The organism is Streptomyces sp. NPDC032472, from assembly GCF_040636955.1.
GTDB lineage: Bacteria > Actinomycetota > Actinomycetes > Streptomycetales > Streptomycetaceae > Streptomyces.
This window is the reverse complement of record NZ_JBEZVK010000012.1, coordinates 55,934-111,540: the sequence shown is the minus strand read 5'-3', so window position 1 is coordinate 111,540 and position 55,607 is coordinate 55,934. Positions and strand designations below refer to the sequence as shown.

The 55,607-nt window shown below is 72.5% G+C and carries 51 protein-coding genes, 6 tRNA genes, 1 other RNA gene and 4 pseudogenes (1 of these 62 cut by a window edge); 33 read left to right on the top strand and 29 right to left on the bottom strand.

What is annotated here, in order from left to right; genetic code table 11:
- Together AB0F11_RS10390 and AB0F11_RS10385 are read right to left on the bottom strand one after the other, a co-directional pair.
- A protein-coding gene (locus AB0F11_RS10390; protein WP_362170385.1) for a thioredoxin domain-containing protein crosses the window boundary here: on the bottom strand, positions 1-208 show its beginning. The gene continues 596 nt to the left of window position 1, outside the view; the window shows 208 of its 804 coding nt (coding positions 1-208); it begins with the start codon at positions 206-208; its stop codon lies off the left edge, out of view.
- Between the two features lie 70 nt (positions 209-278).
- Positions 279-704, bottom strand: coding sequence for a hypothetical protein (locus tag AB0F11_RS10385; RefSeq protein ID WP_362170383.1), 426 nt, complete (start codon positions 702-704; stop codon positions 279-281).
- 111 nt (positions 705-815) lie between these two features.
- On the opposite strand from AB0F11_RS10385, the gene hrpA reads away from it, so the two are divergent.
- A complete protein-coding gene (hrpA, locus tag AB0F11_RS10380) occupies positions 816-4,739 on the top strand; it encodes an ATP-dependent RNA helicase HrpA (RefSeq protein WP_362170381.1) in 3,924 nt (1,307 codons plus the stop codon).
- 104 nt (positions 4,740-4,843) lie between these two features.
- A tRNA-Asp gene (locus tag AB0F11_RS10375) sits at positions 4,844-4,917 on the top strand.
- Positions 4,918-5,362: 445 nt separating this feature from the next.
- On the opposite strand, the gene bldC is transcribed toward AB0F11_RS10375, so the two are convergent.
- Both bldC and AB0F11_RS10365 read right to left on the bottom strand, forming a co-directional pair.
- Entirely contained in the window at positions 5,363-5,569 is a 207-nt protein-coding gene (gene bldC, locus AB0F11_RS10370) for a developmental transcriptional regulator BldC (RefSeq protein ID WP_003949541.1), read from the bottom strand.
- A 592-nt stretch (positions 5,570-6,161) separates the two neighbouring features.
- On the bottom strand, positions 6,162-7,016 hold the full coding sequence (locus AB0F11_RS10365; RefSeq protein WP_362170379.1) for a hypothetical protein: 855 nt from the start codon (positions 7,014-7,016) through the stop codon (positions 6,162-6,164).
- Between the two features lie 214 nt (positions 7,017-7,230).
- Between AB0F11_RS10365 and AB0F11_RS10360 the strand changes: the two genes are divergently transcribed.
- Positions 7,231-8,355, top strand: coding sequence for an amino acid dehydrogenase (locus AB0F11_RS10360; RefSeq protein WP_362170377.1), 1,125 nt, complete (start codon positions 7,231-7,233; stop codon positions 8,353-8,355).
- Between the two features lie 303 nt (positions 8,356-8,658).
- The gene (locus tag AB0F11_RS10355) at positions 8,659-8,928 is read left to right on the top strand and encodes a DUF3073 domain-containing protein (protein ID WP_362170468.1); all 270 of its coding nucleotides are present in this window, start codon (positions 8,659-8,661) and stop codon (positions 8,926-8,928) included.
- Between the two features lie 130 nt (positions 8,929-9,058).
- Here AB0F11_RS10355 and purM read toward each other — a convergent pair whose 3' ends face one another.
- Both purM and purF read right to left on the bottom strand, forming a co-directional pair.
- Positions 9,059-10,129: a phosphoribosylformylglycinamidine cyclo-ligase gene (purM, locus tag AB0F11_RS10350; protein ID WP_362170375.1), complete on the bottom strand. Its 1,071-nt coding sequence runs from the start codon at positions 10,127-10,129 to the stop codon at positions 9,059-9,061.
- Between the two features lie 97 nt (positions 10,130-10,226).
- Positions 10,227-11,744 (bottom strand): amidophosphoribosyltransferase, encoded by a 1,518-nt coding sequence (gene purF, locus AB0F11_RS10345; RefSeq protein WP_362170373.1) that lies wholly within the window; start codon positions 11,742-11,744, stop codon positions 10,227-10,229.
- A gap of 160 nt (positions 11,745-11,904) precedes the next feature.
- Between purF and AB0F11_RS10340 the strand changes: the two genes are divergently transcribed.
- Positions 11,905-12,000 carry a putative leader peptide gene (locus AB0F11_RS10340; protein WP_352211348.1) on the top strand — a complete coding sequence of 32 codons (96 nt, stop codon included), beginning with the start codon at positions 11,905-11,907 and terminating at the stop codon, positions 11,998-12,000.
- A gap of 183 nt (positions 12,001-12,183) precedes the next feature.
- A complete protein-coding gene (locus tag AB0F11_RS10335; protein ID WP_362170371.1) occupies positions 12,184-13,635 on the top strand; it encodes a sulfatase-like hydrolase/transferase in 1,452 nt (483 codons plus the stop codon).
- Positions 13,636-13,713: 78 nt separating this feature from the next.
- On the opposite strand, the gene AB0F11_RS10330 is transcribed toward AB0F11_RS10335, so the two are convergent.
- From AB0F11_RS10330 to purS, 6 genes are all read right to left on the bottom strand, one after another.
- Positions 13,714-14,550, bottom strand: coding sequence for an META domain-containing protein (locus tag AB0F11_RS10330; protein ID WP_362170369.1), 837 nt, complete (start codon positions 14,548-14,550; stop codon positions 13,714-13,716).
- 69 nt (positions 14,551-14,619) lie between these two features.
- Positions 14,620-15,411 carry a sterol carrier family protein gene (locus AB0F11_RS10325; protein ID WP_362170367.1) on the bottom strand — a complete coding sequence of 264 codons (792 nt, stop codon included), beginning with the start codon at positions 15,409-15,411 and terminating at the stop codon, positions 14,620-14,622.
- A gap of 9 nt (positions 15,412-15,420) precedes the next feature.
- The gene (locus AB0F11_RS10320; protein ID WP_362170366.1) at positions 15,421-16,653 is read right to left on the bottom strand and encodes a hypothetical protein; all 1,233 of its coding nucleotides are present in this window, start codon (positions 16,651-16,653) and stop codon (positions 15,421-15,423) included.
- Positions 16,654-16,770: 117 nt separating this feature from the next.
- Positions 16,771-19,020 carry a phosphoribosylformylglycinamidine synthase subunit PurL gene (gene purL, locus AB0F11_RS10315; RefSeq protein WP_362170364.1) on the bottom strand — a complete coding sequence of 750 codons (2,250 nt, stop codon included), beginning with the start codon at positions 19,018-19,020 and terminating at the stop codon, positions 16,771-16,773.
- Positions 19,017-19,721 (bottom strand): phosphoribosylformylglycinamidine synthase subunit PurQ, encoded by a 705-nt coding sequence (gene purQ, locus AB0F11_RS10310; protein ID WP_362170362.1) that lies wholly within the window; start codon positions 19,719-19,721, stop codon positions 19,017-19,019. Before purQ ends, purL begins: the two co-directional genes overlap by 4 nt.
- Positions 19,718-19,963: a phosphoribosylformylglycinamidine synthase subunit PurS gene (gene purS / locus AB0F11_RS10305; RefSeq protein ID WP_179174904.1), complete on the bottom strand. Its 246-nt coding sequence runs from the start codon at positions 19,961-19,963 to the stop codon at positions 19,718-19,720. The genes purQ and purS overlap by 4 nt, the downstream gene beginning before the upstream one ends.
- Before the next feature lie 349 nt (positions 19,964-20,312).
- Between purS and AB0F11_RS10300 the strand changes: the two genes are divergently transcribed.
- From AB0F11_RS10300 to AB0F11_RS10275, 6 genes are all read left to right on the top strand, one after another.
- Positions 20,313-20,630, top strand: a complete 318-nt coding sequence (locus AB0F11_RS10300; protein ID WP_361910351.1) for an Lsr2 family protein — start codon at positions 20,313-20,315, stop codon at positions 20,628-20,630.
- Positions 20,631-20,803: 173 nt separating this feature from the next.
- Positions 20,804-20,875 (top strand) — tRNA-Gly (locus AB0F11_RS10295).
- A gap of 80 nt (positions 20,876-20,955) precedes the next feature.
- Positions 20,956-21,028: transfer RNA gene (locus tag AB0F11_RS10290), tRNA-Gly, on the top strand.
- Positions 21,029-21,206: 178 nt separating this feature from the next.
- The gene (locus tag AB0F11_RS10285; RefSeq protein ID WP_362170359.1) at positions 21,207-22,436 is read left to right on the top strand and encodes a histidine kinase; all 1,230 of its coding nucleotides are present in this window, start codon (positions 21,207-21,209) and stop codon (positions 22,434-22,436) included.
- Entirely contained in the window at positions 22,433-23,044 is a 612-nt protein-coding gene (locus tag AB0F11_RS10280) for a response regulator transcription factor (RefSeq protein ID WP_361910357.1), read from the top strand. The genes AB0F11_RS10285 and AB0F11_RS10280 overlap by 4 nt, the downstream gene beginning before the upstream one ends.
- 22 nt (positions 23,045-23,066) lie before the next feature.
- Positions 23,067-23,142: transfer RNA gene (locus tag AB0F11_RS10275), tRNA-Gly, on the top strand.
- A gap of 55 nt (positions 23,143-23,197) precedes the next feature.
- Here the strand turns inward: AB0F11_RS10275 and AB0F11_RS10270 are convergent.
- The 6 genes from AB0F11_RS10270 to ffs form a co-directional block, all read right to left on the bottom strand.
- On the bottom strand, positions 23,198-24,100 hold the full coding sequence (locus tag AB0F11_RS10270; protein WP_362170357.1) for a phosphoribosylaminoimidazolesuccinocarboxamide synthase: 903 nt from the start codon (positions 24,098-24,100) through the stop codon (positions 23,198-23,200).
- 76 nt (positions 24,101-24,176) lie between these two features.
- The gene (locus AB0F11_RS10265; protein ID WP_362170355.1) at positions 24,177-25,652 is read right to left on the bottom strand and encodes a N,N-dimethylformamidase beta subunit family domain-containing protein; all 1,476 of its coding nucleotides are present in this window, start codon (positions 25,650-25,652) and stop codon (positions 24,177-24,179) included.
- A 251-nt stretch (positions 25,653-25,903) separates the two neighbouring features.
- Entirely contained in the window at positions 25,904-27,628 is a 1,725-nt protein-coding gene (locus AB0F11_RS10260; RefSeq protein ID WP_362170353.1) for a hypothetical protein, read from the bottom strand.
- Positions 27,629-27,963: 335 nt separating this feature from the next.
- Positions 27,964-29,226, bottom strand: coding sequence for a phosphoribosylamine--glycine ligase (gene purD, locus AB0F11_RS10255; protein ID WP_362170351.1), 1,263 nt, complete (start codon positions 29,224-29,226; stop codon positions 27,964-27,966).
- A gap of 60 nt (positions 29,227-29,286) precedes the next feature.
- A complete protein-coding gene (locus AB0F11_RS10250; protein ID WP_362170349.1) occupies positions 29,287-31,455 on the bottom strand; it encodes a DNA polymerase III subunit gamma and tau in 2,169 nt (722 codons plus the stop codon).
- A gap of 89 nt (positions 31,456-31,544) precedes the next feature.
- An RNA gene (ffs, locus tag AB0F11_RS10245) (signal recognition particle sRNA small type) lies at positions 31,545-31,643 on the bottom strand.
- A gap of 72 nt (positions 31,644-31,715) precedes the next feature.
- Between ffs and AB0F11_RS10240 the strand changes: the two genes are divergently transcribed.
- Positions 31,716-31,803: transfer RNA gene (locus tag AB0F11_RS10240), tRNA-Ser, on the top strand.
- A 74-nt stretch (positions 31,804-31,877) separates the two neighbouring features.
- Here AB0F11_RS10240 and AB0F11_RS10235 read toward each other — a convergent pair.
- Positions 31,878-32,038, bottom strand: a pseudogene (locus AB0F11_RS10235) (site-specific integrase); the annotation flags it as partial.
- Positions 32,039-32,078: 40 nt separating this feature from the next.
- Positions 32,079-32,846, bottom strand: a complete 768-nt coding sequence (locus tag AB0F11_RS10230; RefSeq protein ID WP_362170347.1) for a hypothetical protein — start codon at positions 32,844-32,846, stop codon at positions 32,079-32,081.
- A 71-nt stretch (positions 32,847-32,917) separates the two neighbouring features.
- On the opposite strand from AB0F11_RS10230, the pseudogene AB0F11_RS10225 reads away from it, so the two are divergent.
- Positions 32,918-33,201, top strand: a pseudogene (locus AB0F11_RS10225) (restriction endonuclease); the annotation flags it as partial.
- A 149-nt stretch (positions 33,202-33,350) separates the two neighbouring features.
- Here the strand turns inward: AB0F11_RS10225 and AB0F11_RS10220 are convergent.
- The gene (locus tag AB0F11_RS10220) at positions 33,351-34,145 is read right to left on the bottom strand and encodes a VOC family protein (protein ID WP_362170345.1); all 795 of its coding nucleotides are present in this window, start codon (positions 34,143-34,145) and stop codon (positions 33,351-33,353) included.
- A 130-nt stretch (positions 34,146-34,275) separates the two neighbouring features.
- Here AB0F11_RS10220 and AB0F11_RS10215 point away from each other — a divergent pair, with 130 nt between their 5' ends.
- Positions 34,276-34,920 (top strand): TetR family transcriptional regulator, encoded by a 645-nt coding sequence (locus AB0F11_RS10215; protein WP_362170343.1) that lies wholly within the window; start codon positions 34,276-34,278, stop codon positions 34,918-34,920.
- A gap of 132 nt (positions 34,921-35,052) precedes the next feature.
- Here the strand turns inward: AB0F11_RS10215 and AB0F11_RS10210 are convergent, their stop codons facing one another.
- Positions 35,053-36,141, bottom strand: coding sequence for an alpha/beta hydrolase (locus AB0F11_RS10210; RefSeq protein ID WP_362170342.1), 1,089 nt, complete (start codon positions 36,139-36,141; stop codon positions 35,053-35,055).
- Positions 36,142-36,258: 117 nt separating this feature from the next.
- Between AB0F11_RS10210 and AB0F11_RS10205 the strand changes: the two genes are divergently transcribed.
- The gene (locus AB0F11_RS10205; protein WP_362170340.1) at positions 36,259-36,990 is read left to right on the top strand and encodes a TetR/AcrR family transcriptional regulator; all 732 of its coding nucleotides are present in this window, start codon (positions 36,259-36,261) and stop codon (positions 36,988-36,990) included.
- A gap of 32 nt (positions 36,991-37,022) precedes the next feature.
- A pseudogene (locus tag AB0F11_RS10200) lies at positions 37,023-37,456 on the top strand (helix-turn-helix domain-containing protein).
- Here the strand turns inward: AB0F11_RS10200 and AB0F11_RS10195 are convergent.
- A complete protein-coding gene (locus tag AB0F11_RS10195) occupies positions 37,453-39,099 on the bottom strand; it encodes a helix-turn-helix domain-containing protein (RefSeq protein ID WP_362170338.1) in 1,647 nt (548 codons plus the stop codon). The pseudogene AB0F11_RS10200 and the gene AB0F11_RS10195 overlap by 4 nt on opposite strands.
- A gap of 187 nt (positions 39,100-39,286) precedes the next feature.
- Between AB0F11_RS10195 and AB0F11_RS10190 the strand changes: the two are divergent.
- Positions 39,287-40,118 (top strand): annotated as a pseudogene (locus tag AB0F11_RS10190) (molybdopterin cofactor-binding domain-containing protein); the annotation flags it as partial.
- A gap of 59 nt (positions 40,119-40,177) precedes the next feature.
- Entirely contained in the window at positions 40,178-40,675 is a 498-nt protein-coding gene (locus tag AB0F11_RS10185) for a molybdopterin-dependent oxidoreductase (RefSeq protein WP_362170336.1), read from the top strand.
- Here the strand turns inward: AB0F11_RS10185 and AB0F11_RS10180 are convergent.
- Both AB0F11_RS10180 and AB0F11_RS10175 read right to left on the bottom strand, forming a co-directional pair.
- Positions 40,641-41,063: a TOBE domain-containing protein gene (locus tag AB0F11_RS10180; RefSeq protein ID WP_362170334.1), complete on the bottom strand. Its 423-nt coding sequence runs from the start codon at positions 41,061-41,063 to the stop codon at positions 40,641-40,643. The two genes, AB0F11_RS10185 and AB0F11_RS10180, sit on opposite strands and share 35 nt — an antisense overlap.
- 4 nt (positions 41,064-41,067) lie before the next feature.
- The gene (locus tag AB0F11_RS10175; protein WP_362170332.1) at positions 41,068-41,886 is read right to left on the bottom strand and encodes a VOC family protein; all 819 of its coding nucleotides are present in this window, start codon (positions 41,884-41,886) and stop codon (positions 41,068-41,070) included.
- 125 nt (positions 41,887-42,011) lie between these two features.
- Between AB0F11_RS10175 and AB0F11_RS10170 the strand changes: the two genes are divergently transcribed.
- Positions 42,012-42,611: an HhH-GPD-type base excision DNA repair protein gene (locus tag AB0F11_RS10170; protein ID WP_362170330.1), complete on the top strand. Its 600-nt coding sequence runs from the start codon at positions 42,012-42,014 to the stop codon at positions 42,609-42,611.
- A 95-nt stretch (positions 42,612-42,706) separates the two neighbouring features.
- The gene (locus tag AB0F11_RS10165; protein ID WP_362170466.1) at positions 42,707-43,204 is read left to right on the top strand and encodes a cupin domain-containing protein; all 498 of its coding nucleotides are present in this window, start codon (positions 42,707-42,709) and stop codon (positions 43,202-43,204) included.
- Here the strand turns inward: AB0F11_RS10165 and opcA are convergent.
- Together opcA and AB0F11_RS10155 are read right to left on the bottom strand one after the other, a co-directional pair.
- Entirely contained in the window at positions 43,153-44,085 is a 933-nt protein-coding gene (opcA, locus tag AB0F11_RS10160) for a glucose-6-phosphate dehydrogenase assembly protein OpcA (RefSeq protein ID WP_362170328.1), read from the bottom strand. The two genes, AB0F11_RS10165 and opcA, sit on opposite strands and share 52 nt — an antisense overlap.
- 98 nt (positions 44,086-44,183) lie before the next feature.
- Positions 44,184-45,836: a helicase HerA-like domain-containing protein gene (locus AB0F11_RS10155; protein WP_362170326.1), complete on the bottom strand. Its 1,653-nt coding sequence runs from the start codon at positions 45,834-45,836 to the stop codon at positions 44,184-44,186.
- Between the two features lie 88 nt (positions 45,837-45,924).
- Here AB0F11_RS10155 and AB0F11_RS10150 point away from each other — a divergent pair, with 88 nt between their 5' ends.
- Both AB0F11_RS10150 and AB0F11_RS10145 read left to right on the top strand, forming a co-directional pair.
- Positions 45,925-46,221 carry a type II toxin-antitoxin system VapB family antitoxin gene (locus AB0F11_RS10150; RefSeq protein WP_114058229.1) on the top strand — a complete coding sequence of 99 codons (297 nt, stop codon included), beginning with the start codon at positions 45,925-45,927 and terminating at the stop codon, positions 46,219-46,221.
- A 170-nt stretch (positions 46,222-46,391) separates the two neighbouring features.
- Entirely contained in the window at positions 46,392-47,042 is a 651-nt protein-coding gene (locus tag AB0F11_RS10145) for a LytR C-terminal domain-containing protein (protein ID WP_362170324.1), read from the top strand.
- A 45-nt stretch (positions 47,043-47,087) separates the two neighbouring features.
- Here the strand turns inward: AB0F11_RS10145 and upp are convergent, their stop codons facing one another.
- Positions 47,088-47,723, bottom strand: coding sequence for a uracil phosphoribosyltransferase (gene upp / locus AB0F11_RS10140; protein ID WP_362170322.1), 636 nt, complete (start codon positions 47,721-47,723; stop codon positions 47,088-47,090).
- 170 nt (positions 47,724-47,893) lie between these two features.
- Between upp and AB0F11_RS10135 the strand changes: the two genes are divergently transcribed.
- The 10 genes from AB0F11_RS10135 to AB0F11_RS10090 all read left to right on the top strand — a co-directional run bounded on the left by AB0F11_RS10135 (position 47,894) and on the right by AB0F11_RS10090 (position 55,166).
- A complete protein-coding gene (locus AB0F11_RS10135) occupies positions 47,894-48,850 on the top strand; it encodes a universal stress protein (RefSeq protein ID WP_362170320.1) in 957 nt (318 codons plus the stop codon).
- Between the two features lie 85 nt (positions 48,851-48,935).
- Positions 48,936-49,130 carry a hypothetical protein gene (locus AB0F11_RS10130; protein ID WP_361910398.1) on the top strand — a complete coding sequence of 65 codons (195 nt, stop codon included), beginning with the start codon at positions 48,936-48,938 and terminating at the stop codon, positions 49,128-49,130.
- Positions 49,131-49,850: 720 nt separating this feature from the next.
- A complete protein-coding gene (locus tag AB0F11_RS10125) occupies positions 49,851-50,408 on the top strand; it encodes a hypothetical protein (RefSeq protein WP_362170464.1) in 558 nt (185 codons plus the stop codon).
- 62 nt (positions 50,409-50,470) lie between these two features.
- Positions 50,471-50,899, top strand: a complete 429-nt coding sequence (gene tadA, locus AB0F11_RS10120) for a tRNA adenosine(34) deaminase TadA (protein ID WP_362170462.1) — start codon at positions 50,471-50,473, stop codon at positions 50,897-50,899.
- A gap of 57 nt (positions 50,900-50,956) precedes the next feature.
- Positions 50,957-51,041 (top strand) — tRNA-Ser (locus tag AB0F11_RS10115).
- Between the two features lie 178 nt (positions 51,042-51,219).
- The gene (locus tag AB0F11_RS10110) at positions 51,220-51,498 is read left to right on the top strand and encodes a hypothetical protein (RefSeq protein ID WP_362170317.1); all 279 of its coding nucleotides are present in this window, start codon (positions 51,220-51,222) and stop codon (positions 51,496-51,498) included.
- A 350-nt stretch (positions 51,499-51,848) separates the two neighbouring features.
- Positions 51,849-52,010 (top strand): hypothetical protein, encoded by a 162-nt coding sequence (locus AB0F11_RS10105; protein ID WP_362170315.1) that lies wholly within the window; start codon positions 51,849-51,851, stop codon positions 52,008-52,010.
- 226 nt (positions 52,011-52,236) lie between these two features.
- Positions 52,237-53,223, top strand: a complete 987-nt coding sequence (locus tag AB0F11_RS10100; protein ID WP_362170313.1) for an RNA polymerase sigma factor SigF — start codon at positions 52,237-52,239, stop codon at positions 53,221-53,223.
- Positions 53,224-53,443: 220 nt separating this feature from the next.
- Complete coding sequence (locus AB0F11_RS10095) at positions 53,444-54,292, top strand: RNA polymerase sigma factor SigF (RefSeq protein ID WP_361903542.1); 849 nt, start codon at positions 53,444-53,446, stop codon at positions 54,290-54,292.
- Positions 54,293-54,380: 88 nt separating this feature from the next.
- Positions 54,381-55,166, top strand: a complete 786-nt coding sequence (locus AB0F11_RS10090; protein WP_362170311.1) for a hypothetical protein — start codon at positions 54,381-54,383, stop codon at positions 55,164-55,166.
- Between the two features lie 16 nt (positions 55,167-55,182).
- Here the strand turns inward: AB0F11_RS10090 and AB0F11_RS10085 are convergent, their stop codons facing one another.
- Positions 55,183-55,413 (bottom strand): hypothetical protein, encoded by a 231-nt coding sequence (locus AB0F11_RS10085; protein WP_362170309.1) that lies wholly within the window; start codon positions 55,411-55,413, stop codon positions 55,183-55,185.
- Positions 55,414-55,607 lie beyond the last annotated feature (194 nt).

The following is a 55,607-nucleotide window of genomic DNA, read 5'->3' as shown; positions in this document are numbered from 1 at the left end:
CCAGGCCGGCGTGGGTGTCGGAGCCCGCGGACCGGGGCTGCGAGGCGGAGGCCCCCCGGTCGGCCCGGTCGGCGCGCTCGGCGGGCTTGGTGGCCTGCCAGGAGGCGAGCCCGAGGGCGACGGAGGCTGCGGCGACGGCGGCCGCGATCAGCAGCGGCTTACGCCGGGAGGCACGGGCGGACGAGGACGAGGAGGGTGAAGAGGGCATGCGGATGCTCCAAAGCTGCGAAGTAGAGGATGAGGAGGAAAGCGGACGCCATGGCCGGCGGCCGGCCCTCCTACACCCGCATCACCGACAGCTCCACCGGGCCGGGCGCCGGCCGGTCGGGCCCGCGTACACAGGCCAGCGCGCGGGGAAGCGCGCAGGGGGCCCAGCCCCCGCGGGGCGCCGTCCGGCTCCCGGCCGCGACGCCGTGCTCCGTGGGGCCGCCGGCCCGCGCCGGCACCGCCGGATCCCGCTCGGGCCCCGCCGGCCCGGGCCCGCACTGCGGCGCCCCCCGGTCGGCAGCCTGCACCACCGCGGCCCCCTGGACCGCCGCCGCAGCGTCGGGGCCCGCCTGGACCCCCACGGACGTACGGGCTCCGGCAGCGCCCACCGAGCCGGCCGCTCCCGACGGGGACCCCGCACCCGCGGCCGCGCACAGCAGCACCAGCAGGGCCCCGGCCAGCAGGCACCACACACCGCGGCGCGGGCTGCTCGGCATGGGCGGGACCTCTCACGGAAAGGCGTCGGGGGACTCGTCCCGAAATGTTACGGGTCCGCCTGACAAATGCGTTCGCCACCCGGAGGGAGCAGGTGAGATCCTCAAGCAGGTATGTCTACTTCCTTCGCCGCCCTGCAGACGCTTCTCGGTGAGATCTCCCTCCGCGACGCGCACCGCCTCGGCCGCCGCCTCGAAGGCGCCCGCCGCATCCGCAAGCCAGAGGCCAAGCAGGCCGTGCTCGACGAGATCGCCGCGGAGGCCGAGAAGGCCGCCGCGCGGCTGGCCGGGCGTGCCTCGCGAATGCCCGAGGTCACGTATCCCGAGTCCCTGCCCGTCAGCCAGAAGAAGGACGAGATCGCCGAGGCGATACGCGACCACCAGGTCGTGATCGTCGCCGGTGAGACCGGTTCCGGCAAGACCACGCAGATCCCCAAGATCTGCATGGAGCTCGGCCGCGGCGTCCGCGGCATGATCGGGCACACGCAGCCCCGCCGGATCGCCGCCCGCACCGTCGCGGAGCGGATCGCCGAGGAGCTGAAGTCCGAGATCGGCCAGACCGTCGGCTGGAAGGTCCGCTTCACCGACCAGGTGGACCCGGACGCCACCTTCGTGAAGCTGATGACCGACGGCATCCTGCTCGCCGAGATCCAGACGGACCGCGAGCTGCGCGCCTACGACACGATCATCATCGACGAGGCGCACGAGCGGTCCCTGAACATCGACTTCCTGCTGGGCTACCTGTCCCAGCTGCTGCCGAAGCGCCCCGACCTCAAGGTCGTGATCACCTCGGCGACCATCGACCCGGAGCGCTTCTCCCGCCACTTCGGCGACGCCCCGATCGTCGAGGTCAGCGGGCGTACGTACCCGGTGGAGGTCCGCTACCGGCCTCTGCTGGAAGAGGATTCCGAGGAGAGCGACCGCGACCAGATCACCGCGATCTGCGACGCCGTGGACGAGCTCCAGGCCGAAGGGCCGGGCGACATCCTGGTCTTCCTCTCCGGCGAGCGCGAGATCCGCGACACCGCCGACGCGCTCATCAAGAAGAAGCTCCGCTTCACCGAGGTCCTGCCGCTCTACGCCCGCCTCTCGCACGCCGAGCAGCACCGCGTCTTCCAGCAGCACACCGGCCGCCGGATCGTCCTCGCCACGAACGTCGCCGAGACCTCGCTGACCGTCCCCGGCATCAAGTACGTGATCGACCCGGGCACCGCCCGCATCTCCCGCTACAGCCACCGCACCAAGGTCCAGCGCCTGCCCATCGAGCGGATCTCGCAGGCCAGCGCCAACCAGCGCAAGGGCCGCTGCGGCCGTACCAGCGACGGCATCTGCATCCGGCTGTACTCCGAGGACGACTTCGCCGGCCGCCCGGAGTTCACGGACGCCGAGATCCTGCGCACGAACCTCGCCTCCGTCATCCTGCAGATGACCGCGGCCGGCCTCGGCGAGATCGAGAAGTTCCCGTTCATCGACCCGCCGGACCACCGCAACATCCGCGACGGCGTCCAGCTCCTGCAGGAGCTCGGCGCGCTGGACCCCAAGGAGAAGGACGCCCGCAAGCGGCTGACCCCCATGGGCCGCCAGCTCTCGCAGCTCCCGGTGGACCCGCGGCTGGCCCGCATGGTCATCGAGGCGGACAAGAACAACTGCGTCCGCGAGGTCATGGTCATCGCGGCGGCCCTGTCGATCCAGGACCCGCGCGAGCGGCCCTCGGACAAGCAGACCCAGGCCGACCAGCACCACGCCCGCTTCAAGGACGAGACCAGCGACTTCCTGTCGTTCCTGAACCTGTGGCGCTACCTGCGCGAGCAGCAGAAGGAGCGCGGCTCGTCCTCGTTCCGCCGGATGTGCAAGCAGGAGTACCTGAACTTCCTGCGCATCCGGGAGTGGCAGGACATCTACTCGCAACTGCGCACGGTCGCCCGCGGCATGGGCATCCACGTGAACGAGGCGGACGCACCGGAGCAGCACGTCCACGTCTCGCTGCTGGCGGGCCTGCTGTCGCACATCGGCCTGAAGGACACCGACAAGAACGAGTACCTCGGCGCCCGCGGTGCGAAGTTCGCGGTCTTCCCGGGCTCGGCGCTGTTCAAGAAGCAGCCGAAGTTCGTGATGTCGGCGGAGCTGGTGGAGACCTCGCGGCTGTGGGCCCGGGTCAACGCCAAGGTGGAGCCCGAGTGGGTCGAGCCGCTGGCGCAGCACCTGATCAAGCGCACGTACAGCGAGCCGCACTGGGAGAAGGACCAGGCGGCGGTGATGGCGTACGAGAGGGTCACGCTGTACGGCGTGCCGATCGTCGCCCAGCGGAAGGTGAACTACGGGCGGATCGACCCCGAGGTCTCCCGCGAGCTGTTCATCCGCAACGCGCTCGTCGAGGGCGACTGGCGCACCCACCACAAGTTCTACGCCGACAACCGCAAGCTCCTCACCGAGGTGGAGGAGCTGGAGAACCGGGCGCGGCGCCGCGACATCGTCGTCGACGACGAGACCCTGTTCGACTTCTACGACCAGCGGATCCCCGAGCACGTGGTGTCCGGGGCGCACTTCGACTCCTGGTGGAAGCACAAGCGGCGCGAGGAGCCCGAGCTCCTCGACTTCGAGCGCGAGATGCTGCTGACCGAGAAGGCGGCCGGGGTCACGAAGGCGGACTACCCGGACTCCTGGCGGCAGGGGCAGCTGAAGTTCCGGGTGACCTACCAGTTCGAGCCGGGCGCGGATGCGGACGGCGTGACGGTCCACATCCCGCTGCAGGTGCTGAACCAGGTCACCGGCGAGGGCTTCGACTGGCAGATCCCGGGCCTGCGCGAGGAGGTCGTCACGGAGCTGATCCGGTCACTGCCGAAGCCGATCCGCCGGCACTACGTGCCCGCGCCGAACTACGCGGCCCGCTTCCTGGACACGGCGGTCCCGCTGCAGGAGCCGCTGCCGGTCACCCTGGCGCGGGAACTGCACCGGATGGTCGGGGTGCCGGTCACGGCCGACGACTTCGACACGGCCCGCATCCCCGAGCACCTGAAGATCACCTTCCGGATCGTCGACGAGCGCCGCCGCAAGATCGCCGAGGACAAGGACCTGGAGGCCCTGCGCCTGCAGCTCAAGCCGAAGGCCCGCCAGGCGCTGTCCAAGGCCGCCGCGGCCACCGCCGAGCGGGCGGGCGGCGCGTCGGTGGAGCGCTCCGGCCTCACGGACTGGACCATCGGCACGCTGGAGAAGGTGTTCGAGACCCGGCGCGCGGGCCAGCCCGTGAAGGCGTACCCGGCGCTGGTGGACGAGGGCGCGAGCGTCGCCGTCCGGCTCTTCGACACCGAGGCCGAGCAGCAGCAGGCGATGTGGCTGGGCACCCGCAGGCTCATCCTGCTCAACATCCCGGTCAACGCGGCGAAGTTCGCCTCCGACCAGCTGAACAACCAGCAGAAGCTGGCCCTGTCGCGCACTCCGCACGGCTCCGTCCAGGCGCTGTTCGACGACTGCGCGACGGCGGCGACCGACAAGCTCATCGCCGACCACGGCGGTCCGGCCTGGGACGAGGCGGGCTTCCGGAGGCTGTACGAGGCCGTGCGCGCCGACCTGGTGGACACGACCGTGCGCACCGTCGGGCAGGTACAGCAGGTGCTGGCCGCGTGGCAGGCCTGTGAGCGGCGTCTGAAGGCCACGCAGAGCCTGGCCCTGGTGGCGAACCTCCAGGACGTCAGGGCGCAGCTGGCGGCCCTCATGCCGGCCGGCTTCGTGACGCGGACGGGCCTGCGCCGGCTGCCCGACCTGATGCGCTACCTGGTGGCGGCGGACCGGCGGCTCCAGCAGATGCCGACGGCCGTCCAGCGCGACACCACGCGCATGGAGAAGGTCCACGAGATGCAGGACGAGTACGCCTGGCTGCTGGAGCAGCTGCCGAAGGGCCGGCCGGTCCCGGAGGCGGTCACCGAGATCCGCTGGATGATCGAGGAGCTCCGGGTCAGCTACTTCGCGCACGCGCTCGGGACGGCGTACCCGATCTCCGACAAGCGGATCGTGAAGGCGGTGGACGCGGCTGCGCCGTGACCGGCGCCGTGACCTCGGCCGACCCGGCGGCGTCCGGTTCGACCGCACCCCTGAAACTGCTGTACAGTCTGATGCGCAGCCACGCGAAATCGGCTGCACATCGAGGTCCTGTGGAGCAGTTGGTTAGCTCGCCACCCTGTCAAGGTGGAGGTCGCGGGTTCAAGTCCCGTCAGGATCGCAATCACAGCAGGGCCCGCATCCCAGGATGCGGGCCCTGCTGCATGTGCGGGCCTGCGCGGGCCCGTGCCTGCCCCGGCGAGTCACCCGTTTGACTCACCCATGTGGCGGAACGGTCGCATCCGCAAAATCCCCCGTCCGCATGAGCGCACCCTGTGACGGGAGTCACCACACGAGTTTTTGGGACGAGCGCATTTATCGCACCCATACGCGTGCTCGATTTAATATGTGCAATGGCACCCCACCCGCCGATGCACCCTGTCGGCGCGATTCGGCCCCGACCCGGGCAAAAAAAGATCGCGCTGGACCCGGCGGAGTCCAGCGCGATCGAACGGCCGGGAACCTGTTGGGGCAGGTCCGGCCGCATGAAGCCAGTGGGTTTCATCGGATTGGGGGATCCGATGCAGTCCCGGTCAAGCGATAAAACAGGGGTGCTGTGCGCGACCTCAGGCCTCGCTGCGCTGCTGCGGAATTCCCGCGAGCAGGGCGCGAACCTCGGCCTCGCGGTAACGGCGGTGCCCACCCAGCGTGCGGATGGACGTGAGCTTGCCGGCCTTGGCCCAGCGGGTCACCGTCTTCGGGTCCACGCGGAACATCGTGGCAACCTCAGCCGGGGTCAGCAGCGGCTCGGCATCAGGGGTGCGAGCGGTCATGAGCGGCCTCCTCGGGAGAACCGAACCATCTCGGTTCTTTCCTCTAAATTCTGCACCTTGGCCCGCGTTGCCCGAAATGGACATACGCGGGCCGAGTCGGTTATAGGACGAACGGCTTGTCCTCGGCACTACAACTACACCATCCGTCCAGCCTTGACGGCCAAACCGACGGAATTGCCCTCCGAGGTGTTCATCAGCGGCGGAAGCCGATGGACCGCCCTATAACGGACAGTCACCCCACTGTAACGATCAGTCACAGAGCGATCAGGAGTCCTCAGACCCCCCGTAGCGTGCAATGCCGAGCATTCCGCCCTTAGTTGGGCGGAAGGAACCCTCCCCGGACTCCTTGTCCTATTTTGGCACGAGGGTAGGGGAACGGCGCAAGGGTGTGTTTAGTGCAGTCCGTCACGCTTGGGCCAATGGCCCGTATCGGGACGTAGGTCCCGGTCCTAAGGCCCCCGACGAGACCCCGACCGGCTGTTTCTACCCGATCGGCCGATGGGTGCGATAGATCCGGCATGAGATCGGCACACCATTTCCGCATCCCGCGCCCGTATCGCACCCGTATCGCGCGCCCCCACCGCGCGCCCCCTCAGTTGGCGAACAGCCGCTCCCGGACCTCCCGCCAGTGCTCCGACAGCTCCTCGTACGCCTCCGCCGCCGCGACCTCGTCACCGGAGCGCAGCGCCGCGAGCCCCACCGCCACGTCCCGGGCCGAGCGGTCGGCCGCCAGCCGGTCCCCCGGCAGCGCGTGCACCAGACCGCCGTAGTCCAGCTCGACCATGGAGCGCGGGTGGAACTCCTCCAGCCAGCTGCCGACCTCCACCAGGGCGTCCGCGAACCCCTCGTACCCCTCCGCCTCCCGCAGCGTCCGCAGCCCCCGCGCGAGGCGCCGCCGGGCCTGCACCATCGGCGTCCGGTAGCGCAGCCGCTCGCCCGGCACGTACTCCCGCTCGTCGTCGGCCACCAGCACGAACCAGCGCAGTGGCACCTGCCACACCGCGGTGCGGATCCACGGCCGCGCGTCCGGGTTCCGCTCGCGCCAGCGCTCGTACTCCTCGGCCGCCCGCTGCCGCGCCGACGGCGGGAGCGCCGCGTCCAGCACCGGCTGCGGGAACTCCTCCACGAGCTCCTTGAGCGCCAGCCAGCCGCGCAGCCGGGTCCGCCACGGGCAGACCAGCAGCACCCCGTCCACGTGTGCGGTGAACGCGTCCGCGCTCTCGTGCACCGGCACCCCGACCACCGGCACCCGCACCAAGTCCGCCAGCGAGCGGCGCAGTTCGTCCTGGGCCGTCGGCACCACCGCGCGCCGGGCGTACGAGGCCCAGTGCGTGCGCTCCGGCTCCGCGAAGGCCGCCAGCGGCTCGTAGACGCGCAGGTAGGAGGCGTACGGGACGGTCGGCGCCGAGCGCGCGGACGGCAGCCCGGTCTCGGAGGATTCACTCACGCCCTTCGTACTCCCCCGCCCCGCACGCGCCTACTCCGCCCCGCGCACGCCCGCCCCGGCGGCCGGCTGCTTGCGCCCCTGACTGCCGGGTAGGTACTCCCCGAGTGTTCCGATCTCTGGACAGGTCGAGTGCGCGGGCCCTTCAGGTCTTACTCTGCTCCCAGCACGCCCTCCCCCACCCGCAGGGCGGGCGTCTTTCCGCCGCATCTCTTCCATGGGAGTCACCACCGTGACCGAAATGACCGACGGCGTCCTGCACACCCTGTTCCGCACGGAACAGGGCGGCCACGAGCAAGTCGTGCTGTGCCAGGACCGAGCCACTGGCCTGAAGGCCGTCATCGCCATCCACTCCACCGCCCTGGGCCCCGCCCTCGGCGGCACGCGCTTCCACGCGTACGCCTCCGACGAGGAGGCCGTCCAGGACGCGCTGAACCTGTCGCGCGGCATGTCCTACAAGAACGCCATGGCCGGCCTCGGCCTCGGCGGCGGCAAGGCCGTCATCATCGGCGACCCGGACGTCATCAAGAGCGAGGAACTGCTGCTGGCCTACGGCCGGTTCGTGGAGTCCCTCGGCGGCCGCTACGTGACGGCCTGCGACGTCGGCACGTACGTGGCGGACATGGACGTCGTCGCCCGCGAGACCCGGTGGGCCACCGGCCGCTCCCCCGAGAACGGCGGCGCCGGCGACTCCTCCGTGCTCACCGCCTTCGGCGTCTTCCAGGGCATGCGGGCCTCCGCCCAGTACCTGTGGGGCGACCCGACCCTGCGCGGCCGCAAGGTCGGCGTGGCGGGCGTCGGCAAGGTCGGCCACTACCTGGTCGAGCACCTCCTGGAGGACGGCGCCGAGGTCGTCATCACGGACGTCCGCGAGGAGTCCGTGCGCCGCATCCTCGACAAGCACCCGCAGGTCACCGCCGTCGCCGACACCGACGCGCTGATCCGCGCGGAGTCCGTCGGGGGGCTCGACATCTACGCCCCCTGCGCACTCGGCGGCGCCCTGAACGACGACACCGTGCCCGCCCTCACCGCGCAGATCGTCTGCGGCGCGGCGAACAACCAGCTCGCGCACCCGGGCATCGAGAAGGACCTCGCGGACCGCGGCATCCTGTACGCGCCCGACTACGTGGTCAACGCGGGCGGCGTCATCCAGGTCGCCGACGAGCTGCACGGCTTCGACTTCGACCGGTGCAAGGCCAAGGCCACGAAGATCTTCGACACCACGCTCGAAATCTTTGCCCGTGCGAAGGCCGACGGCATTCCGCCGGCCGCGGCGGCCGACCGGATCGCCGAGCAGCGGATGGCCGACGGCCGCGCCGCGAAGGCGGCGGCGGCCTCCTGACGGCGGCCCCGACGGCCCCGCGGCACCTGCCGTGTGCGCCCGCCGGGGTGCGGCGAGACGGAACTCACTGCACTTCGGCGGGTCGTCCGCCAGGAAAGAGTTAAAATCGCAGCTGACCAGCGAGGACGGGGCGCCTCGATGGTCCTGCACCGAGGCGCGTCATGCGGGCGGCGTACCGTATGGCCCCGGAAGCAGGTACCGTTAAACCCCTACGGACGGTCTCTCCACGGAGAGCCCGCTCCGAACCATGAACGCGTGTCAGACTCTGGGGCCGTCGAGCCCCGTCACCGAGGGGGTCGAGCCATGGGGCGCGGCCGGGCCAAGGCCAAGCAGACAAAGGTCGCCCGCCAGCTGAAGTACAACAGCGGCGGGACTGACCTCTCGCGTCTGGCCAATGAGCTGGGCGCATCGCCGACGGCGCCGCTGCTGCCTGTCAGCGAGCCGGTCGACGTCGATGACGAGCTGGACGAGGACGACCCGTACGCCAAGTACGCGGAGCTGTACAACAGCGATGACGACGAGGACGAGGACGACGAGTCCGGCCCGTCGGCACAGCAGCGCCGCGGCGCTTGACTGACGCTGTCACGTCCGCAGCACGCAGGTGGTACAGCGTGACCACCATCGGCTGAGCAGCACAGAGCAACACGGCAGACACACGAAACCCGGTCCAGGGCCACGCCCCGGACCGGGTTTCCGTGCTGTCTCAGCTCGCGTACGAGCCGGTCAGGGCCGCACCCTCGGTGTGCTCGCCGCGCTCGGTGATCTCGCCGGCCACCCAGGCGTCGACACCCCGGTCGGCCAGCGCTGTCAGGGCCACCTCGACCGACTCCTGCGGGACCACGGCCATCATGCCGACGCCCATGTTCAGGGTCTTCTCCAGCTCCAGCTGCTCCACCTGGCCGGCCTTGCCGACGAGGTCGAAGACCGCCCCCGGCGTCCAGGTCGAACGGTCGACCGTGGCGTGCAGGTGGTCCGGGACGACCCGGGCCAGGTTCGCCGCGAGGCCGCCGCCGGTGATGTGCGAGTAGGCGTGCACCTCGGCCGTCCGGGTGAGGGCCAGGCAGTCCAGCGAGTAGATCTTGGTCGGCTCCAGCAGCTCCTCGCCGAGGGTCCGGCCGAGCTCCTCCACGTGCTGGTCGAGGGACATCCCCGCCCGGTCGAAGAGCACGTGGCGAACCAGCGAGTACCCGTTCGAGTGAAGACCGGAGGACGCCATCGCGATGACCGCGTCCCCCGTACGGATGCGATCCGCGCCGAGCAGGCGGTCGTACTCGACGACGCCCGTGCCGGCGCCCGCCACGTCGAAGTCGTCCGGGCCGAGCAGGCCCGGGTGCTCGGCGGTCTCGCCGCCGACCAGGGCGCAGCCGGCCAGGACGCAACCCTCGGCGATGCCCTTGACGATCGCGGCGACGCGCTCCGGGTGGACCTTGCCCACGCAGATGTAGTCGGTCATGAAGAGCGGCTCGGCACCGCAGACCACGATGTCGTCCATGACCATGGCGACCAGGTCGTGGCCGATGGTGTCGTACACGCCCATCTGGCGGGCGATGTCCACCTTGGTGCCGACGCCGTCCGTGGCCGAGGCCAGCAGGGGGCGCTCGTAGCGCTTGAGGGCGGAGGCGTCGAAGAGGCCGGCGAAGCCGCCGAGGCCGCCGAGGACCTCGGGGCGCTGCGTCTTCTTCACCCACTCCTTCATCAGCTCGACGGCGCGGTCGCCCGCTTCGATGTCGACGCCGGCGGCTGCGTAGCTGGCACCGGTGGTCTTCTCTGTCATGACAGGCGAGAGCTTTCGTGTCGTTGCTGCGTGTGGTGCCGGGCCCTGGGAGAAGCCTCAAAGACAGGGCCCGGCGCAGGTTGAGCGGGCTGCGGCGCTACGGGCGGCGCAGTGCGTCGGCGGCGTCGGCGCCGCCGGCCAGCTCGGTCTCCAGGAGCTGCTTGCCCAGCAGCTGCGGGTCGGGCAGCTCCATGGGGTACTCGCCGTCGAAGCACGCGCGGCAGAGGTTCGGCTTCTGGATGGTCGTCGCCTCGATCATCGAGTCGAGCGAGATGTACGCGAGGGAGTCCGCACCCAGGGAGGTGCCGATCTCCTCGACGCTCATGCCGTTGGCGATCAGCTCGGCCCGGGTGGCGAAGTCGATGCCGAAGAAGCACGGCCACTTCACCGGCGGCGAGGAGATCCGGATGTGGACCTCGGCCGCACCGGCCTCACGGAGCATGCGGACCAGCGCGCGCTGGGTGTTGCCGCGGACGATCGAGTCGTCGACGACCACCAGGCGCTTGCCCCGGATGACTTCCTTGAGGGGGTTGAGCTTGAGGCGGATGCCCAGCTGGCGGATGGTCTGCGAGGGCTGGATGAAGGTCCGGCCGACGTAGGCGTTCTTGACCAGGCCGGAGCCGTACGGGATCCCGCTCTCCTCGGCGTAGCCGACGGCGGCGGGCGTGCCCGATTCCGGCGTCGCTATGACGAGGTCGGCGTCGACCGGGGCTTCCTTGGCCAGACGGCGGCCCATCTCGACGCGCGAGAGGTAGACGTTCCGGCCGGCGATGTCGGTGTCCGGGCGCGCCAGGTAGACGTACTCGAAGACACAGCCCTTGGGCTTCGCTTCTGCGAAGCGCGAGGTGCGCAGGCCGTGCTCGTCGATCGCGATGAGCTCGCCCGGCTCGACCTCGCGGACGAAGCTGGCGCCCACGATGTCGAGGGCGGCGGTCTCGCTCGCGACCACCCAGCCGCGCTCCAGGCGGCCGAGGACCAGCGGGCGGATGCCCTGCGGGTCACGGGCGGTGTAGAGGGTGCCCTCGTCCATGAAGACGAGGGAGAAGGCGCCCTTGACCTGCGGGAGGACCTTGGCGGCCGACTCCTCGATGGTCAGGGGCTTGCCGTCGTCGTCCGTCTGGCCGGCCAGCAGGGCGGTGACCAGGTCGGTGTCGTTGGTGGCCGCCACCTGGGTGGCGCGGCCGTCCTGACGGGGGAGGTCAGCGACCATCTCGGCAAGCTCGGCGGTGTTCACCAGGTTGCCGTTGTGGCCCAGGGCAATGGAGCCGTGGGCGGTCGCGCGGAAGGTGGGCTGAGCGTTCTCCCAGACGGAGGCTCCGGTGGTCGAGTAGCGGGCGTGACCGACCGCGATATGACCCTGGAGCGAGCCGAGAGAGGTTTCGTCGAAGACCTGGGAAACGAGGCCCATGTCCTTGAAGACGAGGATCTGGGAACCGTTGCTCACAGCGATACCCGCGGACTCCTGTCCACGGTGCTGCAGCGCATACAGTCCGAAGTAGGTGAGCTTGGCGACCTCTTCACCCGGAGCCCAGACACCGAAGACGCCGCAAGCGTCCTGGGGGCCCTTTTCGCCGGGGAGCAGGTCGTGGTTGAGTCGTCCATCACCACGAGGCACGCCATCGAGTGTAGGCGAGATCGACCACTGGTCCGAATTGGGGACCGCCCGGGAAAGTCACAGTGCGGACAGTCGGGTAACCCCTGCGGAGGGTGACCGTCTCGAAATCCGGAATGCGCAGGTTGACAGCCTGCGGGGGCTGCGGACAGGCTTCCGCTCCATGCAGCCTCTCGGTGACCGAGCCGTCACCCTCGTCGAGCGCCGGCACGTGGACCTGGTCCGTGTCGCGAGCGCCATCTGTCGCTGTTCCGCGTAGTCACGCGCTCCCGCCTGCTTTTCCTCGGCTTTCCCCTTTTCTGCCGTTCTTCCCTTTCCTGTTCCTGCTGCTGCCCGCCCGGGCAGCAGCCGCCCCGCCCTGCCGTGCCGTGCGCCGTCCCGCGCCGCCCGGGGCCGGACGGCCGTCCCCGGGCGGGTCGGCAGGCCGTGCCCTGGAGTACTCGTGACCTCGTACGAACACCGGCCCCCGCTGTCCCGGCGCGCCTTCGGCGGTGCCGTCGGGGCCGGCGCCGCCGCCGCGGCCGTCGGCTCGGCAGCCGCCGCGGGCCCGGCCCACGCGGCCCCGCAGCCGGCGCCCTCGGGCCCGGAAGCCGCACCCGCCGAGCGGGAGTTCCGCGCCGCTCGCGGCCGGCACTCCCGGCGGCCCAACATCCTGTTCATCCTGGGCGACGACCTCGGCTGGGCCGACCTGTCCTCGTACGGCTCCCCGCACATCAGGACGCCGAACCTGGACCGCCTCGCCGGCCAGGGCGTCCGCTTCACCGACGCCTACTCGGGCTCGGCGACCTGCTCGCCGACCCGGTTCAGCCTGTACACCGGCCGCTACCCGGGCCGCACCAAGGGCGGGCTGGCCGAGCCCATCGCCGACAAGTCCGCCGGGCTGGAGCCCACGCACCCGACGCTGGCCTCGCTGCTGCGCGACTCCGGCTACGCGACCGCGCTGATCGGCAAGTGGCACTGCGGCTACCTGCCGGACTACAGCCCGACCCGGTCCGGCTGGGACGAGTTCTTCGGCAACTTCGGCGGGGCCCTGGAGTACTACTCCAAGCTGGGCCTGGGCGGCGAGTACGACCTCTACGAGGGCGACGCCGCGTACAAGGACCTGCGCTACTACACCCGGATCCTGACCGAGCGGGCCTCCGAGTACGTGGCCCGCGACCACGGCGGCAGGCCGTGGCTGCTGAACCTCAACTTCACCACCCCGCACTGGCCGTGGATCGCCGAAGGCGACACCGCGGCGAGCGCCGAGGTCGAGCGCCGGATCAAGGCCGGCGACGCGCGGGCCCTGTGGCACCAGGACGGCGGCTCCGTCGGGAAGTACAAGCAGATGGTCGAGGACCTCGACCGCTCGGTCGGCGCGGTGCTGGACGCGCTGCGCCGCTCCGGGCAGGAGCAGGACACCCTGGTGTTCTTCTCCAGCGACAACGGGGGCGAGCGGTTCTCGTACACCTGGCCGCTGTCGGGGAACAAGGCGTCCCTGCAGGAGGGCGGCATCCGCGTGCCGAACATCGTGCGCTGGCCGGCCCGGATCGACGGCGGGCAGGTCAGCCGGGTCCCGGTCTTCACCCCGGACTGGACGGCGACGCTGCTGGAGCTCGCCGGGACCCGCCCGCACGCGGCCTACCCGCTGGACGGGGTCAGCCTGGCCGGTTACCTGCTGCGCGGCGAGCAGCCGGCCGAGCGGGACCTGTTCTGGCGGGTGCGCGGGGAGCGGGCCCTGCGGCGCGGGAACTGGAAGTACTACCGCGGCAAGACCGGCCGGGACCAGCTGTTCGACCTGGCCGCGGACGCCCGGGAACAGGCCGACCGGGCCGCTCTGGAGCCGGGGCGGCTGGCCGAGCTGCGCAGGGCCTGGGAGGCGACGGACGCCGGCCTGCTGCCGTACCCGGCCTGACCGCCGGGCCGGGCGCGGGCCCGGGCCGGGACCCCTGACCGGACCCCCGACCTGTGTCCACACCCTGTGGACGGGTGTTCATTCGGCGGCGGAGGCGGCTTGGGCGGTCAGGCCGCGGCCGTCCGCCGCGGTCAGGGTGAGGATGTCGGCCTGGATCCGCCAGGTGAGCGGGCCGCCGGCGAACAGCTCGGTCAGGGTGCGCTCCAGGTCGCCCACCGGGCCGGTGCAGGCCATCCGGGTGGTGACCAGCGGCCCGAAGGTGAGCGTGGAGCCCTCGACGGTGACCGGGGCGCTGAACCGGTTGCAGCCGAGGGTGCCGCTCGCGGTGGAGTCGGCTCCGAGGGTGAACACCGCCTTGCGGTCCGCCCCGGCCGGGAGGGAGGAGACGTCGCCGCTGATCAGCCCGGTCACCGTCCATGCGGTGGCGGTGAGCGGGGCATCGGGCGTCGGCGGCTGCGCGACGAGGTCGAGGGTGCTGCCGTCGGAGGCCTTCAGCACGAGGTGGCCGGCGGTGGTGCGGTGGACCTCCAGGCGGCCGCGGAAGAGTTTGGCGAAGGCCGTCTCGAAGGCCATGTCCTTGCAGGCCATCGCGGTGGTGGCGCCGGGGGTGACGGTGATGGTGGACCGCTCCGGGCCCGTTCCGTAGACCACGGTGGCGCCGAAGCCGTTGCAGCCGTAGACCCCGCCGGCCTTGGCCCGGTGCGGGTCCGTACCGGGCTCGACGTCCAGGCGGGCGGATGGCGGTGCGGTCAGGGTCTTCCCGTCCGCGGTGAGGCTGTGGACGGACCAGGAGCCCTCGAAGGCCGGGTCCTGGGGGGTGCCGGAGGGGCCGGAGCCCTCGGCGCAGGCGGTCGTGGCGGCGGCGAGCGCGAGGACGGCGGCCAAGGCTGCCGGGAGGTGCCGGTGAGTGGGCATGCCCCTGGGACGGACGGCGGACCGCGGCGGTTCCCCCGGCTCACCCGTGCGGTCGGGCCATTCGTCCCGTCAGCTCATCACCGGCAGCAGCGCCGCCAGGTCGGCCCGCTCGCCGCTGGCCCTGACCTGCGCGTCCGCGAGGGCCGAGGCCCAGTCCGTACGGCCGGTGGCCAGCCGGACCCAGGTCAGCGGGTCGGTCTCCACCACGTTCGGCGGGGTCCCGCGGGTGTGCCGGGGGCCCTCGATGCACTGGACCACCGCGAACGGCGGGATGCGGACCTCCACCGAGCCGCCCGGCGCCTTGAGCGCCAGGGCGTCGGCGAGGAGCCGGGTGCACGCCGCCAGGGCCTGCCGCTCGATCGGGACGTCCGTTCCGGCGGCCCGGTTGAGGTCGTCGGTGTGGACCACCAGCTCCACCGTCCGGGTGACGAGGAAATCGGCCAGGGTCATGTCCCCGACCCACAGGTCCAGCACCCGGCTGCCCGGGTTCGCGGCCAGCGCCTTCTCCATCCGCGCGCCGACCCTCTCGAACAGCTCGGGCAGCGGGGCGCCCTCCAGGGTCTCCTTGGCGGCCTCCGCGATCTTCCCCGCGAGCGAGGCGGTGGCGAAGGGCCACTCCACGGCCGCCAGCTCGGGCACGGCCGCCGGCGGGCGGGCGAGCCCCGCGGCGAGGGAGTCGGCGATCCACGCGAGGTGCGCGGCCAGGTCGGCCACGGTCCAGTCGCCGAGCCCGCTGCCGCGTCCGAGCTGTTCGGGGGTCAGTTCCCGGACGGCTTCGGTGAGGTGGCCGAACTGCGCGGTGACGGCCGCACGGATCTTCGCGGCGTCGTAGCTGCGCGGCTTCTTCTTGGCAGGCGGCATGACCCGACCCTACTGGGGGAGAGTGACGCCGGTGCAGTCGTGGCGCCGCGCGCTGTCCTCGACGTACGCCCTGAACACCTCCGCCCTGCGGTCCCGGACGACATGGAAGTCGTACTCGAACGGCACGTGCATCGTGAAGACGGCAGGTCGGCCGTGGCAGGTGGCCGTGGCGTACGTGAGTTCGCCCTTGGTGCCCGCCATGCCCGTCACGACGGGTTCGGGCAGCCCGCCCGCCCTGATGCCGAGGGAGCCCGCGTCCTCCCCGAGGTAGGTATGGGTGGCGATCCACCAGGGGCGGTGGGTGAGGACCTCCTGGAGCCTGACGTACTCCCACTCGCGCTCCGGCCGCTGCGCGTAGATGCGGCGCACCTCCTCGGGACCGACGGCGAGGAGGCAGACCTCCTCGCGGGCCGCGGCGGCCGGCGGCGTGCCGAGGGCCCGGTCCGGGAGCGGGCCGCGCTCCGCGGTGCGCAGGTGGGCCCCGTACCAGGCGCAGGCGTCGGTCCGGCCGTCCACCGCCCCGAGCCGGGTCTCCGGGACGGGCAGGGCGTCGGGCAGCTCGGGGAGCCGGGTCTCGCAGCCCACCTCGGCGGCGTGCGCCAGGGCGGCCGTACGCGCGATCGCGGCCAGAGCGAGCCGGTCGGCCGCCTTCAGGGGCTCCCCCGGGCCCGCCGCGGCGCGGGCCCGGACGGCGGTGGCGCCGGTGGCGGGCACCGGCTTCGCGCAGGCGGCGGTGATGACGACGTCCCGGCCGCCGTAGCCGCCGAGCGCGCCGTCGCCGATCGGTTGGCGCAGCGGAGCGACCGTCCGGGCGGTGAGGTCCCCGTCCGGCTTCGCGGAGGAGGCGAAGGGGTCGTCGGGATGCCGTTCGACCACGTTGTCCGGGGCACCCACGGGCAGGGCCCTGACGCTGAGCGCGAAGTGCCGCTCGCCCCGGGTCCCGCCGCGCGGCACCTCGTCGAAGGCGCAGGTCTCCGGACCGGGAACGGCCTCCAGGCGGTCGGCCCCGCCGCCCAGACGCAGTACGGCGCCGGGGTCGCGGACCAGGCCGTGGCAGGTCCGGGTGATCAGCGTGCGGCTGGCCTCCCGCTCCTGACCGGTCTCGTACGTGTCGTACAGGGACCAGCCGCCGAAGACCAGGCCGCCGATCCCCGCGGCGAGCAGCAGCGCGTTGACCGTGTTCCGTGCCCGGCCCCGGTCGGGCAGCAGCCCGCCGCCGGCCTCCCCCATCGGCTCGAACATCCCCAACCCCCCGTATCAGTCGGTGTGTTGCTCCACTCGAACGCTAACAAGGGGCGAGCCCCCGGCCGGAGCGGGTCCGGACGGGGGCTCGACGGGGGTGGGGCCGCCGAGACGGGATCAGGCCAGCAGGGCCGGGATCGTCGCCTCGTGGGCCTCGCGGAGCTCGGCCAGCGGGATCGTGAACTCGCCCTGGACCTCGATCTCCTCGCCGTCCACCACGCCGATGCGGGTGGCGGGCAGACCGCGCGCACCGCACATGTCGGTGAAGCGGAGCTCCTCGCTGCGCGGGACGGCCACGATGGCGCGGCCCGCCGACTCGGAGAACAGGAAGGTGAAGGCGTCCAGGCCCTCGGGGACCACGATCCGGGCACCGTTGCCGCCGCGCAGGCAGGACTCGGTGAGGGCCTGGACCACGCCGCCGTCGGACAGGTCGTGCGCGGCGTCGACCATGCCGTCGCGGGAGGCGGCGATCAGGATCTCGGCGAGCAGCTTCTCGCGGCCCAGGTCCACCTTGGGCGGCATGCCGCCGAGGTGGTCGTGGACGACCTGCGACCAGGCCGAGCCGCCGAACTCCTCGGCGGTGTCGCCGAGCAGGTACAGCAGCTGGCCGGCCTCCGCGAACGCCATCGGCGTACGGCGGTTGACGTCGTCGATCACACCGAGGACCGCCACGACCGGGGTCGGGTGGATCGCGGTGTCACCGGTCTGGTTGTACAGCGAGACGTTGCCGCCGGTGACCGGGGTGCCCAGCTCCAGGCAGCCGTCGGCGAGACCGCGGGTGGCCTCGGCGAACTGCCACATGACGCCCGGGTCCTCCGGCGAGCCGAAGTTCAGGCAGTCGGAGATCGCGAGGGGCTTGGCGCCGGTCGCGGCGACGTTGCGGTACGCCTCGGCCAGGGCCAGCTGCGCGCCCGTGTACGGGTCGAGCTTCGCGTAGCGGCCGTTGCCGTCGGTCGCCATGGCGACGCCGAGGTTGGACTCCTCGTCGATGCGGACGATGCCGGCGTCCTCGGGCTGCGCCAGGACGGTGTTGCCCTGCACGAAGCGGTCGTACTGGTCGGTGACCCAGGACTTCGAGGCCTGGTTCGGGGACGAGACCAGCGCCAGGACCTGCGCGCGGAGCTCCTCGGAGGTCTGCGGGCGGGGCAGCTTGTTCGCGTCGTCGGCCTGGAGGGCGTCCTGCCAGTCCGGGCGGGCGTACGGGCGGTGGTAGACCGGGCCCTCGTGGGCGACGGTGCCCGGGGGCACGTCCACGATCTGCTCGCCGTGCCAGAAGATCTCCAGGCGCTCGCCGTCGGTCACCTCACCGATGACGGTGGCGATGACGTCCCACTTCTCGCAGATCTCCATGAAGCGGCCGACGTGCTGCGGCTCGACGATCGCGCACATGCGCTCCTGCGACTCGCTCATGAGGATCTCCTCGGGCGAGAGCGTCGCGTCGCGCAGCGGGACGGTGTCGAGCTCGACGCGCATGCCGCCGGAGCCGGCCGAGGCCAGCTCGGAGGTGGCGCAGGACAGGCCGGCGCCGCCGAGGTCCTGGATGCCCGCGACCAGCTTCTCCTTGAAGATCTCCAGGGTGCACTCGATGAGGAGCTTCTCCTGGAAGGGGTCGCCGACCTGGACGGCGGGGCGCTTGGTGGGCTTGGTGTCGTCGAAGGTCTCGGACGCGAGGACCGAGACGCCGCCGATGCCGTCGCCGCCGGTGCGGGCGCCGTAGAGGATGACCTTGTTGCCGGGGCCGGAGGCCTTGGCGAGGTGGATGTCCTCGTGCTTCATCACGCCGATGCAGCCGGCGTTGACCAGCGGGTTGCCCTGGTAGCAGGCGTCGAAGACGACCTCGCCGCCGATGTTGGGCAGGCCCAGGCAGTTGCCGTAGCCGCCGATGCCCGCGACGACGCCCGGCAGGACGCGCTTGGTGTCGGGGTGGTCGGCCGCGCCGAAGCGCAGCGGGTCCACGACGGCGACCGGGCGGGCGCCCATGGCGAGGATGTCGCGGACGATGCCGCCCACGCCGGTGGCCGCGCCCTGGTAGGGCTCGATGTACGAGGGGTGGTTGTGCGACTCGACCTTGAAGGTGACCGCGTAGCCCTGGCCGACGTCGACGACGCCGGCGTTCTCGCCGATGCCGACGAGCATGGCGTCGTTCTGGGGTGCCTTCTCGCCGAACTGCTTCAGGTGGACCTTGCTGCTCTTGTACGAGCAGTGCTCGGACCACATGACGGAGTACATGGCGAGCTCCGCGCCCGTGGGGCGGCGGCCCAGGATCTCGCGGATGCGCTGGTACTCGTCCTCCTTGAGGCCGAGTTCCTTCCAGGGCTGCGCCGAGTCGGGGGTCTCGGCGGCGTGCTTGACGGTGTCCAGAGTCATGCGCTTACCAGCTTCTTCAAGACCGAGGTGAAGAACGGCAGGCCGTCGGTGCGGCCCGTTCCGACCAGCGGGTCGACCGCGTGCTCGGGGTGCGGCATGAGGCCGACGACGTTGCCCGTGGCGTTGGTGATGCCGGCGATGTCGTTCAGCGAACCGTTCGGGTTGCCGTATCCATGAGCGGCTTCGCCGCGGGCGAGGTAGCGGAAGGCCACGCGGCCCTCGCCCTCCAGTTCGTCGAGGGTGCGCTGGTCGGCGACGTAGCGGCCGTCCATGTTCTTGAGCGGGACGGAGATCTCCTGGCCCTGCTCGTAGTCGCCGGTCCAGGAGGTTCCGGCGTTCTCGACGCGGAGCTTCTGGTCGCGGCAGATGAAGTGCAGGTGGTTGTTGCGGAGCATCGCGCCCGGCAGCAGGTGGGCCTCGGTGAGGACCTGGAAGCCGTTGCAGATGCCCAGGACCGGCATGCCGGCCTTGGCCTGCTCGATGATGGTCTCCATCACCGGCGAGAACCGGGAGATGGCGCCGGCGCGCAGGTAGTCGCCGTACGAGAAGCCGCCCGCGAGGACGACCGCGTCGACCTGGTGCAGGTCCTTGTCGCGGTGCCACAGCGAGACCGGCTCGGCGCCCGCGAGGCGGACGGCGCGCAGCGAGTCACGGTCGTCGAGCGTTCCGGGGAACGTGACGACACCGATGCGAGCGGTCACGACTCCACCTTGACGACGAAGTCTTCGATGACGGTGTTGGCGAGGAACGTTTCGGCCATCTTGTGGATGCGGTCGAGGGCGGCCTGGTCGACCGGACCCTCCACTTCCAGCTCGAAGCGCTTCCCCTGGCGGACGTCGGCGATGCCCTCGAAGCCCAGGCGCGGCAGTGCACGCTGCACCGCCTGGCCCTGGGGGTCGAGGATCTCCGGCTTGAGCATGACGTCGACTACGACGCGTGCCACTGGCACTCCCGATGGGTGGTTGGTGCGAAGGCGGTTCCCTCAGCGTACCCGCCCCAAATTTCTACGCGGGTAGATTTCCCGGGCGCGCCATCCGGCGGTCGTTTCGGCTTCACCAACGCTTCGCAAAATCCGCCGGAAAACCGCGCACTCGGCATTGCGGCGGGACACGCGGAGATAATTAACTGGGCTTCGCAATGCAATGAGAATCGCGGTACAAAGGAATCCCTGGAGCAGCGGTATTTGCCGTTCCGCAACGGGGACGGAAAGATGCATTGCTCCGAAACATCCACATCAGCGACATCGCCGCACGTCAACGCGGGACGACTGTCGCACGAAGGGACCGATATCCGTGGCGCAGCGCGTAGTGGTCACGATCTCCGACGACATCGACGGCGGAGAAGCGGCGGAAACGGTCGCGTTCGGGCTGGACGGTAAGTCGTACGAGATCGACCTGAATCTGGCCAACGCAAAGAAACTGCGGAAGACGCTCGAGCCGTACGTGGCCGCCGGCCGCCGCAAGGCCCGGTCCGGCAAGGCCTTCAAGCACACGTCCCTGGCCCCGGACCCGGCCGTCGTCCGCGCCTGGGCCCGCTCCCACGACTTCGACGTACCGCCGCGGGGCCGGATCCCGAAGCGGGTCTACGAGGCGTACAACGAGGCCCACTGAGGTCCCGCGCCCCGGGGCGGCCCGAGGGCGCTCCGAGGGGGCGGCTCCGAGGGGGCGGCCCGAAGACGCTCCGAGGCCGGCCCGAGGACGGATTTGGCATCCACCCCCTCCGATCCGCTAGTGTGTGGATCACGCCGAGGGGCGAGACCGCAGGTCAGAGCCTCGAAGGTCGTGCGGGTGTAGTTCAGTAGCAGAACATCCCCCTTCCAGGGGGAAGGCGCAGTGTGCGATCCCTGTCACCCGCTCTGCAACGCTTTACCGACCACTCCGGTGGATCGGGTAGAGTGATGCACGCATCGCCCGGCGGTAACGCCGAAGCGGGCATGCGGACGTAGCTCAGTTGGTAGAGCACCACCTTGCCAAGGTGGATGTCGCGAGTTCGAGTCTCGTCGTCCGCTCAGCGGACAAAGGCCCTGATCATTGATCAGGGCCTTTGTCGTATGCCCCGGTCCGGGGGCGGGCGGGGCTTTCTGACAAATGTCACCGGGGACGATGGCCGCGCGCACTCGTGCGGCGGCCGGTCCGCCGCGAAGCTTCAGGCATGGGGAACAACGCCCGCCGCAGGGCGATCGGGGGATGGGGACGGTGTCCAAACTGACGGGATGGTGGCGGAACCGCAGCAGCGCCGGGAAGGTCGAGCTCTACACCCGCTGGTCGTTCCACTTCTTCATGCTTGTCGAGGCGTTCGCGGTCCTGGCCGCGTTGGTGCCCGAGGCTCCCGCGCCCGTGGCCGGGATCCTGGTGCCCGTGGTGACGCACTCCGTGCTGTACGGAGTGCTCTCCTCCAGGGCACTGGACTGGGTCCTGGGCCGGCGCGAGCGACCCGTGCGGCTCGCCGTGGCCACGGCCGTGCTGACCGCCGCCCTGGCCGTCGCTCTGCTGGTGCTGCGCGCCGCCGGGACGATCACCCACGCGGGCGTGACCCCCTCCGCCGTCGTCAACATCGTCTCCTTCGCCACCGGTGCGCTGACCCTGTGCCTGTCCCGGGTCCGGCACATGGCCTGCCTCCCGCCGGGCGCGGCCGCACTCGTGGGCTGCACGGCCTTCGCCACGAACCCCGGAGCAGAGGCTGTCGGCTATACGTTCGGCGTCTTCCTCAGCAGCCTGATCCTCACGGGGGCCTGCGGCTTCTCCTCCTGGCTGCTGAAGACCGTGTACGAGCTGGACCACAAGCGGGACCTCCAGGCCCAGCTGGCCGTCGCCGAGGAGCGGCTGCGCTTCGGGCGCGACCTGCACGACGTGATGGGCCGCAACCTCGCGGTGATCGCGCTCAAGAGCGAGCTCGCCGTCCAGCTGGCCCGGCGCGAACGCCCCGAGGCGGTCGACCAGATGGTCGAGGTCCAGCGGATCGCCCGGGAGTCGCAGCGCGAGGTCCGCGACGTCGTCCGCGGCTACCGCGAGGCCGACCTCACGGCGGAGCTCGAAGGCGCGCGCGGCGTGCTGTCCGCGGCCGGCATGGACTGCCGGGTCGAGGTCGACGCCGGCCGGAGCCTGCGCCCCGAGGTCCAGTCGACGCTGGGCTGGGTGGTCCGGGAGGCGACCACGAACGTCCTGCGGCACGGCGACGCCCGCTCCTGCCTGATCCGGCTCACCGCCCCGGAGGCGGACGCGCTGACCCTGGTGGTGGAGAACGACGGGGCCCCCGAGGCCCCGGCCGGGCCGCCCGGATCGGGCCTCGCCGGGCTGCGGGAGCGGCTCGCCGTGCTCGACGGCACCCTGGAGGCCGGCCCCGTGGGCGACGGCCGGTTCCGGCTCCGGGCCCGGATCCCCGAACGGCACCTGCGAGGACTGGAGGCACGGGCATGAGCCCCGTACGCGTACTGCTCGCCGACGACGAGCACCTGATCCGCGGCGCGCTCGCCGCCCTGCTGGCCCTGGAGGACGACCTGCTGGTCGTCGCCGAGGCCGCGTCGGGGCCGGAGGCGCTGGCGATGGCCCGGGCCCACCGGCCGGACGTGGCGGTCCTGGACCTGCAGATGCCCGGGTCGGACGGTGTGAGTGTGGCCACATCGCTGAAGGCCGAACTCCCCGACTGCAAAACCATGATCGTCACCAGCCACGGCCGACCGGGCCACCTCAAGCGGGCCCTGGCCGCGGGCGTCCGCGCGTTCGCGCCGAAAACCGTCTCGGCGCAGCGGCTGGCCGAACTGATCCGCACGGTCCACGCCGGAGGCCGCTACGTGGACCCGGAGTTGGCCGCCGACGCGATCAGCGCGGGCGACTCGCCGCTGACCGCGCGCGAGGCCGAGGTGCTGGAGCTCGCCGGGGACGGGGCACCGATCGCGGAGATCGCCGAGCGGGCCCACCTCTCGCAGGGCACCGTACGCAACTACCTGTCGTCGGCGGCTTCGAAGCTGGGCGCGGAGAACCGGCACACCGCAGTGCGTCTCGCACGGGAGCGGGGTTGGGTATAGTGGTTCCCGCGCTACGGCGCATGCGGACATAGCTCAGTTGGTAGAGCACCACCTTGCCAAGGTGGATGTCGCGAGTTCGAGTCTCGTTGTCCGCTCCATGGGAGAAGCCCCCGGTCCTCGACCGGGGGCTTCCTCATTTCCCCACGCCGTTCCCTACGACCATTCCTGGCCGGTGAGCCGCTCGTAGGCCTCGATGTACTTGGCGCTGGTCTGCTCGACGACCTCCTGCGGCAGGGCCGGCGGCGGCAGTTCGCCCTTCCTGTCCCAGCCGGACTCCGGGGAGGACAGCCAGTTGCGGACGAACTGCTTGTCGAAGGAGGGCTGCGTACGGCCCGGCTCCCACTGGTCGGCCGGCCAGAAGCGGGAGGAGTCCGGGGTCAGCACCTCGTCGGCGGCGACCAGCGTGCCGTCCGCGTCGAAACCGAACTCGAACTTGGTGTCGGCGAGGATGATGCCCCGCTCGCGCGCGATGTCCCGGGCCCGCCCGTAGACGGCCAGGGTGGTCTGGCGCAGCATCGCCGCGGTCTCGGCGCCGGTGGTCCGGGCGACCTCCTCGTACGAGACGTTCTCGTCGTGCTCGCCGACCTCGGCCTTGGCGGCCGGGGTGAAGATCGGCGCGGGCAGCTCGGAGCCGTCGACGAGCCCCTCGGGCAGGGCGAGTCCGCACACCGTCCGGGTCTGCTCGTACTCGGCGAGGCCCGAGCCGGTCAGGTAGCCGCGGGCCACGCACTCGACGGGGACCATCTTCAGGTTCTTGCAGACCAGGGTGCGGCCGGCCCAGTCGGCGGGGGCGCCCTCGGGGAGCTCCGTCCCGATCACGTGGTTCGGTACGAGGTCCGCGAGCTGGTCGAACCACCACAGCGAGAGCTGCGTCAGGACGCGGCCCTTGTCCGGGATCTCGGTGGGCAGCACCCAGTCGAAGGCGGACATCCGGTCGCTGGCGACCATGACGAGGTTGCCGTCCCCGTCGCGGTAGAGGTCGCGCACCTTGCCGGTGTGGAGGTGGACGAGGCCGGGAACCTGAACCGGCTCGGGCTTTTCGACGAATCCGGACACGGGGTCTCCCTGTGGTTCTGTACGAGCGCAGCCCCATTGTCCCGTACGGCCCACCCGACACCTACGACGGGGCTGCTCAGTCCCTCTTACAGATCCGGTCGAGGAGGTTGGCGGTGGCCCGCTGGACCCGCTCGTCGACGTGCCCCGGGCGGTCCAGGGCCGGGGACCAGGCGAAGGTGCCGGAGGCGAAGACCAGGGCCCCGCTGGGCGCCCGGTACAGGGAGGTCTCCTGGTGCCGCTTGGCGCCGTCGCCGTCCCGGTACGGGGAGTGGGCCAGCAGGATCCGCTCCCGGTGCTCGGGGAGCTGGGTGCGCGGGAAGTACCGGTCGGCCTCGCCGGCCACCAGGCCGGGCAGTTCGTCGTTCTCGACGGCGCCGGTGGACTCCCAGAGCCAGTGGTCGGCATTGCGCACGATCAGGGGCGCGGGCTCGGGGACCCGCCCCGCGTACTGGATGCCGAGCAGCTGCTGCTCCGGGCGGTCGACCTCGCGCCACAGGGCGGGCCGGCCGGGCCCGCGGCGTTTTCGGCAGGTCAGCAGCCGGTCCTCGACCCCCGAAGGCGAGGGGGCCAGCTCGACCTGCCAGTACATCGTGTTGGCGGACAGGAAGACCAGCGAGGTGCCGTGGTCCCGGGCCCGCTCCACCGTCCGGCGCATCGCGGCCGACCAGTACTCGTCGTGCCCGGGGAAGACGAGCCCCCGGTACCGCGTCGGGTCGACGCGGCCGGCGTGCAGGTCGCGGGTGTCGGCATAGGCGATGTCGTAGCCGTACCGCTCGGCCCACCGGATGAAGTCGTACGCATGCCCCACGTGCAGCGGCAGCCCGGCCCCGGCATAGGGCCGGTCGAAGGAGACGGTCACCGCGGCGTCCTGCTCGCCCAGCAGCCGACCGTCCTCGTCCCAGGCGTGGTAGAGGCTGGCGCCGGTCCGGCCGTCCTCCGGGTACAGGTTGTAGGCCTGCCAGGTGATGTCCGGCAGCAGCAACAACAGGTCGGCCGGGTGGTCATCGCGCACGGTGAAGGGGATGTGCGAGCGGTACCCGTCCGCCGTGGTCAGCACGGCCACGTACGCGCCCAGGTTCCAGTACGTCGGCACCTGCAGCCGCCAGGACAGCCACCAGTGGTGGCAGGACACGGTGCGGTCGGCGGTCAGCGGCGCCGGCTGGACGATGCCGGACAGCCGCGGACTCGTGGTGATCTTCGACGCGCCGTCACCGCCGTAATGGCCGATCCGGTAGACGTCCACGGAGAACTGCTGGGGCGGATCCACGGTGACGTGGAAGTCGATGGCCTCGCCGGGGGCCACGGCCCCGGTGGAGGTGAAGCCCTTGATCTGCCGGTGCACGTCGTCGGCGGTCCGCGGGCCTCCGCCGGAGCCGCGCGGCGCCCGGCCGGGGGCCACGGACGGGTCCAGGTACCAGGGCACGACATGCCCGGTGTCGTCGAAGTACACCTCGCTGCCGCGGAACCACGGCAGCGGCCCCTGCCCGAAGGGATCGTTCACCGCATGGGCGAGTGCCCCTGACTCCCATCGCCGAATCTGGTCCGTGCCCATTTCCGCGCCCCTCCCTCGCTCCCCCGAACGGTCTCGTCTCCGGCGCGGCTGCGGCCGCGGCCGATCCCAGCACATCACATAACGCACTCATTCCGTCACCGTTCGCCACAACCGGCCGACCGCCCCCGCCCGCGGGCGGAGGCGCACGGCGGTCGCGGGCGCGCGCTGCAGGGGCGCGGCGGGGGAGGCGGGCGGCAGCAGCAGCCGGAGGCAGGGGCGGATGGGATGCAGGGGGCGGAGGGTCGGGAGCCTCAGACCAGTCGGATCGGCTTCTCGGGACGGACCCCGAGCTCCGTCAGCCAGTCCCGCAGCGGCCCCGGATCCCCGTCCTCGACGAGGCTCAGCACCCGCGGCGCCAGATCCGAGCGCCGCTCGCCGCCGACCAGCAGCACGGGGCCGTCGAGCCAGTCCAGGCCCGGCCCGGCGCCGATGCAGTCCACGGCCGCGCAGCACACCATCGCCGTCACGTGGTCGGCCAGCAGGTCCCGGCCGCTGCGCGGCGGCTGCAGCGGGAACAGCGGCAGGGCATCCACCCCCCGCGCCCCGCAGCCGGCCCGCCCGGCCGCGCCGCCAGCCGTAGTACCGCTGCCGGAACGGGAACGTTCCTCCCGGGCCAGGTCCCCGCTCAGCCGTCCGGCCAGCGCCTCTGCGGCCCCGCCGTCACCGCCGGCGTCCGCGAGGTGGCCCAGCACCCGGTCCAGCGTGGGCCCGGCTCCCGGCGGCACGGCGAGGGCGTCCAGCGCCCCGTGCAGACGGGCGGCCTCCGCCCGCCAGGTACGGTCGACGACCTCCTCGGGATACGCCGCCCAGTCCACCGGCGCCCAGTCCGGCCCGGATTCGGCCGGTCCGCCGTGGAAGAGCCGCGCCGCGAGCAGCGAGGTCGCCCGGTCGACGTCCCCCGGCCGCTCCAGCAGATCGCACGCGGGCCGCTCGCCGAGCCGCGAGGAGAACCCGTCGGCCAGCCGGTCCCGCCGGGACAGCTCGGTCAGCGCCGAGACGACCCCGGCGTCGAGGTGCGAGGGCCAGCGGCCCATCCGCCAGGCGGGCAGCGCGACCCGCGTCAGCAGCCGGTCCCAGCCCGCGTACGCGAGGCCGACCTGCTCCTGGGCGACGATCCGCACCCCGTAGTCCACGCGCTGCGCCCGCTCCGAGGCGGCCGCGGCGACCCCGCGCTCCATCTCGGCGGCGTCCGTCCGGCACAGTCGCAGCAGCAGCCGCGCCGGCCGGCCGATCCAGCCGAGGCCGGGCCGGCTGCCCACGTCCGCCGCGGCGTCCAGCCCGCGGAGGAAGCCCCGGGCATCGGCTATGTCGGGGTGCGCCGAGGGCCCGGTACCGGCGACGACCGGCGCAAGCACGGCCCGCAGCTCGGCCACCCTCATCCACCACAGGAACGGCGACCCGATCACCAGTACGGGAGCCGCCCCGGGCTCGGCCTCGGGACCGACGGCTATGGGACGGAGGGGACGGTCGGGACTGCCGGGACGGGCTGGCCGGTCGGAGCCGCCGGAGCGGCCGGGGGCCCCGGAGCGCTCCCCGGACGACCGCCGGCCCCGCCGGTGCGCCGCATGCGTCCGGTCCTCCAGCCAGCTGTCGCAGTCCGGTGTGAGGGCTATCGCCGACGGCGCGGGCACCTCCATCCGGTCCGCCAGATCCCGCACCAGCCGGTACAAATCCGGCGCCTCCACCTCGGACAGCGGCACCGTCGGCGTCAGCGCGGGCCCCGCCCGCACCACCACCGCGGCGAAGACCCCGCCGACGAGCAGCACCACCGCGGCCACGACGCACACGACGACGGTCACCAGCGGCCAGGGATCCCCGGCCAGCCGCCCCGTCATCCGGGCGCTCACCAGCACCACCGCGAGCGCGGCGGGCAGCAGGCCGACGGCCAGCGCCCTGCTGCGGACCCGCAGCACGGCCAGGGCCCGGGAGCGCGCGGACGGCGCGCCCCCTTCCAGATACGAACCGGTTCCGGACACGGCCGGACCTCACCCCCTCTGCCCTGCGGCGGTTTTGCTCACTCCCCCACTGTGACACCCGCCACTGACATCGCAATGCCGGTGGGCCAAGTGCCGGAATGCTTGCGCCGCACCCTAGTTGGGCAGCGCCCGGCAGTCAGCCGGACCACAGGACGATCACCCGATGGAATGGCTTTGGGTAAAGCTGGCTGCGTTCGAACGCGGCCGGATGCACTCGCACACGCACGTACGCGCACTCCCACGCCCCCGCCGCACCCGCACATGCGCGCGGGCCCGGCGCGCACGTGGATGCGCACCGGGCCCGCGTCGGCTTCCGCTCCGGAAGCCCCTGCCGCTCAGCGTCCGGCGGCCGCCTCGGCCGCCTTGGCCGCGATGTCCGTCCGGTGCTGCGACCCCTCCAGCCGGATCCGGTCGACGGCCTTGTACGCCTTCGCCCGGGCCTGCGCCAGGTCGGAACCGGTCGCCGTCACCGACAGCACGCGCCCGCCCGCGCTGACGACCGCGTCGCCCTCGCGCCGGGTCCCGGCGTGCAGCACGTACACGTCGGGCCCGTCCTGGGCCACGGCCTCGTCCAGACCCTCGATCGGGTCGCCGGTCCGCGGGGTGCCCGGGTAGTTGTGGGAGGCGATGACCACGGTGACGGCCGCGTCCTCGCGCCAGCTGAGCGGCGGCTCGGCGTCCAGGGTGCCGTTGGCGGCGTGCAGCAGCACCCGCGCCAGCGGGGTGCGCAGCCGGGCCAGCACGACCTGGGTCTCGGGGTCGCCGAAGCGGGCGTTGAACTCGATGACGCGCACGCCGCGCGAGGTGATCGCGAGACCGGCGTAGAGCAGGCCGGAGAACGGGGTGCCACGGCGGCGCAGCTCGTCCACGGTCGGCTGGAGCACCGTCTCCAGGACCTCGTCGACCAGCTTGGGGTCGGCCCAGGGCAGCGGCGAGTACGCGCCCATGCCGCCGGTGTTGGGGCCCTCGTCGCCGTCGAGCGCGCGCTTGAAGTCCTGCGCCGGCTGGAGCGGCAGGACGGTGACGCCGTCGGTGATGGCGAACAGCGAGACCTCGGGACCGTCGAGGTACTCCTCGATGACGACCCGGTCGCAGGCCAGCGCGTGGGCGCGGGCCGCCTCCAGGTCCTCGGTGACGACGACGCCCTTGCCGGCCGCCAGGCCGTCGTCCTTGACCACGTACGGGGCGCCGAAGGCGTCGAGGGCCTCGTCCACCTCCTGCGGGGTGGTGCACACGTAGCTGCGGGCGGTCGGGACGCCGGCCGCGGCCATCACGTCCTTGGCGAACGCCTTGGAGCCCTCCAGCTGCGCCGCCTCGCCCGAGGGGCCGAAGACGGGGATGCCGGCGGCGCGCACGGCGTCGGCGACGCCGGCGACCAGGGGCGCTTCGGGACCGACGACGACCAGGTCGGCGCCGAGCTCGGTGGCGAGGCCGGCCACGGCCGCGCCGTCGAGGGCGTCGACCGGGCGCAGCTCCGCCACCTCGGCGATGCCGGCGTTGCCGGGAGCGCAGTACAGCGCGTTGACGTCGGGGTCGAGGGACAGAGAGCGGCACAGGGCGTGTTCGCGGGCGCCGCCGCCGATGACGAGGACCTTCACGCCATGCAGCCTAGCCCGCTCGCCGGGCAGCCCTTCGTGCGGCCACCCAAAAGCACCCCTCTATTCGTTCGTATATTCCTCTACAACGGTGGCTCCGAGCTCGCGCACGATGAGGTCGTGTCCGGTCAGGGCGCTCTCGACGAGGTCGGGGTCGTCCGCCTCCGCCACGTCGTCCTCGGGCGCCACCGGCGGCGGTGCCTGCGGTACGGGCGGCTGCGGCGCGGCGGCGGACTGCGACGGCCGGTACGGCTGCTGCGGGGCGGCCGGAGGCTGCTGCACCGGGGCGGGCGCGGGGGCCGGCGCGGCCGGGGGCGGGGTGTAGGCGGGGGCCGCGGGGGCGGCTGGGGCGCCGTACGAGGGAGCGGACGCACCGTACGCGGCCTGCGGAGCCGACGGCGATCCTCCGCCGCCGACCACGGCGTCGATCTTCCAGTTGACCTGGAACTGCTCGGCCAGAACGGCCTTGAGCACGTCCTCACTGCCGCTGCTCGCGAAGTTGTCGCGGGCTCCGGCGTTGGGGAAGCCGAGCTGCAGGGTCGTCCCGTCGAAGCCGGTGACCTGGGCGTTCTGGCTGAGCAGGATCCAGGTGAACCGGCGGCGGTTCTTGACGGCCTCGAGGATGCCGGGCCACATCGCCTGCACCTGCCCGGCACCGGCGGCCATGCCCGGGGAGGGCGCGGCGGCGGCCGGCGGGGCGGGGGCCGCGGCGGCGGGCGCGGGCGCCCGGTCGGCGGGTGCGGGAGCCGGGGCCGGGGCGGGCGCCCCCTGCCCGGGCGTGGCCGCGCTGGGCCAGGCCCCCCGCACCCCGGTCCCGGGCTGCGCGGCCCCGGGCCAGGCGCCGGGCGCGGGCGCGGAAGCCGCAGCGGGAGCCGGAGCCGGAGCCGGAGCCGGAGGCTGGACAGCGGCCGGCGGGGCCACGGGAGCCGCCTGCGGGGCCGGGGCCGGAGCCTGGGCCTGGGCCGACGGGGCGGCCGGCGCCATGGCATGCGCCTCGGGCCCGGGCACGTACCCCATGGCGGGCGGCGCCGCGGCCGGGACGGCAGCGGACGGCAGAGCAGCGGCAGCCGGCGGCCCGCTCCGCTCGAGGCGGTCGAGCCGGGCCTGGAAGGACCGCTCGTCGTCGAAGGCGGCGGGCAGCAGCACCCGGGCGCAGATCAGCTCCAGCTGGAGCCGCGGCGAGGTGGCGCCCCGCATCTCGGTGAGCCCGGCGTTGACCAGGTCGGCGGCGCGGCTCAGCTCGGCGGCCCCGAACACCGAGGCCTGGGCCTGCATCCGCTCCACCACATCGGCGGGGGCGTCGATGAGCCCCTTCTCCGCGGCGTCCGGCACGGCGGCCAGGATCACCAGGTCGCGCAGGCGCTCCAGCAGGTCGGCGACGAAGCGGCGCGGATCGTTGCCGCCCTCGACCACCCGGTCGACGACCTCGAAGGCGGCGGCCCCGTCCCCGGCGGCGAACGCGTCCACGACGGAGTCGAGCAGCGAGCCGTCCGTGTAGCCGAGCAGCGAGGTGGCCATGGCGTACGTCACACCCTCGTCGGCGGCGCCGGCGAGCAGCTGGTCCATGACGGACATGGAGTCACGCACCGACCCGGCGCCGGCCCGCACCACGAGCGGCAGCACGCCGTCCTCGACCTTGGCGCCCTCGCGGCCGCAGACCTCGCCGAGGTAGTCGCGCAGGGTGCCGGGCGGCACGAGCCGGAAGGGGTAGTGGTGCGTCCTGGACCGGATGGTCCCGATGACCTTCTCGGGCTCGGTGGTGGCGAAGATGAACTTGAGGTGCTCCGGAGGCTCCTCGACCACCTTCAGCAGGGCGTTGAAGCCCGCCGAGGTGACCATGTGGGCCTCGTCGATGATGTAGATCTTGTAGCGGCTCGACGCGGGCCCGAAGAAGGCCTTCTCGCGCAGGTCGCGGGCGTCGTCCACACCACCGTGCGAGGCGGCGTCGATCTCGATCACGTCGATCGAGCCCGGCCCGTTCCTGGCGAGGTCCCGGCAGGACTGGCACGCGCCGCAGGGGTCGGGAGTGGGACCCTGCTCACAGTTGAGACAGCGGGCCAGGATGCGCGCGCTGGTCGTCTTCCCGCACCCGCGCGGCCCGCTGAACAGGTACGCGTGATTGACCCGGTTGTTCCGCAGGGCCTGCATCAGCGGGACAGTGACATGCTCCTGCCCGATGACCTCGGCGAACGACTCGGGGCGATAGCGGCGGTACAGCGCAAGGGACGACACGTCTACGAGGTTATCCGGGCCCACCGACAAAGGCGGCCCTCGTCCCCCGGAGCGACTGTCCCCCCGGATCCCGCCCGTCCGCCCCCGGAACGCAAAGCGCCCCTCACGCACCCGCCAGAGCCCACTTACCCTTGCTGCCTTCCGGCCCTGGGGGAGTTGGGTGAGATAGCGCCACGTGAGGGGCTAGCCCCACCCTAGCGGATGGAGCCCCCGGGTATCGAGTTCGCAAGCACCCCTCATCGTCTTGTATTGTTCGTCGCGGAGGATTCGCCTAGAGGCCTAGGGCGCACGCTTGGAAAGCGTGTTGGGGGCAACCCCTCACGAGTTCGAATCTCGTATCCTCCGCCAGCTCGAAGGGCCGGACCGCGCAAGCGGTCCGGCCCTTCGGCGTTTCCCCGTCTCAGTTTCCGTTCAGCGGCCTTCTTCAGCAGCGGCCCGGTGACGTGCACGTACCGGGCCCGCATCCGAGCGACCCCTCCCGGATCCCACCCCGTGATCGCGTCGACCACGACGTCCGGGACGCCGAGCAGGAGCAGCACGGTCGCAGCGTGTGACGCGCGTCATGGAGCCTGCCGTCCCGGACCCGGCATCCCTGATGAGGGCGTTCAGGTCAGCAGCTGAACCTAGCGGACACGGGAGACGAGCTCCTCGACCTTCGCTCCGAGGATCGCATCGTCTTGATCGTCCATCCATCGCACGACAGCTACCGGCAGGCCCAGCGTCTGCAGTTCCCTGAGCCGTCGGTCGAGTTGGTGCGGTAGAGGCCGGTTCGTGACCAGCAGGAAGCCGTCGATCGGATCTCTTCGAATGCTGTTGACCGCCACGACTGCCTGGACCTCGGTGCGGAGCCGGGAGCCGGACAGGACGCTTCGCCCTGCCTTGACCTGTACCCCGATCCGGGCGGTAGGGGTCTGTACGAGGATGTCGATGCCAAGGTCGTCTGGGCCACCCACACGGCGCGTGTCGGGGTAGACCCTCTCAAGGCGGTCGGCCACTTCGCGCTCATAGACGGCAGCAGAGACCTGGGCCACGACTGGATCGTCTGTGGATCTTGGATCGATGGCACTCAGAACCTGCAAGGCCTGTCGAGCGTCCTGCGGTTCCTCTTGCTCGATCGTCGTTGCGAGGCTGCGCCTACGGCGCGTCATCAGCAGCTCGTAGTCCTGATAGCGAGCCCGCGTGAGCGGTGACCCGTTGATCGCCATGACCAGAAGAACGGCACCCACCAGGAGGAGCGCGACGGAGCCCGCCTGGTTACCGGTCGCGAAAACAGCGACAACCCCCGCTCCGGCAAGAGAACACCCCGCCAGCGATGCGCCCAAGCGCTCCCAACGGGACAAGGGCAGGGCGTCCGGTTCCGGCAGCTCTGGTATTTCCTCAGCGTTCGACACGCGCGGCAGCCTAGTTCGCACGCCGGCTCTCCGGCGGTCCTTCGTCGTTCCGTGCAGTCGGGACCGCGACGCTGCGGCAGTGGACCAAGGGCGGCGCTCGCGCCCCACAAGCCGCTGCTCTTCCTCTACGCCCTCAGCCGGTTTCAGCAGGATGCCGACGGCGAGCTGGTCTACAGCGCGGTGGAGGAGGAGCTGGAGCGGCTGCCGGCCGAGTACGGGCCGCCCAACAGGACGACGCCCGCCCACCCCTTCCCCTACCTGGTCAGCGACGGGGTGTGGGAGGTGCACACCGACCGGGGGCCCGGGCAGTCCCGGAAGCGCGGTGCGGGAGCTGCGGGCGGCCGGGGCAGCCGGGCGTCCACCCCGTCGCGAGGGACCACCGCTCTTGGCACACCGGTCAGCTCTTCCGGGGCACCCCGCGCCCCGGTGTAGATCTTCCCCGTCGCCTGGCGGTCCCCGTACTCCCACGGGTTGAGCCGTCGGGAGTCTGCTGAGGTCGTCCTGTTACCGGGCCCAGGGCAGGGGGCGGGTGCCTTCCGTGTCCGGGACGCTTGCAACGCCGTCCGCGCGCATCGCCACGTGGGCCTCGGCGGGCTCCGGGGCGTGGATGCGGCGCAGGACGTCCGGCGGGAGGACGAAGGTGGAGCCCGCCGGGATCTTCTCGGTGCGGCCGCCGGAGGTGACCTCCAGGGCGCCGGCGGTCACCGTCCAGACCTGTTCGCGATTGACGCGGTGTTCGGGGCCGGTCTGCCCCGTGTCCATGGAGACGGTCCAGGTGCTGAGTTCCGCGCTGCCGCGGCTGGGGGCGGCCAGGCCGGTCATACGGGCGTTCGGGGACTCGGTGACGTGCTCGGGGGCGGGTGTGATCACGCGCAGGGCGGGCTCCTCGGCGCGTGGGGCGGGTTCGGTCCGGGCGGGGGTGGTCCACTCCACGAGCTGGACGACGATGCCGTTCGGGTCGGTCAGCTGGAAGAGGCGCTCGCCCCAGGGTTCTTCGCGCAGCGGCAGCGTGACGGGGGCGCCGGCCTCGCGCAGGCGCCGCTCCTCGGCTTCGAGGCCGCTGACGGTGAGCGCGAGGATCAGGCCGCCTGCATGCCGGTCGCGCTGCTCGGGCGGGAGGACCTCGGTGCCGCGGCGCAGGAGGACCACGTCGGCGGCTGGGTCGGCGGCGCCGCGGGTCAGGCTCGCGAAGCCGTCCGCGGCCACGGTGACCTCGTAGCCGAGGAAGGTCCGGAAGAACGCGGTGGAGGCGTCCACATCGTCGACGGTCAGGGAGAGGGTCGAGGTGGTGACGTTCACGGCGGCGGCTCCTGGGCGGCGAAGGCGGGCGGAGTGAGTGGCGCGTACGAATCTTGCTACGGGTGTAACTTTAGGTTGAGGGTAGTTGGGTGGTCAAGGAGAAATTTGCTACGGCAGTAAGATTTGCGGCATGACCACCGAGCTGGGACTCCGCGAGTCCAAGAAGCAGGAGACCAGGCAGCTGATCTCCGACTGCGCCACGCGGCTCTTCATCGAGCAGGGCTTCGAGCAGACGACCATCGCCGAGGTCGCCGCCGCGGCGCGCGTCGCCAAGAAGACGGTCACGAACTACTTCCCGCGGAAGGAGGACCTGGCCCTCGACCACCACGAGGTGTTCACGCAGAGCCTCGCCGCCGCCCTCGCCGCCCGCGCCCCCGGCGAGGGGCCGCTGGTCGCGCTCGGGCGGGCGTTCCGCGCGACGCTCGTCGAGCACAGCCCGGTCGCGGGGTTCACCGGGCCCGAGTTCGCCCGCATGGTCGCGGACAGCCCCACCCTCAGCGCCCGGCTGCGCGAGCTGCACGACCAGCGCGAGGAGGCGCTCGCCACGGCCCTGGCCTCCATCACCCCGGACACCGCCCCGGCCATCGCCCCCCGGGCCGCGGCCGCCCTGATCGCCGCATCGGACCGGCTGCTGTTCCGCCGCATCCAGGAGCTCACGCTGGCCGGCCACACCAACGCCGAGATCGAAGCCGCCCTCACCCCCGAGGCGAACCACACGTACACCCTCCTGACCGCCGCCCTGGCCGACTACCCGACGGCCGCCATGGCCACGTGATTCCCTGAGCTGCTGGAGGACAAGAGGAACCACCGGCGGTGAACGCAGCGCAGTCCCTGATCGACGCCAGCGCACCGGCGCGTTTCATGCGCGGGAGCGGCGAGCAGTACATAGGCGCGGCGACAGGCGGCTTCACCCGGCCGCGCCGCCGGCGGTGAGGGTCGGGGTGACGTGGGTCAGGAGGAGCGTCAGGAAGCGGTCCGGGTGGCGGAGGGCGGCGAAGTGGCCCGCGTCCGGGATCTCGGCGAAGGCCTTGGCCGGGGCCTGGACGTCCTCCACGTAGCGGCGGGCCAGCGAGGGCGGGGTGAAGGGGTCGGCCTCGCCCTGGAAGACGAAGAACGGCAGGTCGAACTCCGTCCCGTCGGCCCAGTCGTCGAAGGCCGCGGCTTCGGCGAGCAGCGGCTCCGACAGCTTCATGCCGCGGCCCAGGGCGCCGAGTTCGCGCAGGGTGTGCAGCGGTGAGAACCACAGCGACTTCAGCACCACGCTCCGCATGCTCCGGAACGTCAGCGGCTCGGTGGTGGCGGTGATCCGGGAGTGGGCGGCGTGCTGGGCCGTGGTCCAGGTGCGCGGGTCGGCCCCCATCGCCTCCACCTCGGCGAGCTGCTTGCGCTTGCCCGCCGCGCGCAGCCGGGCCAGGAGTCCGGCGCGGGCGCTGTCGTCGCGGCCGGCGGCGTGGATGTTCTGGTCGGTGCCGACGTAGGCCGCGTACAGGCCGGGGTGCCGGCGGGCCAGCCGCAGGCCGACGACGCTGCCGAAGGAGTGCGCCACCAGGACCACCCGGTCGGCGCCGAGGCGGGCGCGGACGTACCGGGTGACCTCGAGGGCGTCCTCGTACAGCCGGTCGAGCGAGATCTCGCCCTGGGCGGCGGCGTCGGAGCGGCCGAGGGTCTTGCCGGTGCCGCGCATGTCCCAGCGGACGACCGTGAAGTGCTCCTCCCAGGCGCGCGTCCGCGGGCCGTGGGCCGCGTGGGAGGCTCCGGGGCCGCCGTGGAGCTCCAGCATCACCGGGTTGGCGGTGTCCTCGCCGCGGATCGAGATCCACTGCTCGATTCCGCCGATGGGGACGAAGCGCTGCTCGTCGATGCCGTTCGGCGAGTCGATGCGCAGCAGGCGGGCGTTGCGGGAGCGGACGACCGCCCGGTGGCCCAGGGCGCCGGCCACGGGGGCGGCGAGGGCAAGGGCGAGGGCGGAGGTGAGGGCGAGGGCGGTGTTCGACATGGCTGGGTCCTCCACTGACCAGGAACTGTGTATGCCATACGCGATTTCGTTTATGTTATACACAGTTTCGGGGTGGCAGGGAAGACCCCGGCGAACGAACCGCCCCGAGGAGGGACCGTGGCCAGGAGTACGGAGAAGAAGCGCGACCCGAAGGCGAGCCTCGCGCTGCTGTGGGGCGAGCAGGAGCAACCCCGGCGCGGCCCGAAGCCCTCACTGACCGCGGGACGGATCGTCGCTGCGGCGATCGCGCTCGCCGACGCCGAAGGGCTGGACGCGGTGTCCATGCAGCGCGTCGCCGCCGAGCTCGAGGTCACCACGATGGCGCTGTACCGCTACGTCCCGAGCAAGACCGACCTCGTCGACCTGATGGTCGACGCCGCCGGCGGCGCCCCGCCGGCCGTGGCCGAGCTGCCCGGCGGCTGGCGCGAGCCGCTGGCCGAGTGGGCCCGGCAGTGCTGGGCGCTCTACCGGCGCCACCCCTGGATCCTCACCGCCACCGCCATGCGCCGCCAGCACATGGGCCCGGGCCAACTGGCCTGGCTCGACGCCGCGCTGGCCGTGCTGGCGCGGACCGGCCTGCCCGCGGCCCGGCAGCACGACACCTTCCTGCTGGTCATCGGGCACATCCGCAGCCTCGCCCAGCAGCTCGTCGACGCCGACGAGGAGGCCGACGGCGAGTGGCAGCGGCTCACCGGCGAGCTCCTCGACCGCCACCGCGACCGCTTCCCCGCCCTGACCGCCGCCATCGCGGCCGGCGCCTTCGCTCCCGCGCAGCCGGACGAGGACCCGCTCGAGTTCGGGCTGCAGCGCATCCTGGACGGCGTCGCCGCACTGGTCGAGCGCGGCTGAGCACCGAGCACCGGCCCCGCTAGGCTGCGGGCGTGCCGACGTACTCGATCGGGCAGGCCGCGGGTCTGCTGGGCGTGAGCGCCGAGACCGTGCGCCGCTGGGCCGACGGCGGGCGGCTGCCCACGCACCGCGCCTGCGACGGGGTCCGCCGCGTCGACGGGGCGGCGCTCGCCGCCTTCGCCAAGGAGCGGGCCGCCGCCGGCCCCGCACGTCCGGCCACGGCGGGAGGCCCGGCGGCCACCTCCGTACGGAACTCATCGTCACCGCCGTACGGCTCGACCCGGTGGCGGCCCAGGTGGAGATCCAGGCCGGCCCGCACCGGGTGGTGTCCGTGGTGACGCGGGAGTCGGTGGAGGCGTTCGGGATCGCGGTCGGGGTCAGCGTCATCGCCCGCGTGAAGTCCACCGAGGTGCACCTCGACGCGCCCCGGCGGGCCGGGCCCGCGAGCGGCCCGGGCAGCGGTTAGCCGGGCGTCGCCGCCCGGGGCGGCAGGCAGCGCAGGGCCGCGTACAGGTCCAGCTTGTGGTCCAGCCGGGACAGGTCGCGGCCCGTCAGCGCCTCCACCCGCTCGATGCGGTAGTGCACCGTGTTGACGTGCAGGTGGAGCGCCTCCGCCGTGCGGGTCCAGGAGCAGTTGTGGGCGAGGAAGACCTCCAGCGTCTCGCGCAGCATCCCGTCCCCGAGCGGCCCCAGCGTCCGCATCGCGTACACCTCGCGGACCTCGGCCGGGACCCCCGCCAACAGCAGGTGCAGGGTGTCGAGTTCCTCCACCCCGCGCACCGCTTCGGACCCGTCCGCCGCACCGTCCGGCCCCGCCGTCGCCGACGCGGCCGTCGCCGACGCGGCCGTCGCCGTCAGGGCGAAGCGCGCTTGGAGCAGCGAGGTGCGCAGCCCCTCCGCCCCCGCCGCGCCCGACACCCGCGCCCCCGCGCCGAGCCGCAGGTCGGCCTCCGGGCCGCCGCACGCCCGGATCCGCTGCCACACCGCGCGCAGCCGGGCCACCGTGTCGCCGGGCGCGTCCGCCCCGGGCCCGGATCCCGCGTCGTCGGGGCCCTCGTACAGGACCGCGGCCGAGCGGCCCACCGCGAAGGGGACGTCCTCCAGGTGGCGCAGCGCCTCCTCCAGCGCATCGCCGTCCGTGGCCGCGAGCACCCGGTACGCGTGCGGGCCGGCCGGCGGGAGCCCCGCCGCGGCCAGTGCCTCCTCCAGCGCCCCCGGTTCGGGCGCCGGCCCCTCCGCGTCCAGCAGGGCGACCAGCTCCTGGCCGGCCGCCCGCTCCGCGGCGGCGCGGCGCGCGTGGCCGTCGCGGTAGCGGGCGAGGACCTCGGCCATCTCGTGCAGGACCCGCGGGGGCGCGGCGTCCGCGTCCGGCAGGTGCAGCCACCAGGCGTCGTACGGGGAGCTGTCGGCCTCGACGCGGAGGGTGATCCCCTCCCGGCCGACCCCGACCCCGACCCCCACCCCGACACCGACGCCGACCCCGGCCGCGAACCCGACCGCACCCGTACCCCCGCCCCCGCCCCCGCGCTGCGCCGGTATCGCGGGCGCGGACGGCGTACGGGCGACGGTGCGGCCGCTCGCGGTCAGCAGGTAGCAGTCGACCCGGCCCAGGTGGGCGCAGGCCCGGTCCAGCAGTTCGGCCGGTCCGGCCCCGCTCTCCAGCAGCCGGCTGAGCTCGGCCCGTACGTTCTCGGGCAGGGCGAAGAGCCGGTTCGGGCGGCGGCTCAGGTCGCCCCACTGGCGCAGGTACACCGCCTCGGTGACGGCGCGGAAGCTGGTACGCGCGGGCACGGCAACGACGGGCACGCGGTGGGCGCGGCAGGCGTCCACCAGAGCCGAGGGCACCCGCCCGTGGGTCTCCTCGCCGGCCAGCAGCGCAGTGGCCCCGGCCTTGGCGAGGGCGGCGACGAAACGATCCGCCTTGGCCAGGTCGCCGTCCGCCCACCACACCAGTCCGCTGAGCACGAGCTCGCCCGGGCCGAGGAAGCGGCCCGGCTCCTCCAGATCGGTCGCGGTGACCCCGCTGATCTCCTGGCCGAGAAGCGCGTCCTCGCCCCAGAGCAGCGTGAGGCCGAGGGTGTCGGACTGGAGCAGGTCGAGGACGAGCACGGCGGGGGACTCCTTGCTATGGGCGGTAACCCTGGCAACCCACATTCGCGAGGCGAATACGAGAGAAGCCATCGTAAATGCAAGGAGACCACGCTGACCCGGCTCTTGGTCGTTCACCCAGGGCAAAGCCTCCGGCGCCTGCTCGTTTCCGTGGCCGGCACCAGTCGTCCCGCCCCGCCCCTCCGCAGCCGACGCCCGCGTCAGCCTGCTCGGCGACGGCACGTACGACATCGCGGTCGGCACGGCCGAGTTCGGCAACGGAACCACCACCGTCCACGGCAGATCACCGCGGGCACCCTGAACACCACGGCCGACCGGATCACGGTCCGCCAGTCCGACACCGACGTGGTCCGCCACGACACCGGCGCCTTCGGCGCGGCGGGCACGGTCGTCGCGGGCAAAGCGGTGCTGCTCGCCGCGACGTCCCTCGCGGAGCGGCTGAGGACCCTGGCGGCCCGCCACACCGGTGTCGCCCGCCGCCTGTGCACGCTCTCGGCGGAGGCCTTCGACTGCGCGGGCCGCCTCGTCACCCTCAAGGAGCTGTACGAGGCCGCGCACGCCCGGGGCATGGCCGACGAGCTCGCCGCCGACGGGCACTGGGGCGGCTCCCCGCGCTCGGTGGCCTTCAACGCCCAGTGGTTCCGGATCGCGGTCGACCGCTGTTCGAGACGGTACGGGTGGACGAGCGCGGGCAGGTGACCACGGCCGCGTTCCGCCGCTACCGGCTCCCGCAGTGCGCGGACGTCCCGCGGACCGAGGTGCACTTCAGGGAGACCTCGGACGCGATCGGGCCGCTGGGCGCGAAGTCGATGAGCGAGAGCCCGTTCAACCCGGTGGCGCCGGCCTTCGCGAACGCGCTGCGGGATGCGACTGGGATCCGCTTCACGCAGACCCCGATGACACGTGACCTCGTACGGCAGGAAATCCACCGAAGGCGGACCGAAAGCGGAGGGGTGACGATGGATGTCCGGAAGGTGCAAGGAGGAACTGACCAAGAATGCACTATCTGCGAGTCATAGCAGGCGCTCAACCTCGCAGATGAGGTTCCGGAATCAGCCGTCCCGGGCATCATGGGCCCATGGCCGAACTCATGCTGCACCTGCACGGAGAACTGGACCACCCGGCGATCCTGAGCGTCGCCGACCTGCGCGGGTGGGCGCGGCACCGGGCCGAGGTCACCTTCGACTGCGCGACGAACGGTCCGCAGCACCACGTGTTCGAGGGCGCGCTGCTGCGCGAGGTGGTCGCGGACGCCGGCCCGTCCTTCGACGCCCGGCGGCGCAAGGACCGCTCCCGGTTCCTGCTGGCGGTGAGCGGCGGGGACGGGCACCACAGCGTCCTGTCCTGGGCCGAGCTCGACGCGGACTTCGGCGACAGCCCGGTGCTGCTGGCGACCCGCCTCGACGGGGAGGAGCTCGACGAGGCGGGCGCGCAGCTGGTGGTGCCGGCGGACCGGTGCGGGGCGCGGTACGTCAGCGCCGTCACGCAGGTGTGGTTCGGCGCGCTCGCACCGCCGAGCCCGGCCGGTTGGGCGTGTCCGTTCAGGCGGTCGCCAGGGAGATCTCCGTCGCCTTGATGAGCGCGACGACGGAGGACCCGGCGGACAGGCCGAGCGCCTCGGCGGCGTCCTTGGTGATGGCAGCCGTCAACCCGGCCCCGTTCACGTCCACCTTGACCGAGGCCATGGCGCCGCCGGTGGAGACGTCGGCGACGGTCCCGGACAGCTGGTTGCGGATGCTGATCCCCTCGACGGCGGCGGTGGCCAGCGCCACCTCGGTCGCCTTGACCAGCGCCTTGACGGCGGAGCCGGCGGCAAGGCCGAGGTCCTTGGCGGCGTCGGTGGTGATGGCGGCGGTGAGGTCCTGGCCGCCCTCCAGCCGGACCTTGACCGTGGTCATGGCCTCGCCGGAGGTGACGGAGCTGACGGTGCCGGCGATCTGGTTGCGGATGCTCAGGCTGCCCACGGGGCTATACCTCCGTCATCTTGGGCATGTCGCCGGCCGTCGTCGACATGTCGATGACCGCGAAGGCCGCACCCTGCTGGTCCGTCAGCGCGGCGAAGCGGCCGAACGGGCTGTCCATCGGCCCGAAGTGGAGCTGCCCGCCGAGCTTCTTCGCCTTCGCCACGGCCTCGTCGCAGTCCGGGACCGCGAAGTAGATCTGGATGTACGAGGGGATCTCCGCCGGGAACTCCTCGCCCATGTTCATCCGGCCCAGCACCGGCCGGTCGGCGCCGCCGAGGTGGTAGATCCGGTAGTCCATCCCGGCCGCCTCGGGGCTGTCGCCCATGTCCATCTGCTGGGCGCCGTACGGGAAGACCCGCGGGAGGAAGGCGTCCGCCTTGCCCACGTCGCGGCTGAAGACCTCCGCCCAGGCGAAGGCCCCGTTCTCGCCGACCTTCTCGAAGCCCTTGTGGTCGCCCGGCTGCCAGACGCCGAAGACCGCGCCGCTCGGCTCCTTGGCGATCACCATGGTGCCGAACGAGCCGACCTGCATCGGGCCCATCATCACCTCGCCGCCCGCCGACCTGATCTTCTCCGCGGTGGCCGTCGCGTCGTTCGACGCGAAGTACAGACACCACTGCGACGGGGCGTCGGCGCCGGGCATCGGCGGCACGACCGCCGCCACGGCCTTGCCGTCGGAGTAGGCCTGCGTGTAGTTGCCGTACTCTCCGGCGGCCTCGCCGAAGGTCCAGCCCAGCACCTCCCCGTAGAAGGACTTGGCCGCTTCCACGTCCTTGAACATCGCGTCCGTCCAGCAGGGCGTGCCTTCCGGGAACTCAGCCATGATCGATCGACTCCTGTGTCGTGTCGTGAGGTCGTGCGTGACTCGTGTTCCGGTTCCGGGTTCTCACGCTAGGACCGCGGTGTGCCTCGCGCGCGGGGAACGCGCCCACGCGAGAGGCTGGGTCCATGGACATCACGATGCGCCTCGCCCAGCAGCCGGAGGCCGACGAGCTGCTCGGCCGCAGTCCCCTCGCCGCGCTCGTCGGGATGCTGCTGGACCAGCAGGTGCCGATGGAGTGGGCGTTCTCCGGTCCGTACACCATCGCCCGGCGGATGGGGGCGGACGACCTGGACGCGCACGCCATCGCCGCCCAGGACCCCGAGGCCTTCGCGGCGCTGCTCTCGCAGAAGCCGGCGGTGCACCGCTACCCGGGGTCGATGGCGAAGCGGGTGCAGCAGCTGTGCGCGTACCTGGTGGAGCACTACGACGGGGACGCGGAAGGCATCTGGCGCGGGGTGGAGAGCGGTGCGGAGCTGCTGGGGCGGCTCAGGGAACTGCCCGGCTTCGGCGAGCAGAAGGCGCAGATCTTCCTGGCGCTGCTGGGCAAGCAGCTCGGCGTGCGCCCGAAGGGCTGGCGCGAGGCGGCCGGCGGCTACGGGGAGGCGAACGTGTACCGGTCGGCGGCGGACATCACGGGGCCGGAGTCCCTCGCCAAGGTGCGGGCGCACAAGCAGGAGATGAAGGCGGCGGCGAAGGCCGAGAAGGCTGCCAAGGGCGGGAAGTGACCGTTCCGGCCGTGCCGGATTGACCGGGAATCCGGGCCCCTGATTGACCCCTGCGGCCGGTCAACCCCGCCCGTAGGTTGGTGGTCATGAACGAGATGACGCAGCCGAACGAGACGCAGCCGAACGAGGTCCTCACCCGCGCCGCCACCGCCGAGACGATCACCGACGGTCCCGGCAGCACCATCACCCTGCTGACCGACACCGCCGAGCTCACCTGCAACACCGCCACCTTCGAGGAGGGCGCGTCCGGCGCCCCGGTGCACTTCCACACCAAGGCGACCGAGTTCTTCCACGTCGTCTCCGGCCGGCTCGACGTGCTCGTCGGCGATGAGGTCAAGACGCTGACCGCGGGCGACTTCCTCTCGGTTCCGGCCGGCGTGAAGCACGCCTTCGCCCCCTCGCCGGGCCACACCGCCGAGGTCTTCGTCGGGTTCACGCCCGGCATGGGCCGCTTCGACTACTACCGGCTGCTGGGCCGGGTCCGCGCCGGCGAGGCCACGGTGCAGGACATCATCGACAGCCAGCCCGTGTACGACAACCACTACGCGGAGAGCGAGGCCTGGGCCGGGCGCCTGCGCAGCGCCGAGGCGTAGACCTCGTCCGCGTCCAGCCGCCGCAGCTCCTCCGCGAGCAGCTCGGCCAGGCTGCGGATCTTCAGGGCCACCGTGCGGTCCGGGCTGCCCGGCAGGATCAGGGCGGCCAGGGCCCCGTCGGGGCGGTCGACCCGGATCGGGCCCTGCGGGGTGTCCAGCCGGACCCCGGTGACCACCGGCCCGGCCGTGGCCACCCGTTCGACCGGCACCCCCAGCCGGTCCTCCAGCCAGCGCGCCAGCAGCTCGGCGCTCGGGTTGTCCGGCTCGCTCTCCACCGCCCCGCCGGTCACCGGCAGCGGCTTCTGGTCCATCGCGGCCGCCAGCAGCGAGCGCCAGGGCGTCAGCCGCGTCCAGGCCAGGTCGGTGTCGCCGGGCGCGTACACCGCCGCCCGCCCGTCCAGGGCGGCCACCGGGTCCGCGGCCGCCTCGGCGTCCGTGATCCGCCGCTGCGCGAGCGCGCCCAGCGGGTCCCGGGCCGGATCGGCCGGGGCGTCGGCCGGCCACCAGGCCACCACCGGGGCGTCCGGCACCAGCAGCGGGAGGACCACCGAGCCCGCCTGGCCGGTCAGCGCCCCGTGCAGGCGCAGCACCACGATCTCCCCCGTCCCGGCGTCCGAGCCGACGCGCAGCTCGGCGTCCAGCCGGGTCTGGCGCAGCTTGTGCGGGCCGCGGGCGGTGCGGTTGATCACCACGATGATGCGGCACGGGTGTTCGCGCGAGGCCTCCGTCGCCGCGCGGATCGCGTCGTACGCGTTCTCCTCGTCGGTGGCGATGACGAGCGTCAGCACGAGGCCGCTGGTGGGGCTGCCGATCGCGCGCCGCGCTTCGAGCAGGGCCCGGTCGACCTTGCCGGAGGTGGTGTCGGTGAGTTCGGTCCGCATGCCCCGAAGTCTGTCAGCGCGGGCCCGGCCGGCGTCACCCGGCCGCGGATCCCGGCCCGCAATCCGTCACCTGCATCCACCGCAGACCCGTACGTGCGTCACCTGCGCCGCTTGGCCGTACCGAAGAGGGAGCGCGAGATCTCCCGGCCCAGCTGGGTCCCGACCGAGCGGGCCAGTGAGCGGAACAGCCCGCTCCCCACCACCTGCTGAGTGAGCGACGGCTCCTGCCGGGGCGCGCCGCGGTGTGCCTTGGCCGCCTCCCGGGCCGCCTCCTTGGCCTGCTTCTCGGCCTGTTTCGCGGCCTCCTCCTCGGCCGCCGCGGCCTCCGCCGCCGCCTCGGCGGCCGCCTGCTCGGCGCTGATCCTCTCGTACGCCGACTCGCGGTCGACCGGCTCCGCGTAACGCGGCCACAGCGGCGAGGACTTCACCGCACGGTCCAGCTCCGCCGCACCGACCGGGCCCATCAGCGACTGCGGGGCGCGCAGCCGGGTCGCCGCGACCGGGGTCGGGGCGCCCCTCTCGCTGAGCACGGTGACCACCGCCTCGCCGGTGCCCAGCTGCATCAGGAGCTCCTCGAGGTCGTACTCCGAGTTCGGGAAGGTCTTCACGGTGGCCTTCAGCGCCTTGGCGTCGTCGGGGGTGAAGGCGCGCAGCGCGTGCTGGACCCGGTTGCCGAGCTGGGCGAGGACGTCCGCCGGGACGTCCTTGGGCGTCTGCGTCACGAGGAAGACGCCGATGCCCTTGGAGCGGATGAGCCGGACGGTCTGGGTGATGGACTGCAGGAACGCCTTCGAGGCCCCGTTGAAGAGCAGGTGCGCCTCGTCGAAGAAGAAGACGAGCTTGGGCCGGTCCAGGTCGCCGACCTCCGGCAGATCGGTGTACAGGTCGGCGAGGAGCCACATCAGGAAGGTGGAGAAGAGCTGCGGCTTGTCCTGGACCGCCGGCAGCTCCAGCACGGAGACCACCCCGCGTCCGTCCGCGGCGGTCCGCAGCAACTCGCCCGTGTCGAAGTCGGGCTCGCCGAAGAACGCGCCGGCGCCCTGCTGTTCGAACGCGGTGAGCGCGCGCAGGATCACCCCCGCGGTGACGGTCGAAAGCCCCCCGATGCCCTTCAGTTCGGCCTTGCCCTCGTCGGAGACGAGGAAGGCGACGACCGCCCGCAGGTCCTTGAGGTCGATCAGCTCCAGGCCCTTGGCGTCGGCGTAGTGGAAGATCAGGCCGAGCGACTGCTCCTGCGTCTGGTTGAGCTGCAGCACCTTCGACATCAGGACGGGGCCGAAGCCGGTGACGGTCGCCCGCAGCGGGATTCCCGGCCCGATCCCGCCGAGCGAGTAGAACTCGGCGGGGGCTCCGGCGGCCTGCCAGTCCTGGCCGACCTCGGCGGCGCGCTGCGCGGTCCTGCCGTTCGCCGCGCCCGGCGCCGAGATGCCCGAGACGTCCCCCTTGATGTCGGCGAGGAACACCGGCACGCCGTGCGCGGAGAGCTGTTCGGCGATGAGCTGGAGGGTCTTGGTCTTGCCGGTGCCCGTGGCGCCCGCGACCAGCCCGTGCCGGTTGAGCATCGAGAGCGGGATGCGGATCCGGCGGTCCGGCAGACAGGCCCCTTCCCAGAGGAGGGCGCCCAGTTCGAGCGCGGGGCCGGTGGAGGCGTACCCGGCGGCGATCCGGTCGGCGGCCGGGGAGGCGGGGGACCCCGAAGGGGCTGAAGGCGCCGAAGGCGCCGACGGCGCCGGGTCGGTGCTCTCGCTCATAGAACTCTCCCGATTGAGACCCCTATGCCACTTTTGCACCGACCGGGCAAGGCTGCGCCCGCAGCCACCGGCCCGGTAGGCTTTCCGTGTGATCTTCAAGCGCATCGGAAACGGGCGGCCGTACCCCGACCACGGCAGGGAAACCACCCGGCAGTGGGCGGATGTCGCCCCGCGCCCGGTCCGGCTCGACCAGTTGGTGACGACCAAGGGGCAGCTGGACCTCGAGACGCTGCTCGCCGAGGACTCCACCTTCTACGGGGACCTCTTCGCCCACGTCGTGAAGTGGCAGGGCGACCTGTACCTGGAGGACGGGCTGCACCGCGCCGTGCGCGCGGCCCTCCAGCAGCGCCAGGTGCTGCACGCGCGCGTCCTCGAAATGGACTGACGCACCGCCTCGCGACCCTCGCGACGCCCCGCGTCCCCGGACCGGCGAGCGGATGCCGCCGGTCACTTCTTCGGTTCCCGATTCGCGTGAATTGCGCCTTTCGGGTCGGTCTTGCCGTATCAACAGATCATCCGGTGGGCAACCGCAGCGGCCGGTATTACGCTGCGCCCATGAGCATGCTCACTCCCCCCGGCATGGGCGGAAAGTACCGCGTGACGGGAGCGGCGTACCCCCGCATGAGCCGTCCGCGCCGCCGCCGCCGGATCGTCTTCACCCTGCTCGGCGCAGTCCTCGGTCTCGCCGTGCTCGGCTACGGATCGCTGCAGCTCATCCACGTGTTCCGCGGCGAGGGCGGCAGCGCGAAACAGGGCGGCGCCACGGCCGCGAAGCACTGCCCGAGCAATGGGCCCAAGCCGGTTGCCGCGCCCGCGAGCGCCGCTGCAGTCGCCCTCCCGCAGCCCGGCGAGATCACCGTCAACGTCTACAACGCCACGCAGCGCGCGGGGCTGGCGAAGGCCGTCGGCGACGAGCTGAAGAAGCGCGGCTTCGCCATCGGCCACGTCGGCAACGCCCCCGCCGACTTCGACAAGAAGGTCCCCGGGACGGGGCTACTGGTGGGCTCGGCCAAGACCGACAAGGCCGCGTACGCCGTGCTCGGCACGCAGATCGAGGGCGACTCGCAGCAGAACGACGCCCGCGAGGGCGCCGACATCGACCTGATCCTCGGCGACGCCTTCAAGGACCTGAGCCCGAAGGAGGCCGCCGACAAGGAGCTGGCCCTCCTGGCCCACCCCCAGCCGGTGCCGGCCGCCTCCTGCTGACCTCGCTGCCGCCGCCCGCGTACGGCGGCAGCGCGTCGCTCCGCCCTACTCGGCGGAGCCGTACATGCGGTCGCCCGCGTCGCCCAGGCCCGGGACGATGTAGCCGTGCTCGTTGAGCCGCTCGTCCACCGCGGCCGTCACGACCGTCACCGGCGTGCCCGCGAGCTCGCGCTCCATGACCTCGACGCCCTCCGGCGCGGCCAGCAGCACCACGGCCGTGACGTCGTCGGCGCCGCGCTTGATCAGCTCCTGGATCGCCGCGACCAGCGTGCCACCCGTGGCCAGCATCGGGTCGACGACGTAGACCTGGCGCCCGGAGAGGTCCTCGGGCATGCGCGTCGCGTACGTGGAGGCCTCCAGGGTCTCCTCGTTGCGGACCATGCCGAGGAAGCCCACCTCGGCGGTCGGCAGCAGCCGCACCATGCCGTCGAGCATGCCCAGGCCGGCGCGCAGGATCGGCACCACCAGCGGGCGCGGGTGCGACAGCTTCACACCGGTGGTCGCCGCGACCGGGGTCTCGATGTCGGACTGCTCGGTGCGCACGTCCCGGGTGGCCTCGTACGCGAGGAGCGTCACCAGCTCGTCGGCGAGCCGACGGAAGGTGGCGGAGTCGGTGCGCTTGTCGCGCAGGGTGGTCAGTTTGTGCGCCACCAACGGGTGATCGACGACCTGCAAACGCACAACATCCTCCAAGGCTCAAGAGTCGGGTTTCGACCTGCGACCTGCAAAAACGGCCGCACGGTTTCGCGACCCACAGCCAAAAGGCTACGCGGTGCACGCACCCCGGTGCGCCGAACGCCCGGGATGCGGCCCGGGATGCGGCCCGCCCCGCGGCCCAGCACCCTGGACGGGTGAGCACCGCACCTGTGATCGCGGCCGTGGACGGATCCGAGCACAGCCTGCGGGCCCTGGAGTGGGCCCGCAGCGCGGCGCTCCGGCACGACACGGGCCTCGTCGTGGCCCACGTCCTGCCCGACAGCGCCCAGCTGTACGCGGGCCGCCGCACCGCCCTGGCCGACCCGGCGGCCCCGCAGGAGTACCCCGACCCGGTCGCGGACCGGATCCGGGCCGTGCTCGACGAGGCCCCCGAACTGCCGGACGAGGTGCGCTACGAGGCCTTGGAGGGCTCCGTTCCGGAGGCGCTGCGGGTGATCGGGGCCGAGGCCCGGATGCTGGTGATGGGCTCGCGCGGGCGCGGCGGCTTCACCGCCCTGCTGCTCGGCTCCAACAGCCGCGCCGTGGCCGCGACGGCGCCGTGCCCGGTGGTGGTCGTCCCGCACGCGGAGCGCGACGCGGGTGGCGCGGGTGGCACGGCCTCGGCGCCCGGGCCGTCCGCCGGACGGGTGGTCCTCGGCCTGCACGCCGCCGAGACCCCCGACGACGTCCTGGCCTTCGCCTTCGCCGAGGCCGCCGCACGGGGGACCACCGTCCAGGTGGTCTCGGCGTACGCCATCCCGCCGGCGCCCGTCGTCATGGTCGACTCCCCCTTCGCCGTCCTCACGCCCGAGGGGCTCGCGGACGAGGCGGACGCCGTCCCGGCCGAACGGGAGATGCTGCGCGCCCAGACGGAGCGGCTGCAGCCGCTGCGGGCCCGGTGGCCGCAGGTCCGGGTCGAGCAGGCCGCCGTGCCCGGGGACGCGGCGGGCCGCCTCGTGGACGCCTCCCGGTCGGCGGCCCTGGTCGTGGTGGGCCGCCACCACCCGCGCCGCAGCGTCCGGGGGCTGGCGATCGGCTCGGTCGCCCACGCGGTCCTGCACCACGCGCACGGCCCGGTGGCCGTGGTGCCCGCCCTCTCGGACGACGCCTGACCTGCGAAGGGGTGGCATCAAACCGGCCGTCCGAGGGAAGGTGGGGTGCGGGGGTGTACGACCGGACCAGCCTGGGGTGGTGCCGATGCCCGAGACGCAGCCGAGCCGAGACGACGGCGAGGACGCGGCGCCGGAGACTGCGGCGCAGCGCAGAGCGCGCCGTGCGCAGTTCCTGCGCGACCTGATGGAAGCGCGCGCCCTGCGCGACCGGGTCCAACCCCGCCGCGCCCGCGCAGCCCGCATGCGCCAACAAATGCGCATGCGCACCTTCCGCTGGTAACCCGCCCCATCACGTCCGGCCCCTGGTCCAGCACCCCAAAATCCCGCCCGCCTCGCCACCACCCTGCAACCGAGGGCCCGCCCCCGGCCTGCCAGCGCCTGCAACGGGGGCCCGCCAATCCGGCCCCGCCGGCGTTTGAGGCGCGGGGTCCGGGGCGGAGCCCCAGAAGCCCAGCCGGCTCCGCCGCCACCTGAGCCGGGGGTCCATCCCAGCCCCGCCGGCGTTTGAGGCGCGGGGTTTGGGGCGGCGCCCCAAGGAACCCGGCTCCGCCGGGCACCGGGCCCCGCCCGGACCCTCCCCCAGACTTCGTCCGGGGGACCCCCACTCAAACGCCGGCGAGGCTGGATTTGCCGGACCCGGCTTCGAAGCGGGCGGCACGGCCGGATGGGCCGGGCCGCCGGACCCGTCGGCGGCGGAGCCGCGTGGCCGGGGTCCGCCAAAGGGGCCCGGGCCGCACGGGTGGCGGCGGGGCGGGGCCCGGCCGTCCGCGGGGCGGGCTCCGCAGGCCCCGTACAGGCCCCCGGCCGGGTCGGTTCCGGCCGCGCAGCGACACGGCACGGCACGACGCAAGCGCGGAAGACCTCTCGCAAAGCCGCTGTTTCTGCCACGATGCCGATTGGGCGGGGCACGAACGGCGAGCAGCACAGCCGTTCCAACCCTCCCCACCTCCGGCCGGGGGGACCTCCAACCGGCACGCCTATGACCAGTGGGAGAGTCACGGTGTACTTCGCCGCACTGCTCGCGCGCACCGAAGACGGGTGGGAAGCGAGCGACATGGAACTCGACGATGTCGAGTCCCTCAGTGATCTGATCGATCTCGCCCGTGCCGCCGCTGTCGACGACGACACGGTGGTCGCCCTCATCGAGCAGGAGGACGCCTGGTTCGGCGTCGTCCGCGTGGACGGCGAGGAGGACCCGCGGTACTTCGTCTCGAACGCCTCCGCGGCCGCCCGCAGCTCCTACGGCTCGATGCTGACCGACGAGCTGCTGGGCAGCGACGAGGAGGAGGACGAACTCGACGAACTGGACCTGGACGGCACCGAGGACGGCGAGGAGGAGTCGATCGCCGCGTTCGCCGATGCCGACGACGAAGACGTTGCCGACCACGAGACCGGGCCGGGCGGCGCGGAGCGGGTGCCGGCCGGCCCGCTCGGCGACCCCCGTCTGCTGGACGACCTCGGGGTGAGCCACAAGCAGCTGATGACCCTCGACGGTGAGGCCCTCTCGGAGATCGCCGATTCGCTCGGCGCCACCGAGGTGCTGGAGGCCGTCCGCTAGTGATCACCGCGCACCACCCCACGCACGGCCCCGATCCCGTACGGGACCCGTGGCGGGACTCCATGCGCCTGGCGCTCCGGGAGGCCGCCCGGGCGGTGCCGGCCGGCGACGTGCCGGTCGGCGCCGTCGTGCTGGGCCCGGACGGGGAGCTGCTCGCCACCGGGCACAACGAGCGGGAGGCCACGGGCGACCCGACGGCGCACGCCGAGGTGCTGGCGCTGCGCCGCGCGGCCGCCCGGCTCGGGGAATGGCGGCTTCCGGGGTGCACCCTCGTGGTGACCCTGGAGCCGTGCGTGATGTGCGCGGGCGCGCTCGTGCAGGCGCGCGTGGCCCGGGTGGTCTACGGCGCCGCGGACGAGAAGGCGGGCGCCGCGGGGTCGCTGTGGGACCTCGTACGGGACCGCAGGCTCAACCACCGGCCGGAGGTGATCCGGGGCGTGCTCGCCGAGGAGTGCGCGCAGCAGCTGACGGAGTTCTTCCGCGCCCTCTGACACGGCCGCGGATCAACGATTTCATCGGATGCCGATCCATAGGCTAGGATCCATCTCGGTAGTGTGTCCGAGTGGCCGAAGGAGCTCGCCTCGAAAGCGAGTATGGGGCAACCCATCGGGGGTTCAAATCCCTCCACTACCGCTTCGACCGAGAGCCCCGACCCGCAAGGGTCGGGGCTCTCGGCGGTTTTCGGGCCGGCACGGCAGCCCCGCCCCGCAAGCCCGCCCGCAGGCCCGCGCCACCCCCGCGCGTACTCCGCCCCGGTGAGCACAGACGGGCCACGGCGTGACCGGCCGCCCGCCCGGGCCGTTGTCACGGCATGACCAAGACCCAGCGCATGCTCGCCGCCCTCGCCCTCGCGGGGGCCGCCGCGGGCCTCGCCGCACCCGCCGCGTCCGCCGCCCCCGCAGCCCAGATCACCCTGCCGGACCTGCCGCAGGCCGCCCCGGGCATGCCGGAGGGCGCGATGCCCGGCTCCGCCCAGGACGTCGTCAAGCAGCTCGGCCCTCTGAACCAGCTCAACGACCTGCCGAACCACCTGGACCCCGTCGTCGCCCCGCTGGCCCCGGTCGTGGGCCTGCTCGGCGCCATCCAGTAGGCGTCCGGCAGCAGCGCGGGGCACGCAAAAGGCCCCGACCGGGGTCGGGGCCCTTCAGCACGGTGCGGGGGAAGCGGCCGTCGGGGGGACACGCCGCTTCCCCCCGACGAGGACGGGCCCGCAAGCCCGAGCCGCAGTCAGGGGGAAGCGCGGCTCGGACCCCGCAGTGAGGCCCGGTCCCTCACCCTCCGGTTTCCTGTTCCATCCTGCGCCGCCCGGGACCGGGCGCCCAGCGGCGAAGGACCTGTGGCTCCGGGTCGTTGGTCCTTAAAGGTCCGGTGAGTGTCCGAACACGACCGGTTAGACTCACCCGACTTCGCAGGACCGGTTGGGGGAGGCCGACGCCGCTCATGGAGACCAAGAAGATGATCACGGGAGGGCTCGTGGTGTTCGTGCTCTTCGTGATCATCACCCAGCCGGTCAAGGCTGCCGAGATCGTCCGAATAGGCTTCCAGGGCATCTCGGACGCGGCCCACGGCATCGGCGCGTTCATGACCGAACTGGTGCGCTGAACCCGTTCACTGATGCGGTTTCCGGACTGACCGGCCCCCCACTCCGACGGGTGGGGGGTTTTGTGTTCCCGGCCTTCGTGGCGCCTTCATGCAAAACACCCCATTATGCCCAACTTGCCCTCAACACGGCGATATACGGTGCTTGCACACAGTGCACATCTCTTGTGATGCTATGACCGCTTTTAACGGATGAGTGGGATGAGTTGACATGAAGGGGTGGCGTGACGTGCCGGCCAGTACTGCGCCTCAGGTGCCACCCCAGCAGGACCCCCCGCACGGCCCGGGGCAGGGCACCGCCCCGCACACGCCCGCCCCGCACACGCCCGCGCCACACGGGCCCACCTCACACGCGCCCGCGCACACCACCCCGCGCGCGCCCCAGCCGGACGCCCCCGTCCCGCTCCAACAAGACTCCCCCGAGGAGCCCCCGGCGGCCCCGAGACCGCAGAGCCGGGGCGCGGACACCCGGGCCCTCACCCAGGTCCTGTTCGGCCAGCTGAAGGGCCTGCAGCCGGGCAGCAGCGAGCACGCGCGGGTGCGCGGGGCCCTCATCGAGGCCAACCTCCCGCTCGTGCGCTACGCGGCCGCCCGCTTCCGCAGCCGCAACGAGCCCATGGAGGACGTGGTCCAGGTCGGCACCATCGGCCTGATCAACGCGATCGACCGGTTCGACCCGGACCGCGGCGTGCAGTTCCCCACCTTCGCCATGCCGACCGTCGTGGGCGAGATCAAGCGGTACTTCCGCGACAACGTCCGCACCGTGCACGTGCCGCGCCGGCTGCACGAGCTGTGGGTCCAGGTCAACGCGGCCACCGAGGACCTGACCACCCTGCACGGACGCACCCCCACCACGCCCGAGATCGCCGAGCGGCTGCGGATCAGCGAGGAGGAGGTGCTGTCCTGCATCGAGGCGGGGCGCAGCTACCACGCGACCTCCCTGGAGGCCGCCCAGGAGGGCGACGGCCTGCCCGGGCTGCTGGACCGGCTCGGCTACGAGGACCCCGAGCTGGCGGGGGTCGAGCACCGCGACCTCGTACGCCACCTCCTCGTGCAACTGCCCGAGCGCGAACAGCGGATCCTCCTGCTGCGGTACTACAGCAATCTGACGCAGTCGCAGATCAGCGCGGAGCTCGGGGTCTCCCAGATGCACGTGTCGCGCCTGCTCGCCCGCAGCTTCGCCCGACTCCGATCCGCAAACAGGATCGAGGCGTAACCGGATCGGGTGGAGATCCGTGGCGCGTTTCCCGACAGATCCGGCTGATTCCGCTCTATCGCTGCAGTTATATGTCGACTTGGCGCTACAGCGTGTTGCCGACATGTGACATTCTGCAGAAACCGCGTTTGCAGCAGCCCCGACGCCGGTATTCAGGTGGAGGCTGCGTTCGTCCGACGGACGCGCCGTACGCGACCGTCCGCGACCTCAAGGGGGTGGCATGTCCGAAGACCAGGGCAGCTCCAAGGTGCTCACGCTCGTCAAGAGCGAGGCGCCCACGGCACCCGCGGCACCAGACCGCTCGGAAGCCATCGACACCCGCACCCTCTCCCGCTCCCTCTTCCAGCGACTCGCCGCCCTGGACGCGGACAGCCCCGAACGGGCGTACGTACGCGACACCCTGATCGAGCTGAACCTGCCTCTGGTCCGGTACGCAGCCGCCCGCTTCCGCAGCCGCAACGAGCCGATGGAGGACATCGTCCAGGTCGGCACGATCGGCCTGATCAAGGCCATCGACCGGTTCGACTGCGAACGCGGCGTCGAGTTCCCGACGTTCGCGATGCCGACGGTCGTGGGCGAGATCAAACGCTTCTTCAGGGACACCTCCTGGTCCGTGCGCGTCCCGCGCCGCCTCCAGGAGCTGCGCCTGGCGCTCACCAAGGCCAGCGACGAGCTCGCCCAGAAGCTCGACCGCTCGCCGACGGTGCCCGAACTGGCCGCCGTGCTCGGCGTGTCGGAGGAGGACGTGGTCGACGGCCTGGCCGTGGGCAACGCCTACACCGCCTCCTCGCTCGACTCGCCCTCACCGGAGGACGAGGGCGGCGACGGCTCGCTCGCGGACCGCCTCGGCTACGAGGACAGCGCGCTGGAGGGCGTCGAGTACCGCGAGTCGCTGAAGCCGCTGCTGGCCAAGCTCCCGGCCCGCGAGCGGCAGATCATCATGCTGCGATTTTTCGCCAACATGACGCAGTCGCAGATCGGCGAGGAGGTCGGCATCTCGCAGATGCACGTCTCCCGGCTGCTGACGCGCACGCTGGCGCAGCTGCGGGTCGGCCTGATCGGCGAATAGGTCCGGGCCCGGGGCCTGGCCCCTCCGGTTCGTCCGGCGGCCCGTCGGCAGGGTTCCCATTTGACGTCGTGTCAGCAACACTGCGGCGATGCGAACGGGACTCCGCCGCAGGGCCGCCCTGCTCACCCTGCCCCTGTGCACGGCCGCCGCATGCCTGTCCCTGACCGGCTGCGGCGGTCCGGCGCCGGGCGGCTATGCGGCCGCGGGCGCGGTGGCCGCCGGCCCCGAGCGGCGCGCCGGCGACAACGTGCCCCCGCAGGCACCGGTGGAGTTCCAGCAGCTCGGCGGCCCGTCCGCGACGGGCGGGTCCCCTTCTTCCGCCGGTACGACGCCCGGTACCCCGGATGCGCAGACCTCCGCAGGCTCCGCCGGGAGCGCAGCCATGGCGCCCCCGCCCGGTGGCACGGCAGCAGGCCCGGCCACCCCACAGGACAGCGGACCCGCCACCCCACCCGGCACACCCGCCACCCCCGGCACACCGACACCGCCCGGCGGCTCCGGAGGCAGCGGCGGCCCCGGATCAGGAACCGGAACAGGAACCGGAACCACACCCCCGCCGCCGTCCACCCCGGCGAAGCTGACGCTGAGCACGCCGACCCGCACCCCGGCCCCGGACCGCTGGTGCGAGCGCGTGACGGTGGCGTTCACCAACACCGGCACCACCGCGGCCCGTTCGGGCACGGTCACCTTCGAGACGCACGTCATCGGCGCCCTCGGCATCGACTGGGCCACGATCACCACGGCTCAGCCCCTCCCGGCACCGCTGCCCGGCGGCGCGACGCGGTCGCAGACCTACACCGTCTGCGTCGAGTCCTGGCGGGTCCCGCTCGGCATGCACGTGGAGACCCGCAAGGTCACCGCCGCCTGGAGCTGAACCCTCCGGCGCCCGCCTAGCGCAGGACCACCATCCAGATGGCGATGCCGAACATCGCGGCCAGCGCGATCGCAACGGCGACCCGGGCGCCCGCCTTGTTGCCCTCGGGCTGCTTCCGCCGGGATCCGGGCGTTCCGGCCTCCGGGCGGGCCGGGGCGGCCTCCTCGACGAAGGCGCGGAACATCTGGGTGCTTCCGGCCGGGTCGTAGGAGTCGTCAGGGCCCGGGGAGTTGTGGTTCGAAGCCATGGCCAGGACCCTAGCGGGTTTTCCGATTCCTTTACCGCCTCTCCCCCATGATTCATTTGCCTGTAGCAACCATCCGCTTCTATGGTTGCCCTAAGCAACAAGATGGGGGGAGAGCTCGATGCCCACGGCGAGCACGGTGGACGCACAAGGCGCGCACGACGCGCTGGACGGGCCGGACCGGCCGGACGCGCTGG

Bases quoted from the DNA above. Each gene is read 5' to 3' on its own strand.
- AB0F11_RS10340 (WP_352211348.1), top strand. From the start codon at position 11,905: ATGCAGCCTCTCGGTGACCGAGCCGTCACCCTCGTCGAGCGCCGGCAC.
- opcA (WP_362170328.1), bottom strand. From the start codon at position 44,085: ATGCGGACCGAACTCACCGACACCACCTCCGGCAAGGTCGACCGGGCC.
- AB0F11_RS10170 (WP_362170330.1), top strand. From the start codon at position 42,012: ATGGACATCACGATGCGCCTCGCCCAGCAGCCGGAGGCCGACGAGCTG.
- AB0F11_RS10265 (WP_362170355.1), bottom strand. From the start codon at position 25,652: ATGGGCACGGACCAGATTCGGCGATGGGAGTCAGGGGCACTCGCCCAT.
- AB0F11_RS10110 (WP_362170317.1), top strand. From the start codon at position 51,220: ATGACCAAGACCCAGCGCATGCTCGCCGCCCTCGCCCTCGCGGGGGCC.
- hrpA (WP_362170381.1), top strand. From the start codon at position 816: ATGTCTACTTCCTTCGCCGCCCTGCAGACGCTTCTCGGTGAGATCTCC.
- AB0F11_RS10090 (WP_362170311.1), top strand. From the start codon at position 54,381: ATGCGAACGGGACTCCGCCGCAGGGCCGCCCTGCTCACCCTGCCCCTG.
- AB0F11_RS10155 (WP_362170326.1), bottom strand. From the start codon at position 45,836: ATGAGCGAGAGCACCGACCCGGCGCCGTCGGCGCCTTCGGCGCCTTCA.
- AB0F11_RS10325 (WP_362170367.1), bottom strand. From the start codon at position 15,411: ATGCCGCCTGCCAAGAAGAAGCCGCGCAGCTACGACGCCGCGAAGATC.
- AB0F11_RS10330 (WP_362170369.1), bottom strand. From the start codon at position 14,550: ATGCCCACTCACCGGCACCTCCCGGCAGCCTTGGCCGCCGTCCTCGCG.
- AB0F11_RS10185 (WP_362170336.1), top strand. From the start codon at position 40,178: ATGGCCGAACTCATGCTGCACCTGCACGGAGAACTGGACCACCCGGCG.
- AB0F11_RS10130 (WP_361910398.1), top strand. From the start codon at position 48,936: ATGCCCGAGACGCAGCCGAGCCGAGACGACGGCGAGGACGCGGCGCCG.
- AB0F11_RS10210 (WP_362170342.1), bottom strand. From the start codon at position 36,141: ATGTCGAACACCGCCCTCGCCCTCACCTCCGCCCTCGCCCTTGCCCTC.
- AB0F11_RS10285 (WP_362170359.1), top strand. From the start codon at position 21,207: ATGGGGACGGTGTCCAAACTGACGGGATGGTGGCGGAACCGCAGCAGC.
- AB0F11_RS10085 (WP_362170309.1), bottom strand. From the start codon at position 55,413: ATGGCTTCGAACCACAACTCCCCGGGCCCTGACGACTCCTACGACCCG.
- AB0F11_RS10320 (WP_362170366.1), bottom strand. From the start codon at position 16,653: ATGTTCGAGCCGATGGGGGAGGCCGGCGGCGGGCTGCTGCCCGACCGG.
- AB0F11_RS10355 (WP_362170468.1), top strand. From the start codon at position 8,659: ATGGGGCGCGGCCGGGCCAAGGCCAAGCAGACAAAGGTCGCCCGCCAG.
- AB0F11_RS10385 (WP_362170383.1), bottom strand. From the start codon at position 704: ATGCCGAGCAGCCCGCGCCGCGGTGTGTGGTGCCTGCTGGCCGGGGCC.
- AB0F11_RS10215 (WP_362170343.1), top strand. From the start codon at position 34,276: ATGACCACCGAGCTGGGACTCCGCGAGTCCAAGAAGCAGGAGACCAGG.
- AB0F11_RS10105 (WP_362170315.1), top strand. From the start codon at position 51,849: ATGGAGACCAAGAAGATGATCACGGGAGGGCTCGTGGTGTTCGTGCTC.
- AB0F11_RS10145 (WP_362170324.1), top strand. From the start codon at position 46,392: ATGAGCATGCTCACTCCCCCCGGCATGGGCGGAAAGTACCGCGTGACG.
- AB0F11_RS10360 (WP_362170377.1), top strand. From the start codon at position 7,231: ATGGGAGTCACCACCGTGACCGAAATGACCGACGGCGTCCTGCACACC.
- AB0F11_RS10095 (WP_361903542.1), top strand. From the start codon at position 53,444: ATGTCCGAAGACCAGGGCAGCTCCAAGGTGCTCACGCTCGTCAAGAGC.
- purL (WP_362170364.1), bottom strand. From the start codon at position 19,020: ATGACTCTGGACACCGTCAAGCACGCCGCCGAGACCCCCGACTCGGCG.
- tadA (WP_362170462.1), top strand. From the start codon at position 50,471: ATGCGCCTGGCGCTCCGGGAGGCCGCCCGGGCGGTGCCGGCCGGCGAC.
- AB0F11_RS10165 (WP_362170466.1), top strand. From the start codon at position 42,707: ATGACGCAGCCGAACGAGACGCAGCCGAACGAGGTCCTCACCCGCGCC.
- purM (WP_362170375.1), bottom strand. From the start codon at position 10,129: ATGACAGAGAAGACCACCGGTGCCAGCTACGCAGCCGCCGGCGTCGAC.
- AB0F11_RS10175 (WP_362170332.1), bottom strand. From the start codon at position 41,886: ATGGCTGAGTTCCCGGAAGGCACGCCCTGCTGGACGGACGCGATGTTC.
- AB0F11_RS10280 (WP_361910357.1), top strand. From the start codon at position 22,433: ATGAGCCCCGTACGCGTACTGCTCGCCGACGACGAGCACCTGATCCGC.
- bldC (WP_003949541.1), bottom strand. From the start codon at position 5,569: ATGACCGCTCGCACCCCTGATGCCGAGCCGCTGCTGACCCCGGCTGAG.